Consider the following 46,214-nt stretch of genomic DNA (forward strand, 5'->3'; position numbering starts at 1 on the left):
AGCGAGGCGCGGATATCCTCGGTCGGATAGACGGTGCCGATGCCGATCTGCGCGGTGTCGCCGGCGGCATAGACCTGGCGCAAGTCGGCGGTGGTGACCGGCCATACCGGCGTGCCCGGTATTGGATAGCGGGTGACGCCGCGCCGGAAGCGATGCAGCGCGCCGGTCGCCTGGTCCTGGTCGCCCTCGCCCAGGAAATCGATATCGGCGACGATCGCGCCGTCCGCCATGTCCAGCCGCAGCGCGCGGATATTGGCGATCAGCCAGGTGGCGCCGATCCGCATCCGCACCAGGCTGCCGACCTGTCCGGCGGCGGCGAGCGTGGGGTCGGCATCCTCCCCCAGGCGATCGATGGCGACCGGATCGATCGTCACCCGGCTGGACGCGCCGTCGATCGCGACCACCCGGCCGATCGCGGCCTCCGGGTCGGACGGCGCGATGCGGGCGAAGGCATCGCTGCCGGGCATCAGGGTCATGGACGGCCTTTCGCAGAGCGCATGGAATTTGCGTTCCGCTTCAATGCCCTGCCGGAGGTAAAGGAAGCGTGTGCGCACGGCCCCCGCCGGCGCTTTCCTTCGTCCTTGCGCGCGCATCGAAACAATCCAAGGCCTTGCGCGCGGCGCTTAATCGCCGCCGCTACAGGCGTCGCGCGACCCAGCCGGCCAGATAGCCCAGCCCGACCGACAGCATCACCGCGACCAGGCCATAGACCAGCTCGTGCCGGTCGGCGGCGCGGGCGACGAATCGCTCGAACCCGGATTTGCGGATGTCGATATCGCGCACCGCCGCCGCCAGCACCCGGCCGTCGCGGATCAGGAAGGTCTCGGCGGTGAAACGCCCGACCGGCACACGCGCCGGGATGGTGACGCGCGCGCGGTAGAGCACGCCGTCGGTGATCTCCACCGCGCGCGGCGCCTCGACATAGAGGCCGGCGCGCTGCTTCAGCTCGACCAGCCCGCGTCCGAACCGCGCCTGTACATCGGGCGGCGCGGTCGAGGTGGGGGAGAGTTGCAGGCTGTCCAGCCCCAGTTCGTAGATGGCGCGGGTGCGATCGTCGACCAGAGATCGGATCGGCCGCGACGAGGCGACACTGTAGAAGGACGGCGCGGAGCGATAGCGCGCGCTCTGCGCATTGACCCAGATGCCGGCGACCTTCTCCTTCTCGCGCAGCAGGATCGACTGGGTCGGGCCCTTGACCACCACCACGATGTCCGCCGGCCGCTCACCCGCCGGCACGCGGCCGCCGGGATAGAGGATCGCGCCGAACAGCAACAGGTCCGCGCCGGTGAAGGAATAGGCGATGTCGACCTGCCGCTGCGACACGTCGGGCACCAGCACCGGCTTGGCCTGGCCCATCAGCAGCGGCGCGGCGAGCAGCAGCGCCAGGCCCGGCCAGCCCCGCGTCACGACACCGAAACCGTGAAGATCTCCTCCGGCCGCCAGACCAGCCCCAGGAGGATACGCACCCCGACCAGCAGCACGATCACCGCCAGCGCCAGCCTCAGATATTCGGGCTTCACCCGCGTCGCGAACCGCGCGCCGACCTGCGCGCCCGTCACCGATCCGATCAGCAACAGCCCGGCAAGCACGATATCCACCGCCTTGGTCGTCGTCGCATGGACCATCGTCGCCATGGCGGTGACGAACAGCGTCTGGAACAGGCTGGTCCCCACCACCACGCTGGTCGCCATGCCGAGCAGATAGATCATCGCCGGCACCAGGATGAAACCGCCGCCGACGCCCAGCAGGATGGTCAGGATGCCGGTGACGAAGCCGAGCATCAGCGGCGCGAGCGGCGAGATATACAGGCCCGACGCATAGAAGCGCGTGCGCAGCGGCAGCGCCGCGACCAGCGGATGGTGGCGGCGCTTGCGCGGGCGGGGCGGCTGGCCGCGCCGGGCGAGCAGGATGGTGGTCGTCGCCTCGCGCGCCATGGTGCCGCCGATCCAGCTCAGCATCACCACATAGACGACCGCGATCACCGTATCGATCTGGCCCAGCGCCTGGAGCTGGCGGAAGATCCACGCCCCCGCGAAGGTGCCGGTGATGCCACCCGCGACCAGCACGCCGCCCATCTTGAAGTCGACGCCCTTGCGCCGCAGGTGGGCGAAGACGCCCGATACGCTCGCCCCCGTCACCTGGCTGGCGGAGGAGGCGGCGGCCACGGTCGGCGGGATGCCGTAGACGATCAGCAGCGGCGTGGTCAGGAACCCGCCGCCGACCCCGAACATGCCCGACAACAGGCCGACGCCGCCGCCCAGCAGCACGATCACCAGCGCGTTGACCGACAGATTGGCGATGGGCAAATACAGGTCCACCCGGTGCTGGTAGCGCGGGTCGTCGCTCAGCCCAACCCCCGCCGTCCCCTGCGCCGCCGGTTTTTCGGGCGATCAGAAGTCGGTGCCGAGCGACAATGCCGGCCCCGAACCGGGCGCCGCATTCCCCACCACCCGTTGCCGCCAGTCGAGCGTGAACCGCAGCCGTCGCTCGCCCGCCGGCACGATCAGCGCGAGGCTGGGGCCGAGGTCCAGCCGCCCCGCGCCGCGCTGCACGCCGCCCCACAGGCCGAGGCCGAGGTCGAACCCGGTGGCGCCGCGCTCCATCACCGGCCGGCTCAGTCGCACCGCGCCATCGGCGAAGCCCTCCGCCGACATGCCATGGCGGGCGATCATCCCCGCCTGGCCATAGCCCTCGATCCGCCAGTCGCCGAGGATGCGGGTCGGATCGAGCCCGCCGACCAGCGTCACGCTCGTGCCGCCACGACCGCCATCCACCGCGATCCGCTTCTCCGCCAGCAGATGCACCGGCGCGGGCGTCGGCTGCCAGTCGAGGCCGGCCGCGACCTCGGCTCCGCGCCTATGTAACGGGGCCATGGCGCGGATCGACAGTGCGACGTGCCGGTCCCGGTCCAAAGCATAGCCGATCCGCCCGCCGACCTGTGCGCCGCCAAGCTGGGCGGCATTCGCGAGCGGCGCACCGCCGCGCAGGATCAGCCAGCCGCTTCCCGTCCAGCGCGAGGCCGCCAATGCATGCCGCAGCGGCCGTTCGGGCAGCAACAGGGGCCTTGGCGGGTCGACGGCCGGCGGTTCGGGCGTCGGACTATCAGGGGCCTGCGCCACCATCGGCGCTGTGGGTATGTCTTGGGGAAAAGCTGTGGATAACTTTTGCACACAGCTCTTGGTGGACGTGGAAGGATGGGCTGTGGATAATGGGGGTTCCGGCGCGATCGCCAGCGCCGCTACGGGCGGGACGATCGCCTCCACCACCTTCGCGACAGAGTCGATCTCGGGCCAGAGCAGTAACACCCGGCCGCCGATCCACAGGCCGAGCGTGGTGGCCAGGAAGCGGAACGGCCGGCCGCCCGTCACCGCTCGGCCACCGCTGGAAAGTCATGCCGGGTCTTGCCCCAGGCGGGGGCTGCGCCGCGCAACATCCCGACATAGCGCACGGCCCCTGCCCGGCCGGCGAGCAACGCGATGTAATTGCCCAGGATCAGGCGCGGGGCGGACAGCAGCGCCTGTCGCCAGCCATAGCCCCGCCCGGTCGTCCACGCCCGCATCACCAGCCGCCAGCCCAGCAGCATCCCGTTCACCGCCAGCACGGCCATCAGCCCGTCGGGAAGGACCGGTGCCGCGAGCCCGATCAGATGATCCAGCGACCAGCGCACGCCCCAGCCGAGCAGCGCGACATAGCTGGCGAGCAGGATGAGCAAGGCGAGCGGCCCGCGACGGTCGCGCATCCGCATCCAGTTCTCGCCGATCGCGCGGGCCCGCCCCCAGCCGGTCCGATCCCAACCGGCGAAGGCGATACCGGCCAGCCAGCGCGACTTCTGCCGGACCGAATCGGCGACGCGATGCGGGAAATAGGCGCGCACCGCGATCAGCCGACCGCTGGCATCGCGCCGACGCACGAAACATCCGCGCCCGCCCAGTTCGGCGATGCGCAGGCCCAGTTCGTAATCCTCGACCAGGCTGACCGGATCGAACGGATCACCGCCGCGCGCCGCAGCGATCCGGGCCAGCATCGCCGGGTCGATCGCGCATCCCGTACCTGCCAGCGGCATCGCCGCCCCCAGAAAGGTGCGCACCGGCATCACCCGGCGATGCGCATCCGCGAACTCGTCGGCATAGGTTCCGGAGACCAGCGCCCCCATCACCCCCGCATCGCGCCGGATCAGCGGCACGACCGGCAGTTGCACCACGGCCCAATGCTCGATCAGCGCGTCGAACAGCCGCAACTCATCGGCATGGACGACATCCTCGGCATCGTGCAGCACCACGGCCCGGGTCGACGTCCCGGTTTCGCGATCGTCGGCGAGCAAGCGGTGCCACAGGATGTTGAGGCAATCGGCCTTGGTGGTCGGGCCATCCCGCGAATGGATCGCCAGCCGCACCCGATCGTCCCGCGCCATCACCCCGCGCACCGCCGCGATCGTCGCCGGGTCGTTGGGATAGGCCCCGACATAGAGGCGATAATCGGGATGGTCATAATGGTGCAGCGCGGTCGTCAGCATCGCGCCGATCACCTCGCTTTCCTCCCAGGCGGGTACGAACACCGCCATCCGGCCGCAGGCGTGTCGCTCGCTCGTGATCGGGGACGGCGACGGCGACGGCGATGCGCACCACCGCCAGAGCGCGATCAGGTCGACCAGCAGTTCGTCCACGCCGCCCATGGCCAGGCCGACTGCGGCGAACAGCGTCAGTTCCTGCAGCACGCGGTCAAGCGCGCCGATCGCATCCATCATGCCGCCCTCCGCCGACCAGCCTGTCCCCAAGGCCTTCCGGTCCGCGATGGATCATTACTTGTCCGAAACGGAGTCTGGCGAGAACCAAAGCGGTGGTGGCGCGTTCAAGTCCGGATCCCTCCCCCTTTTCGGGATCGGTGCCGGTCCAAGCACGGCACGGCCGCGTCGTCGCGTAGCTGACGGCGCGGCCAATCCTTTCTCACGAACAGTTTAGCGAGCAGGTTTGATGGCCCCGCGTCACTGGACCTCAGCCCTTCGCTCCGGAGCATATCCATACCGGCCCTCAAGTCGCGACCGGAATCCGTCCCCCGGTGATACAGAAACGGCGTTCGGGCAATACATCCATTACGGAGGGTTTATCCCTGACACGCCCTCGCCCCGCCGCGCAGGAGGGATGCCGCAGACGCGTGAGAGCATATCGAAGCCGGGATCGGGCTCAATGTGCGGCCATCGATCGGCCGCGTCGCCGGCACGCCGGATTGTGGCTGGTCATGAAAATGGGAACAGCGCGGCCTGGATAGGGCGGGATCGACCGGGATGGAAGGTGCTGGAAACGGACAAAAAGTCTGGCTGTCCTGGTTCGAACGATCGGTGGGCTGGCAGCCGACCCTGCTGCCTCAATCATCCTCGCCCTAGAAGAGCGCCGCCGAGAGCTTGACGCCTATCACCGTGACGAAGCAGCATACCAGCAATCTATATATTGCGCAGATTCAACGCGAACCGCAAATGACATAGACCATCGGACAACATCTGTGAGTCCACGAGATAACCCTGCAGCGTGATCAGTCGTTATATGAACGACAGCTACCTCTTTGAATCAACAAATGATAAAGTAATACCGTATTGGCATTCGAAAATCTATTAACCGACAATTCCACTCTGTCAGGTTGAAATAAGCCATGCATGACGTAAAATAAGAGCATCAACAGACACTATTATACATATAAAATCTAAATGATAATAAATTTTTGTCGAATAAGCTAAGCGCACAGCTGCATGATAGGGGAAGGATGATTTAACGTAATCGGAGGATCAGCAATGTTGTATGCATTGTTTTTGTCTCAAGCCGTACAATCACCTAATTTTCCAAACAATAAATCTCTTATAGAACGCACACAATCAGCTATGGCTTCAGAACAACTGCCAAAATCTCAAATTTCACAGGCTATTAATCAAACAACTATTTTAACCAATTATTCGGTAGAAAATCGTCAGTCTATCTTTGATAAATATAGTAAAATCAGCAAAACAGCGGCAGAGGCTGGATTCCGCAGCTATGTATCTCCCAATACGCTTTTCCTAGAAGGCTGCAGTCAAGCGGCAACTCATCCTCGCGGCGTTCCGCGCGAACGCGATGGAAAACTGAATGGCTATTCGGTACTGTATATATGTGGAGATTATACGCTTCAAATGATGGCTTCGGACTACTCGTTCCCCACGAAACCCTCTTCAAGGATGGAATTGCCCTTTTCCAGTTTCCCGATACGGGGCGGAAGCATGTCCATTCGATATTCTAAGTCCGAGGCAGGCAGGCTGAGGGTGGACACCAGTAGCATCGGGGGAAATCTATCGGTCAATATGCTGATCCAGTCCGATCATGACTTCGATATCAACCGTGCAAAATCCATCGCCATCTCTGCCACGGAGGCATTTTATGCAAATCCTCCGATTATCGATAATGAATGATTTTACTGTTTGAAATAATTTCAAACTGAGTTGGATTGATCCTGACACCCTGAATGTAGCGGTCATTTATCGGCAAATTTCGCCGTCTCGCCGCGTATGTGTCGGCTATCCATAGATTGGATCGTGGCATAGGGGATGGTGGGACGATGGTCCGGCGTCGCGATCCTGCTTCGGGTGCCAGGTAGCGATTTGACGAGTGACGTTGGAGGCAACGTCGACGATACATACCCCATATCCGCTGCGCTGCTCACGATCGGGCACCGCTCGCCGACTCGACAAGGCGCGCTTGGTGGGGTCATTGGTCCAGGCCTTGGCGAACAGCCTGTTGACCTCGATCGGAGCGACTTGCACCGGCGCGTTGCGGCTGGACGTCTGCCCCGCATCGAATTGATTCTGTATGTTCCGCGTTCCAAGCTCGGTCATGTCCGGCGTTGCCCCGAACGCGACCGGATCGGCGACCGCTTCACGGCGGCGCATTTGGAGGATCAGGTGCGAGGCGAAGGTGGCCAGGCGATCGAAGGCAGGACTGGCCGCCCGAATATCGCCGAGAACCACGACGAAGCGCGGCATGCGGCACTATCGCGAAACCGGACCGAAGAGACACGGCGTTGCGGGAATAGCAGCGCGCATCGAAGCACCCCGGTCACGGTGCCCCTGTCGACAGGATTGATCCGCCTCCGGCTGCCGCGCCGGATCAGCCGGAAGGCCCCGCGCAAACGCCGACCGGGTGCCCGCATGTCGGTGCGGCCGGTGGCTTCCCATCCGACCGCTCCCGACGGTGCGGCAGGGATCAGCCCTGCCGCGGGAAATCGACGATCTTAGGCGTCGCCGGCCTCGTCCGACCGGCTGCTCTTGCGGCCCAGGCCGATGGTCTTGGCCATGGCGCTGCGGCTCTCGCTATAGGCGGGCGCGACCATCGGATAATCGGCGCGCAGGCCGTAGCGCTGGCGATAGTCGTCCGGGGTCAGGCCATGGGTCGCCAGATGGCGGCGCAGCGTCTTGTACGGCTTGCCGTCGATCATCGAGATGATGTGCTCGCGCGAGGCCAGCGACTTGCGGGCGCTCACCGCCGGCACATGCTCCTGGCTGCCCGATTCCGCGACCGGCTCGGCCGGGGTCGCCAGCTTCGACACCGCCTCGTGCATCGATTGCAGGAAGGCGGGGACGTCGTCCGGCGTGGTGCGGGTGTTGGGATTGCCCAGCCAGGCGATGGTCAGCTCGGTGGCGAGCTCGACGGCGTTCAGTTCATCACTCATGCATCATACTCATGTTGTCGTCGCGAAAGTCGTCGGCGCGATCAAAGCCTGATATTGCGCTTCTTCATTTCGGCCAAGGCCAATTGGCCAAGCACCGAATCCGGCTTGGACCGAAAGATATCGGCAAAATCAAGCAAATCTTCATCGGCCAGCGCGATTATCGAAGTCTCGATCGCCGTGAGTTGCGCCGCCGCGCGCTCACGGCTGATGTTCAGCCGCTTCATTCGTGTCTTCAACATGACGCCACCCTAACATGCATGGGCGGTGCGGCAAGGGTGGAAGCCGATTCGGAGGCCGCCGCGATCGATTTCGACGGCCCCCTGTTGAGGCCGATCCTGAACCATCGATACATTCGATCCTATGAGAGGGCCACGCCGCGCGCCGGGTGCGTCCCGGCGCCAGAGACGACGCGCGGCGACGGAGGCAAGCGGCCGATCGGAACGGGATGGCCGCTCGGTACAGGCCATCCCGTTCCTCACCCTATCGCTCGTGGAAGGAGCGGGTCGTCGCCTCGGTCAGCGGTTCGAGCAGGTAATCGAGCGCGGTGCGGGGCCGCAGCGTCACCGTGACCTGTACCGGCACGCCCGGCCGTACCCCGGTATCGCCGCCCCGGACCTGGCGCAGCAAGGCGAGCTGGCTGTCCGGCACGACGATCTCGGCGGTGAAGTAGCTGGCGCCGCTGGCTTCGTCGCGCAGGCTGTCGGCGGAGACGGTGCGGATCCGGCCCGTCAGGATCGGCAGGTCGCGCTGGTGGATCGACAGGAACTTCACCTCCGCCGCCAGGCCGGCGCGGACGCCGTCGATGTCGTCGGGCGCGAAATGCGCGGTGACGATCAGCGGCACATGGTCGGGCACGATCTCCAGGATCGGCTGGCCCGGCGTCACTACTGCGCCCGACGAGAAGAGGTGCAGATTGACCACCCGGCCGCTGACCGGCGCGCGGACGAGCGTACGTTCCACCTGGTCGCGCGCCGCCGCCAGTCGCGGCAGCGCGTCGTTCAGCTTGAACTGGGTGTCGCGCAATTGCTGCGCCGCATCGTCGATCGACCGGCGCGCGGTCTCGGCCACCTGCTGCTCGGTGCCGGCGATCTGCTCGCGCAGCGAGGCGGTGCGGGCGGCATAATCGGCATTGCTGCCGTCCAGCTCGGCGATCGAGCGTTCCAGCGCACGGACGCTGTTGCGCGAGACCACGCCCTGTTCGGCGAGCCGCCGCGTGCTGTCGAGCTGCGCGCGCAGCGAGGCGCGCTGGACCGAGGTCGCATCGACCTGCGCCGCATAGCCGCGCGCCTGCTGGGCGACCTGATCCTCCTGCTTGCGCAGCACGCTGCGCGTCGCGCCGAGCAGCGCCTGACGCGCCCGCGCCTGGGCCAGTTGCAGCCGCTCGGCGCGCTCGACCAGCGGACGATCGGCGGGCGCGACGTTGGAGAACTCGGCGGGCCAGCGAATCGGCCGCCCCTCCAGCTCCGCCTCCAGGCGCGCACGCTGTGCCTGCAGGTCGATCACCGTCGCCGCCAGCGCCCGCTCGGTTGCCACCGCCTCGGCGGCGGAGAGGCGGAGCAGCACCTGCCCGGCCTTCACTGGCTGTCCGTCATGGACCAGCACCGCCTCGACATTGCCGCCGGCGCGGTTCTGGACCAGCTGGCGGTTGCCGGCGACCGTCACCTGCCCCTGCCCGAAGGCGGCGGCGTCGAGCCGGGTCAGCGCGGCCCAGCCGCCCAAGACCACGAAGAACAGGAAGGCGGTGATGCCGCCGAGCAGCAGCGCCCGGCGCGGCGAATCGTCCAGGGCGGGGCCCGCCGGCTGTGGCGTCATCTGGGGCGCGGAGAGCGTCGCGGCGGTCATGCCCGCGCCTCCCGGGATGCGGCGGCCGGCGACAGGCTGGACACGATCCCGCCGGGCACCCCGCCCCCGCCCGCATTCGCCGCCGGCGGCCGGGCATTCACCGCCTCGATCGCGCCGTCGCGCAGCAGCAGCATCCGGTCGGCGACCTGGAGTAGGCTGTTGCGATGGGTGGAGACGATGATCGTCGTCCCCTGCGCACGCAGCGCCGCCAGGGTCTTCATCAGCATCGCCTCGCCATTCACATCCAGATGGGCATTGGGTTCGTCGAGCAGCAGCAGCGACGGTCGGCCGAACAGCGCCCGCGCCAGCGACACGAGCTGCCGCTGCCCGGCGGACAGGCCGCCCGCCTCGCGGATCGCCAGCATCGTGTCATAGCCTTGCGGGAAATGCTGGATCACCTCATGCGCGCCGGCGCGTTGCGCGGCGTCGACCACCATCGCGTCCAGCTCCGGCCCGGCGCCAAGATGCACGGCGGCGAAGCGCGAGATGTTGGTCTTGACGGTCGCCGGGAAGAGCGACGGGCTCTGCGGCATATAGCCGACCGCGCGGCCCAGCGCCTCGCGGTCCCAGTCGGTCAGGCTGGCGCCGTCGATCCGCACCTCGCCCGTGTCGGGGGCGAGCGCGCCCGCCATGACGCGCAGCAGCGTCGACTTGCCGGCCCCGCTCGGGCCGACCAGCGCGACGATCTCGCCCGGCGTGGCGGTGAAATCAATGTCGCGCAGCAGCATCCGGTCGCTGCCCGGCGCCTGGACGCTGACGCCGCTCAGGCTCAGATGCCCCTTGGGCGTCGGCAGCGCGGTGCGCGGCGCGGTATCGTCGGGCCGCCGCAGGAAGTCGGACAGGCCGGCATAGGCGCTGCGCGCCGCCAGCACATTCTTCCACGATCCCAGGATCTGCTCGACCGGGGCCAGCGCCCGCCCGACCAGCAGGGAGGCGGCGAAGATCGACCCCATGGAGATGCTCTGCCGCACCGCCAGCCACGCGCCCAGGCCCAGCGCCAGCGACTGGAAGAGCTGGCGCAGGAACTTGGTCACCGCCAGATAGCCGCCCGAGGTCGCGGCGAGCTGCGCCTGCCGCCCGACCAGGTCGGCGCGGTCGCGCAACTGCACCTGCACCACCGCCTGGCGCATCCCCAGCGCGCGGGCGACCTCGGCGGTCTGGATCGCATAATCCTGGATGCGGGTCTGGATGCCGGCGCGCATCTGCGCCTCGGCCGCGCCGCGCTTGGTCGCATGCTCGCTGGCCAGCGCGATCGCGGCGAGCAGCAGCGAGGCGAACAGCGCGAACGCCCCCAGCGCCGGATGCAGCAGGAAGCAGACGATGATGTAGACGGGGGCCCAGGGCGCGTCGAACAGCGCCAGGATCGCCGGGCCGGTCATCACGCTGCGCAGCGTGTCGAGATTGCGGATCGCGGCGGACCGCTCGCCCGCACTGGCGGTGGTCGCGCCCAGGATGCGGTGCAGGATCGGTTCGGCCGCGCGCTTCTCCAGCCGGATGCTGGCGCGCAGCAGCAGGCGCATACGCGCCAGGTCGAGCAGCGACAGCACGATCAGCGACACGGCGAGGATCGCGATCAATGCGTACAGCGTCGTCGTTCCCCGCGTCGGCACCACCCGGTCATAGACCTGGAGCATGAAGATCGTCGGGGCGAGATAGAGCAGGTTGAGCAGACCGCTGAAGACCGCGGCATAGACCAGATGCCGGCGCGCGGCGCCGAGCGCGGAGTCGACCGGATGGTTGCGGTCGAAGGGATGATTCATGGTGCGTGTCTGATCCCAAAACAGGCCGCGGAAGGAGATCGGGGGCGACGCGCGCCGCCCCCGATCGAAGTCCGCCGATCAGGCGTAGCGGACGCTGACCCGCGTCCGGCGGCTGCGCAGCGCGCCGCCGACCAGCGCCATGCCCAGGATCGCCAGCGCCCAGGTGGACGGCTCCGGCACCGCCGAGATGGTCAGCGTATAGGCACCCGCGCCGATGCCGCTGGCCATGGTGAAGCTGCCGATCTTCCAGGTCGGCTTCCAGTCCGCCCCGTTATAAATCCCGGTATAGAGCTGCGCACCCGCCAGGCTCGCCAGAAGCGCGGGCGAGTCGTTGTCGAAGATGCTCAGGCCGCCGCCATTGCCCGCCGAGAAGAATTCCAGATAGGCGCGGCCCGCGGTCGAACCGGGGAAGGTCCCGGCGACATCGGCGATGCTGAGACCCTGGTCGGACGCGGCCACCAGTTCCGGGGCGTCCGACAGGATCCAGCTGGCGGTGTAATCACCGGTCAGGGCGAATTTGTAATCGGCCGCCGAGGCGGCGGCGGGGCAAGCGACCGAAGCGAGCGCGGCGACTGCGGCGAGCGTCAGGTTGTACTTCATGGCTTTCTCCTCCTTTTTTTTGAACCCAATTTCAGCGATCAGACCGGCCATCGGCCGGAAAGGGCAGGCCCCGGGCCAGCGCGCCGCCATCGGTGGACGCGGCGGGCGATGCGGGGGCGAAACGGACGTCCGGCCCGACGGCGGGCACGGGTGCGGGGCGCGAATGGCCGCTCGACACTTGAAGCTGGTCGAAGGCGCGGACGATCGGCACGAACGGCCCGACCTGCGCGGCCTTTTGCCGGCGCAGATTGTCGGTCGCGTCATAGCGCGGCGCGCCGGGGGTCAGCGCGGCCGCATCGAGCCGGCCGAGCTGCGCCAGCAGCAGCGCCTGGCCGGTGTAGAGGCCGTAGCGCGCATTGGCGAGCAGCACCTGCGCGTTGAGCAGCCGCTGTTCGGAATCGATCAGCTCGAAATTGGACCGGAACCCTTCGGCAAAGCCGCGCCGCACGCCGTCGAGCGCAAGGCGGGCGGCGGCCACCGCCGCCTCGCCGCTGGCGATCTGGCGTTGCGCGGTGACGGTCTGGTTCCAGGCGTTGAGCAGCCCGGCGGCGACCGAGCGGCGCGTGTCCTCGACCTGGAATTCGGCGGATTGCTGGCTGGCGATCGCGGCGCGGACGCGCGATCCGATCATGCCCTGGCCCAGGATCGGCATGGTCACCGTGATCCCGCCCGAGAAGGTGCGGCCCAGGTCGCGGGTCTGGAAGCCCAGCGGATTGACATAGCCATAGCTGCCCTGCGCGCTGATCGTCGGATTGCGCTCGGCGCGTTCGGCGGCGATGCGGTGGCGGCTGGCCTGCTCGGCCAGCACCGCCTGCCACAGCAGCGGGCTGTCCTGCGTCGCGGCATGATAGGCGGAGTCGATCGATGCAGGCAGGCCCGGCAATGGCGGCGGCGCGACCAGCGTGCCGGGATTGCGCCCGACCAGGGCCGCGAAGCGCGACCGGCTCTGCTCCAGGCTGGCCTGGGTCTGGGCCAGGGCGGCGCGAATGATCAGCAGCTGCGCCTCCGCCTGGGCGATGTCGGTCCTGGTCAGGTCGCCTTCCGCCTCGCGCGCCCGCGCCTGGGCGACCTGCCGCTCATAGGATGCGACGGAGCGCGCCTGGATATCGGCGAGCTCGCCGTCGCGCAGCACCGCCATATAGGCGTCGACCACCTGGTAGAAGATCTCGTTCTCGGCCTGGCGCAGCCGTTCGCGGCCGGCGAGCACATCGGCCTCGGCGGCGGAGAGTTGCGCGGCGGTGCGGCCGCCACTGCTCAGCAACTGGCCCACCGACAGCGACGTGCCCATCGATCGCTGCTGGAACTGCGCGAAACCCGGGATCGATCGCGCTGCGCTGCAGCCGGTCGTTATAACCGATCGTCGCGGTGACGCCGACACTCAGCCGATAGGGCGCCCCGGCCTGGATCACGCTTTCGTCCAGGGCCCGCAGCTGGGCGCGCTGCGCCTGGAGCTGCGGGCTGTTCCGATAGGCATCGACGATCGCATCGACCAATGTCTCGGCGCGGACCGGGGTGGTCGCGCAGAGCAGGATCGAAGCAACGCCAAGGACTCGGAGCAAGTATACACCTCCACGAAAGCGGATAAGCAAGACGACCGAAGCAGAAGCTCGTCGTCAACCTCATTGATCTGGAGCAAGGTTATGGCGCTGCACCGCAGCGATCAACGAAAATTATCCTGGATTATGACTTTTACATTACCAAAATGGCACAGTTGTCATGATCTAGGATTGGAGGCCCGGGATCACGCGAACAGCTGCACGCCCCCGCTCATCGATCCGGCCATGGCGTCGTACAGGTAGAAGCCGGCCTCCACGTCGTTCGCCGGTGTATGCGTCCCCTGCGCATCGAAGCTGGCGGCCCCGCCGGTCGCGGCGACGAGCTGGTCGAGCAGGCCGGCGGCCACCACGCCCGGCTGACCGGCCGCCTCCTGCACCACCCGACCGGCATCGGCGGCGGCGGCGGCGACATAGGCATAATAGAAATAGCCGTCCTGCCGCCCCAGCGCCTGGAGCTTCGCGCCCGAGGCACCCGCCAGCAGCACGGTGTTGCCGTTGGCGGTGCCGTCGAGCAGCAAGGTGGCATTCGCCCCCACCGTCAGCGTGCCGTCCGCCCCCTCGCCCTTCAAGGCCCGGGCGGTCGCGATGATGTCGCCCCGGCTCCAGTCGAGGATCGTGTCATGGCCGCTGCGCGCATCGAACACGAACCGGTCGCGGCCGGTGCCGCCGAACAGCAGGTCGTCACCCATGCCCCCGTTCAGCACATCGTCGCCGCGCATCCCGTAGAGCCTGTTGCCCGCGCGGTTGCCGATCAGCACGTCGTTGCCGTCGCCGGTCACGGCATTCTCGATCAGCGTGGCGCGATCGATGGTGAAGGCCTTGTCTCCGCCGAAGCTGGTCGCCTGGCCGCCGACCAGCGACACCACCACGTCCTTCGACACCGCCGCCGCATTGATCCAGTCGGTGCCGCCATTGGTGTCGCTCAGCACCCGTCGGCTCTGCTCGCCGTCGATCGCCGCCATGGTGAAGAACTCGTTAGTGTAGCTGTACACATCGTCGTTCGTCGGCGTCGATCCGTACAGGTCCATCGTCAGGCTGTGCACCGTCAGCTCGGCGGTCACGACCCCCGGCCGGCCGTCGCGATCGATCGCCGCGGCATAGGTGGCGAATTCGAGCGTCCACGTCCCCTTGCTGAGCACGCCCTGGAAGTTGGCGAGGCCGAAGGTGAATTCCTGCGCGCCATCGACCCCTATCCAGTTGCCCGGTGCGGAGGTGAACATCGTCGTCCCGTCGGGTGCGACCAGCCCCAGTTGCGTGATCCCCATGGCCGAGGTGTAGACCGTCGGTGCACGGCCATGATCGAGATCTGCGACGATCATCTTGCAGGTGAAGCGCAGCGTCAGGTCGACATTCTCGACCTTCACCGCGTCGCCGACCTCGAAGGAGAAGCGGACCGGCTCCCTGGCGAAGCCGCGCTGGGCGACATGCTCGGTCGCCAGCGCGGTGGGATCGCCCGTCACGGTCCTTTCGACCTGGGTGGAGATCGCGGCATGGACCTCGTTGGCGGAGGTCTTGGCCGGGCCGAACAGCGACCAGACCTCGGCCATCCGCACGGCCGCATAGGCGTCGACCGCGCCATATCCGTAATCGTTGCTGTAATGCAGGCCGCCGCCATTCACATGGGCTGCCTGCCCGCCGATCGCGAACTGGCGCTCGTTCATCAGCACCGTGCGCTCGGCCCCCGAGATGAAGCCCGTATAAGCCACCGGCCCGGTTCCAAAGGCGATCGACATCTTGGCCGACTGCGCCAGGATGGTGCGCACGTCGCGCCAGCCCAGCCCCGCATTGGCATCGAGCATCAGCGTGGCGACGCCCGACACCATCGGCCCGGCGGCGGAGGTGCCGCCAAACCAGTTGGTATAGTCCGACTTGGCGGCATTGGGATTGGCGTCGTACAGACTGTCCCACCAGTTGATCCCGTCGTCGCCGGCCCCCAGGATGTCCGTCGTCACGATCCCGGTGCCCCCCATCGAGCCGCGATCGCTGGACGGTGCGGAAACGAGCAGGTTGGGACCGCAATTGCTGTAGCTGGCCGCGACGCCATCGACCTGGCGATAGGCGCCGACCATGATCGTGTGCCGGGTGGTGTCCTCGCCGCTGTTCTGGTTATCGGCCGCGCTGTTGCCCGCCGACTTGACGGTGATCGTGCCGAGTCCCCCCCGGCCCAGTTCGGCCATCGCGGCGAAGCCCTTCGCGTAGCGCGCGGCGGCACTGCCCTCGAAGGACCGGGAGTTGGCGGTGGCGATCGAGACGTCGCCGCCGCCCCAGCTGTTGTTGACGACGTCATATTGATAGGCCGCCGCCGTCAGCGCCTTCCAGAAATCGACGCCATCGACATAGGCGGGCGACCAGCCGGAATAGATCGATCCGATGGCCGTCAGCCTGGCATCATAGGCGATGCCGACGCCGCCCCGGCCATTCTTCGCCGCGGCGATGATCCCGGCACAGGCCGTGCCGTGATAGGGGCCGCTCCAACTGCCATCGACGATCGTGCCGTTGACGTTGAGATTGTTCGAGGAGTCGTAGTTCGGCGCCAGATCCCAATGCCAGCTCTGCGCGCCGTCGTCGAACAGGCCGACCTTCACGCCCTTGCCGGTGAAGTCCTGCCACACCTTGGCGAGATCGCCGAGATAGCCCAGATGCCATTGCGGCCCATATTCGGCATCGACGGCGCCGGGATCATAGATGGGCATCGCCAGCGTCACCGCCTGCCCGGTCCGCATGTCGTAGGACAGGTTCCTGGGGGCCTGGAAACTGGGCAACGGCGACGTCTGGACGGTCATGTCACGGTCTTTCGATTGGCGATCATGGAAAAGGGGCGGCCCGTACCCCCGGTACGGACCGCCCGCTGGCTCAGGCGAAGAGCTGGACGCCGCCGTTCATCGACCCGGCCATCGCGTCGTAGAGGAAGAAGCCGGTATCGGTCGGATGCGCCGTCAGCACCGCGTCATGGGCGCCGAAGGTCGCGGCACCGTCGTCCATCGTGCCGCTGGCGGAGGCGGCGATGTGGTCGACCATGCTGGCGGCGGCGGCGGCGGGGCTGCTGGCGAATTCCTGCACGACCTTGCCCGCGGTCGCGGCCGCATCGGCGACATAGGCGTACCAGTAATAGCCGTCCTTGTGGCCCATCGCCTGGAGCTTCGCGCCGGATTTGTCGGACAGCAGCACGGTGTTGCCGTTGGCGGTGCTGTCGAGCAGCAGGGTCGCGTTCGCGCCCACGGTCAGCATGCCGTCCGACCCGACGCCCTTCAGCGCCTTGACCGTCTGGATGATGTCGCTCTTGGCCCAGTCGACGATCGTGTCATGGCCGCTGCGCGCATCGAACACGAAGCGGTTGCTGCCCGTGCCGCCCGACAGGATGTCGTTGCCCATGCCGCCGTTCAGCACGTCGTTGCCACGCATGCCGACCAGGATGTTGTCGCCGCGATTGCCGATCAATATGTCGTTGCCGTCGCCGGTCACGACATTCTCGATCACGCTGGTGCGATCGATGGTGAAGGCCGCCTTGCCGCCGAACGTCGTGGTCTGGCCACCGACCAGCGACACCACCACATCCTTCGACACCGCCGCCGCGTTGATCCAGTCGGTGCCGCCATTGGTGTCGACCAGCGTCCGGCGCGCGCCCTCACCGTCGATCGCCGCCATTTTGAAAAATTCGTTGGTGTAGGTGTAGACGTCGTCATTCGATGGCGCCGACCCGTACATGTCCATCTTCAGGCTGTGGATCGTCAGCGAATTGAGAACCTTGAACCCGTACACGTTCTCATTGAAAGCGGAGAACTCCAGCGTCCACGTGCCCTTGCTTTCGACGCCGTGGTAATTCGCGAAGCCGAACTGGAAATGATTTTCGGCGTTACTCAGCAGATACCCGACTTCCCCCAGCGACGTGAACGATGTCGTACCATCGGGCGCGATCAACTTGATCTGCACGCCGCTCAGATCGACCTTGTAATCGACCCCGTCCCAGTTCGTGACATTGGTGAAGGCAACCGACAAATCGACATGTTCCAGGTCGATGGCGTCCGTTACGTTGAATTGGAAGCTGACGGGCTTGTTGATGAAGTCGTGCTGCTTGTCGTACCAGTCGATCTCGACCGGCGCATTCGTGCCGGTCGTCGTCAGGCCGACTTCGGCGGAGACGGCCGCATGCACTTCGTTGCCGGAAACCTTGGCCGGACCGAAGAGCGACCAGACTTCGGCCATCCGTACCGCGCTATAGGCATCGACCGCGCCATAGCCGTAATCGCCGCTGTAATGCATCGCGCCGCCGTTCCAGTTGGCGGCATGACCGGCGAGTTCGAACTGACGCTCGTTCATCGACGTTGTTTGCGATTGACCCTTGTTGGCGAGCGTTATGAACACCGGTCCGGTATCATAGGCGATCGGCATCTTGGCCGAGGCGGCCAGGATGTTGCGTACGTCGCGCCAGCCCAGCCCTGCATTGGCGTCCAGCATCAACGACACGACGCCGGCCACGATCGGCGTCGCGCCCGAGGTGCCACCGAAGCTGTCGGTATAGTCGGCGGCCATGCTGGGATTGCCGCTGAAGTTGTAACCCCGCCAGCCCAGCAGATCGCTCGTGAAGAGACCGGTGCCGCCATAGACCGAATAGTCGTTCGAAGGCGCGGACACCAACAGATAGGGACCATTGTTGCTGTACGACGAAGCGACGCCGTCCACCTGTCGGTACGCGCCGACGGTCACGACATGGCGGTCGCCATTGACGGAATCCGCGATCCCGTTGCGGCCATCATTGCCGGCCGCCTTGACGAACACCGTGCCGAGACCGTGCCGACCGGTGTCGGCGATATGCTCGACCGCCTTCGCCATGGCCCAGAAATAGCTGCCCTCCACGTCGCGCGACGTGCCGGTGCCGGCGGTCACCGTGCCGAAGCCCCAGCTGTTGCTGATGACGTCGAACTGGCCACCCTTCTGGATCGCCCAGGGAATGTTGAAGGCCGGCGACTTGTCGTCGAAAATGTTCACGCCGGTCAGCTTGACGTCATAGGCGACGCCGACGCCGCCGCGACCATTATGCGCCGCCCCGATCAGGCCGGCGCACGCCGTGCCATGCGCGCCATCGGCCCGATCGTCGGAGACAAACACCGGCTCCCCGCTGATGCGCTTACCATTGTCGTCGATCAGTTCCTTCGACGCATCGTAATTGGGCGCCAGATCCCAATGCTCGCTCTGGACACCGGTGTCGTAGACGGCAACGCTGACACCCCGGCCGGTATAGTCCTGCCAGATGCTGGCCAGGTCGCCCAGATAGCGATGATGCCATTGCGAACCGGCTTCTGCGCTCGAAAAACCCGGTGAATAGAGGTTCATGTTCAGCGCGACGGATTTGCCCGTCTTGCCGTCATAGGTCACACCAATTGGGGGATCGATATCTGCGGAGGATGTCGTCTGCGTCGTCATCAATGCACTTCCCTTTATGGATCTTCTTGGTTTCGACGTTCAACCGGTCCAGCGCACAGTTTTTGCGCGCACCCGTCCGATCGGAGCGACGAAATCGCTCCGTTCAACCAAATTCTATTGTGCTTGGGATGGATCGGTTTCCGATACATCCAGTATTCCACTTTCCACCCTGGCGATAAACCGGGCGTCAACATGCACCATCCCCTGCCCCCAGGTGATGGTATCAGGCGCTTGTCTTATGCCTGCCACCCCTCGGCATGAAGGATGCCCCTAAATTTCCCGTTTTGCTTTCTGACCGAAATAAGTCAGCTTCCTTAATGCATGTCAAGCATCCGGGCCGCCGCGATCCGGCCGGCGAAAAACACCGATCATGCCGGCGTCAGTCGATGGAAATTCAGTAGAAACAACGACATCTTGTCGTCACCCTTTTTGGCGGGTGACGGCATTGGGACATTCATCTGATATTGCTCAGAATCAGCAACTTAGCATTCCGTATCTTTTGATACGAAAATATATCGTGGTAAATAAATATACTATCTGGCTGAAACCATGCGCATATTTTCACCACATCGCAGAGGCGAGTAAGACAATTAATATGACAAAAATATTTTGCCGTTCATCTTCCTGATTTTGCCTCAAATTGGGACATGGCATCCGGTAGCGCTACATTGCCGTGCGGACAGACAGGTCGCGATGTCATGCCATGGCTGGTCGCCAGTGTCGGATTGGGCCAAGGCAGGCGGAGCTTAGTCAAGGAGCGATCATGGATCTGGGAATTGCCGGCCGCACCGCCATCGTCTGCGCCTCCAGCCACGGCCTGGGCCGTGCCTGCGCGACGGCGCTCGCCCGGGCGGGCTGCACGCTGGTGGTGAATGGCCGCGATGCCGATGACGGCGCGGCGACCGCCGCCGCGATCCGCGCCGACACCGGCGCGACGGTCACCTTCGTGCCCGGTGACCTGGGCGATGCCGATGTCCGCGCCGCGCTGGTCGAGGCGGCGGGCGGAACGGTCGACATCCTGGTCAACAACAATGGCGGGCCGCCCGCGCGCGACTTCCGCCAGCTCGACGGCGCGGCGATCCATGCCGGGGTGGAGGCCAATATGGTCGTGCCGATCGACATGGTCCGCCGCACCGTCGACGGGATGGCCGCGCGCGGCTGGGGACGTATCCTCTGCATCACCTCCGCCTCGGTGAAGCAGCCGCTCGCCGGGCTCGACCTCTCGAGCGGCGCGCGGATCGGGCTGACCGGCTTCCTGGCGGGCGTGGCGCGGCAGGTGGCGGGATCGGGCGTGACGATGAACTTCCTGCTGCCCGGCGCCTTCGCGACGCGGCGGATCGACACGCTCAACCGTGCCGCCGCCGATGCCGCCGGCATCTCGCCCGAGGAGGCGCTGGAGCGCCGCCGCCGCGCCATCCCGGCCGGGCGGCTGGGGGAGCCGGACGAGTTCGGCGCGACCTGCGCGTTCCTCTGCTCGGATCAGGCGGGCTATATCACCGGACAGTCGATCCTGATCGATGGTGGCGCCTATCCGGGCGTGCTGTAGGGGCCGGCCCCGCTTCCCCGAACCCAAGGACCACGGCCATGATCCTGCGCAGCGACGAATATGAGGATATCCCCACCGGCGACGGCGGGGTGATGCGGACGCATCTGTTCCGCCCTGCCCTGCCCGGTCGGTTTCCGGGGCTGGTCCTGTTCTCCGAAATCTACCAGGTGACCGCCCCGATCCGACGGCTGGCCGCCTATATCGCCGGCCATGGCTTCGTCGTCGCGGTGCCCGAGGTCTATCATGAATATGAAGCGCCGGGCACTGTGCTCGCCTATGACCAGCCGGGCACGGATCGCGGCAATGCGCTGAAGATCACCAAGCCCGTCGCCGGGTTCGACGCGGACGCGACGCTGGTGCTCGACCTGCTGGCCCGGCATCCGGCCTGCACCGGGCGGCTGGGCAGCGTCGGCGTTTGCCTGGGCGGGCATCTGGCGCTGCGGGCCGCCTTCGACCCCCGCGTCGGGGCGGCGGCGCTCTTCTATCCCACCGATGTGCATTCCGGCACGCTCGGCGCGGGCAAGCAGGACGACAGCCTGGCCCGGCTAGGCGATCTGAGCGGTGAGACGCTGTTCGTCTGGGGGCGACAGGACCCGCATGTGCCCTTCCCCGGCCGCGAGGCGATTCGCGCGCGGCTGGAGGCGGTCGAGGCCCGCTATGAATGGCATGAGGTGAACGCCGCCCACGCCTTCCTGCGCGACGAAGGGCCACGTTACGACCCGGCGCTGTTCGCGCAGGCGACCGGCTGGATGTTCGCCCTGTTCGCGCGCACCCTCGCGCAGCGCTGACTGGGGATCAGGGGATCGGGCGGGTCCCCGCCTTGTCCGCCTTCTTCATCGTCACGGCCATCACCACCGGGGTCAGCACCGTCGCGGCGGCCAGACATCCGATCAGGATCTCGACATAGATCATGGGCAATCCTCTCCCCCGAACCATTGGTTCTGTTGGAATGGGGATGCTGCGCGCAAATTGTCCGACTGGCAAGCGGAGTCTGACGAAATCTTGACGAAGATGGATGACGCCCCCTCATCTTCGCTGGCGCAATAGAGAGCCGATGAGGGGGGAGCCGTCTTCCGATCCAATTCTTGCCGCAGTTGCGAAGATTTCAGCGCGGAACGGTCAATCGCGCGGGGCCAGCACGGCGGAGGCGAAGCCGCCGTCCAGATAGAGCATGGCCGGGGCATCGGCGCGCGATCGCATCGCCCCGACTCGGCCGATCAGGATGCTGTGCGTGCCATAATCATGCAGGTCGTCGAGTTCGCATTCGAACGCGGCGACCGCGTCGTTGAGCAGCGGCTGCCCGCCCGGCCCGTCCGTCCACGCGCCGGGCAGGAAGCGGTCCGCGCCGTCCAGCCCCCGCCGGGCCGAGAAGATCGCGACGGTCTCCGCATGATCTGCGGCGAGCAGGTTGATGCTGAACGCCCGCGCATCGGCGACGATCGGATGCGCGCTGGAGCGGCGATTGATGCAGGCGAGCAGCATCGGCGGATCGGCGCAGAGCGAGTTCCAGGCGGTCGCGACCAGCCCGGTCCGCCGCGTGCCCAAAGCGGTCGCGACGATCGCCACGGCCCCCGGCACCAACCGCATCTGCTGCAGGAACTGCGCCCGCACCGCATCCTCGGCGGCAGGGTCGGCAATCGGGCTCTGGGCCAAGGGATACTCCGGAAACGGGGGCGGGCGATCGATCACGACCCTTACCAGCTTGGGTGACGCTTGGAAGAGCGGTGCGTCCGCCCGCCGCCGACATCCTGCGATCTGTTGCCCTCCGGTCCGATCATCACGACAGGATATGAAGGTCCGGCACCCCCCGCCAGGTGGCCCCGTGTCGATGAGCATGACCATGACATCGTGCCGCGGCTATTGTGCAGCGCAGCATAAACCCCATATCCTTTGATTGGGCGGGCCGATGCGATGCACCCTGGCTGGCCGGTCGAGGAGACTGTCATGCGCAACCTATCCGATACGCTTTCGCGCCTGGCGCAACAATCCGGCATGACCATGCCCGGCGACACCGGCAGCGACCACCTGACCGACATGACGGATTTCGGCAGCAATCCGGGCGCGTTGCGGGCGCGCTGCCATGTGCCGGCCGATTTGCCGCCGGGCGCTCCCCTGGTCGTGTGCCTGCATGGCTGCACCCAGTCGGCCAGCGTCTATGACCGGGGCACGGGCTGGTCGACGCTGGCGGACGCGGCCGGGTTCGCCCTGCTGTTCCCCGAGCAGCGGCGCGAGAACAATGCCAATCTCTGCTTCAACTGGTTCGTGCCGTCCGACATCGCCCGGCATGGCGGCGAGGCGGAATCGATCGCGCAGATGATCCAGGCGATGATCCTGCGGCACGGGCTGGACCCGACCCGCGTCCATGTCACCGGCCTGTCCGCCGGCGGGGCGATGACCGCCACGATGCTCGCCGCCTGGCCGGACCTGTTCGCGGCCGGCGCGATCTTCGCCGGCCTGCCCCATGCCACCGCCGCCACCGTGCCGCAGGCGCTGGACCGGATGCGCGGCCATGGCCTACCCGGCGACGCCGCGGCCGGGGCCGCGGTGCGCGCGGCCGCCCCCCGCCCGGTGCGGCGGCCACGCGTGGCGATCTGGCACGGCACGAGCGATTCGACCGTGGTGCTCGCCAATCGCGACGCGCTGACCCGGCAATGGCTGGCCGCCTATGACCTGCCGCCCGCCCCCGCCACGGTGGAGGCCGATCGCAACTGGTCGCACCGGACCTGGACCGGGCCGGATGGCGCACCACTGGTCGAGGAATGGACGATCACCGGCCTGGGCCATGGCGTGCCGATCGACCCGCATGGACCGGACGGACTGGGCGCGGCCGGCCCGCACATGATCGATGTCGGTGTCGCGAGCACGGCGCGGCTGGCGCGGGACTGGGGATTGATCCCCGCCGCCAGCGCGCAGGTGGAGCGGGCCGCCCCCCGGCCCAGCGCACGGGATGTCGATCCGGTGCCGGTCGCGAGCGGTGTCCAGGCGACGATCGAACAGGCGCTGCGGGCGGCGGGGCTGATGCGATAGCGTCTGCCCCCCTCCGCGCAGATAGCTTCCGCGCTCATGGCGGAGCGATCCGGGTCGTCGCATCCGCCGCAACGGGACCAGCCGTTTCATAGCATGACGACCTGCCGGAACTCGGCACGCGCCATCCGGCGCGCTGTCGAAATGCGTATATCGATATGCTGATCCGGCTGGGCCGGCGTCCCCGTCATGCGGGGCGATGGTGCGGTCAAGAAGACTCGAACTTCCACGGCCTTTCGGCCACAACGACCTCAACGTTGCGCGTCTACCAATTCCGCCATGACCGCACATGTCAGAACACCGGGCAACCCGGCATTCGGTAGGCGGGTGCCTTTAGCAAGGCATCCGCACCCCCGCAACTCCCCCCGATGCGTTTTTCTTGGGGCCTAGCTGCCGTCGCCGACGAAGCTCAGGTCGAGCTGGCGCGAATTGGCCGGCACGTCGAGCTTGGCGGAGTTGAAATCCAGGCTGGCGCCCGGGGCCAGCATCCGCCGCTGCGGCGTGATCGTCCAGCTATAGACGGTGCGCCCCTTGGTGCCGGGCGCGTCCTTCAGCTCGACCAGGATGTCGGGCACGCGCTGTTCGCCGCCGGTCGGGTTGATGACCTGCCCGCTGACCGCGAACAGTTCGGAGCCGTTCTCCAGCTCGCGCCGCTCGACCGGCCCGCGCACGAAGCGCAGCGGCGTCTGGTCCGTCCCGAAGGCGAGGCCGATGCGGCTGGCGAGGCCCGGTGCGCCCGACCACAGGATCGCCCCCGCGCCGATGAGCATCAACAGGCCGGCCAGCACCGCCAGGATCGTCCAGCGGCGCGCCGGGTTGCGGCGCGGGCGGCGGGCCTGCGGGCGCTGGACATGCGCGTCATAGCCGCCGGGCGGCGGCACGATCGGCGGCGGCGGCGCGAAGGGACGCGCCGGGGCCGGCGCGGTCCAGGTCTCGCTGCCCGGTGCGATCGCCGGCGTGGGCGCATAGCCCTGCGGCTCCGATTCGCCCGCCCCCGGTGCCGTGGCCGCGACCAGGTCGGGCACCAGCGGCGATGGCGGCGCATCGGGCGGCGGCAGTTCCTGGAACCAGCTGTGCCGGCAATTGGCGCAGCGGACGGTCCGCCCCTCCGCCCCGATCGCACTGTCGGGCACCAGGTAACGGGTGCGGCATTCGGGACATTCGAGGATCATTATGGATGCACGCTTCGCCGATGGGCCACCCCCCGTGGCACGATCCGGCCGATGTGCCATGCCCGTGCCGCGCGTGGCAAGCGTTCAAGCAGCGCAGCCACCGGCTTGAAGCCTCGCCACGGGCATGTAATGGCCCTTTCCACCCATGGCGACGATCGTGCAGTTCGAAAATGTCGGCTTGCGCTACGGCTCGGGCGCGGAAACGCTGAGCGACGTCAGCTTCTCGCTGCAGTCCGGCGCATTCTATTTCCTGACCGGGGCCAGCGGCGCGGGCAAGACCTCGCTGCTGCGACTCATGTATCTGGCGCAGCGGCCCAGCCGGGGGATCATCCGCTTGTTCGGCGAGGATGCGGTGGTGCTGCCGCGCGACCGGCTGCCGGGCTTCCGCCGCCGCATCGGCGTGGTGTTCCAGGATTTCCGGCTGGTCCCGCATCTCTCCGCCTGGGACAATATCGCGCTGCCGCTGCACGTCGCCGGGATGCCGGTGCCCGAGATCAACGAGGCGGTGCGCGAGATGCTCGCCTGGGTCGGTCTCGCCGACCGGGCGGAGGCGCGGCCGGCGACGCTGTCGGGCGGCGAGCAACAGCGCGTCGCCATCGCGCGCGCGGTGATCGCCCGGCCCGAACTGCTCGTCGCCGACGAGCCGACCGGTAATGTCGATCCCGAAATGGCCGACCGGCTGATCCATCTGTTCGGCTCGCTCGGCAAGCTGGGCACCACGGTCGTCGTCGCCACCCACGACCTGCACCTGCTCACCCGCCTGCCCCAGGCGCAGATGATGCGGCTGGATCGCGGCCGGCTGCACGACCCGACCGGGGTGCTGCGCTTCCCGACGGCGGCGGCATGAGCGAGAATCGGACCGCGCGGGTGCTGGACGAGGCGCGCGGCCTGCGCGCCATGGTCTGGGTGATGGCGATCATGCTGTTCCTGACCGTGCTGGCCGCGGCCCTGGGTCTCGGCACCGCCAGCGCCGGGCGGCTGCTCGACCGGCAATTGGCCGGGCGGCTGACCGTGCAGTTGGTCGGCGGCGATGCGCGGGCCAGCGATGCCGCCGCCACCATGGTGCTGGCGCGATTGTGGCGGATGCCGGAGGTGACGCGCGCCGTGCCGGTGCCCCGTGCCGATCTGGTCCAGCTGCTCCGCCCCTGGCTGGGCGAGGCGGCGGACGATGGCGAATTGCCGGTGCCGGCGATGATCGATGTCGACCTGCGCGACTCGACCGACGCCAGCGTGGCGCGCGTCGCCGACCGGGTTCGCGCCGCCAGCCCGCTGGCGCGCGTCGACCGGCACCAGAGCTGGATGTCGCCGGTCAGCGGGCTGATGCGGACGCTGACCTGGCTGGCGGCGGCGCTGGTCGCGCTGCTCGCGCTCGCCACCGCGATCGTCGTGGTGCTGACCGCGCGCGCCGGGCTGGAGGCGCATCGCGCGACGATCGAGGTGATGCACATGCTCGGTTCCACCGATATCCAGGTCGCCCGGCTGTTCCAGCGGCGGATCGTGCGCGACGCGGCGCTGGGCGGACTGGCCGGCACCGCCGCCGCCATGGGCATGGCCGCGCTGGTCGGCGGGCAATTGTCGCGGCTTGGGTCCGAACTGCTCGGCGGCATCCTGCTGGCGCCGCTCGACTGGGCGCTGCTCGCCGCTTTACCCTTCCTGTTCATGGGGGTGGCGACGCTGGCGGCGCGTTGGACCGTCACCCGGGCGTTGCGGCGGACGCTGTGATCGCGCGGCTGTTCGCCTTCGCCACGATCGGCTGGTGCCTGGGTTTCGCGGCGTTCATGCTGCTCCTCCCCAAGCCGCTGGAGGGCAACACCACCGACGCCATCGTCGTGCCGACCGGCGGCGCGGGGCGGATCGATCGCGGGCTCGATCTGATGCGCCGGCACGAAGCGCGGCGGATGCTGATCACCGGCGTCGCCCCCGGCGTCCGCGCCGTCGACCTGGCGCGCACCTATCCGGGATCGGCGGCGCTGTTCGCCTGTTGCGTCGATCTGGGCGCGGAGGCGGTCGACACCCGCTCCAATGCCGAGGAAACGTCCGGCTGGGTGCGGCGGCATGGCTATCGCAGCATCCGGCTGGTCACCTCCGACTGGCATCTGCCGCGCGCCAAGATGGAGCTGGCCGCGGCGCTCGGCCGCAATGTCGTGGTGCTGGGCGACGGGGTGCCGGGAACGCCGCGCCTCGCCACGCTGGTCAACGAATATAACAAATTGCTCCTGCGCCGCATCGCCTTATGGATCGGCCTGTGATCCTGTTGCGCAATCTCCTCTTCACCCTGTTCTTCGGCATCGGCTCGTTCGTGATCGTCGGGCTGGCGCCGGTGTCGGCGCTGTTCGGGCAGCGCGCGATGATCCGCCACGCCACCGCCTGGACGCGGTTCCACCATCACATGGTCCGCTGGATACTCGGCATCCGCGTGGCCGTGGAGGGCGTGCGGCCGACCAGCCCCGTGCTCTACGCCGCCAAGCACCAGGCGATGTGGGAGACGCTGGAGTTGCAGATGCGGCTGGACGGCGCGGCGATGGTGCTGAAACGCGAGCTGGCGAACATCCCGGTCTGGGGCTGGGCCGCGCTGCGCTATGGCGCGATCCCCGTGGACCGCGAGGCCTCGGCCGGGGCGCTGCGCCAGATGATCAAGGCTGCGCGCCACGCCAAGGCGGACGGTCGGTCGGTGCTGATCTTCCCGGAGGGCACCCGCGTCGCGCCGGGCGAGACGCCGCCGCTGAAACCCGGTTTCGCCGGCCTCTACGGCGCGCTCGACCTGCCCTGCGTGCCGATCGCCACCGACAGTGGACTATGCTGGCCGCGCAAGGGGCTGAAGCGGCCGGGCGTCATCACGCTCCGCTATGGCGAGGCGGTCCCCGCCGGCCTGCCCCGGCGCGAGGCGGAGGCGCTGATCCATCGCGGGATCAACGCGCTGGAACGCCTCGACTGACCCCGGCTCAGCCCTTGGGCTGGGTGGGCGGCAATTCGGAGGGGGCGATGACGGTGGCGATGCCGTCGGCCTTGATCGCGACCAGCCAGCGCGTTTGCTTGTCGCAGGTCACCGCCCAGGTCGGGGCACTGTCGATGGTGCCGACTTCCTGCGCCGCGGTCACGTCCTGGCAGTCGCGGCCGTCATCGCGGATCGCGCGCAGGAAGACGCCCTGCTGCTGGCGTTTCGGCAGGGCGCGGACCTTGGCGACATAGTCGTCCTCGGGCGCGGCGATGGTGTTCGTCGCCACGGGGGCATTCTGCTGCGGTGATCCGCAGGCGCTCAGCATCAGCAGGGCGGCGGCGGGCACGAGCGAACGGATCATCGGGTCCTCCTGTTATCATAAGTCAACGCGATCATAGGCCATGGGGTTGCCGCGCGGCAGCCATGAAATCGCTAGGCGGCGGCCAAGCCCCTGCCTAGTCTCGCCGGATCATCAGGAGGGACATGGCAATGTGGCGAATCGAAGCGGCGGCGATGATGGCGATCGGCTCGCTGTCCGGCCTCGGGGCCCCGGCCCTGGCGCAGGTCCAGCCGCCCCCCGCCGAGATCGGATCGCGCTACATCCCCGCGCCCTGGTGGATGCGCGAGCCGGTGATCGCCTCGCTGGGGGCGGTGCGGGTCGACCTGCCCGCCAACCGGGCGCGCTTCACGGCCCGGTTCAGCGCGGTCGAGCGCGATTCGGCCAGTGCCGCCGCCGCCGCGATGCGCAAGGTCGCCAGCCTCGACGCGGCGCTGCGAGCCGCCGGCGCGGACCGGGTGCGGTTGACCACCACGGTCGACACCCGGCCGCTCTACGACCAGTATCGCGACAAGGCGGGCAATATGGTCGATAACGAACGCGCCGACCGGATCGACCGTTATGAGGTGACGGCCGCCATCGAGATCGAGGTGCGCGATATCGCCGTGCTCGAACCCACCTATAACAGCGTGCTGGCGGCGCAGCCGACCTCGGTCGGCACGGTGTTCTTCACGCTGGAGCCGGACAACAAGACCCGCTCGGCGCTGGCGAACGAAGCGATCCGCGATGCCACCCGCCGCGCCCGCACGGCGGCCGAGGCCAGCGGCACGCGACTGGGCCAGGTGAAGATCATCGATCCCACCGCGCGCGTCTGCCGCACCGACGTGCTCGCCGGCTGGCCGAGCTATGGCGATGCGACGCGGCCGACCATGGTCGAGGCGCAGGAGCTGCGGGACGGCGCGCCGCCGCCGCCGCCGCCACCTGCACCACCCCCGCCGCCGGCCCCCGGTGCCGGGCAGGTGTCAACCCGGGTGACGTTGCAACCGCCGGTCCGGTCGCTGCAGGACGAGGCCTGCGTGGTGTTCGCGCTGGCAGGCTCGTGACGCCGAAAACTAGCACGATTGCCGTTTTTCGAAAAAGTTCCGCCTCAAAACGGTTTTTTTCGTGCGCGCCGTTGTCGGCAACCGGTGCCATTGATACAGTTAAAGGGGGACTAATCTAAGTAACAGGGTGGCAATGACTGAACTCAGCTTTTCGGGGACCGGTTATCGCCGATTCGACCATCAACAATGCGATGATGTCGGCAACCGCTATGCAGCAGCCTATCAGTCCGCCGCGCCCTATCCGCACATCGTGATCGACGATTTTCTCGACAAGGATATGCTCCGCAATGTCGCGGACCATTATCCCGCCACCAACGGCCGCACCTATTTCGACCGGAGCCAGGAGCGGTTCAAGTTCCAGTTCGGTCCCGATGCAATCAGCCATCCCGACACGCTGAACCTACTTGCCGAACTCAACAGCCTGGCCTTCATCTCCTTCCTGGAGAAGATGACCGGCATTACCGGGCTTATTCCCGATCCTCATTTTTCCGGGGGGGGCCTGCACCTTACCCGGTCCGGCGGGCATCTGGGCGTCCATGCCGATTTCAACATCCATCGCGAGCTGAAGCTGGAACGTCGCCTCAACCTGCTGGTCTATTTGAATGACGACTGGGGCCCCGAGTTCGGCGGCGAGTTGGAGCTATGGGACACGAAGATGACCAAATGTGAGGTCAGCGTGGCCCCGGTGCTGGGCCGGGCCGTGGTCTTCAGCACGACGCTGGACAGCTATCATGGCCAGCCCAATCCCCTGGCCTGTCCGCCCGATCGGGATCGCCGCTCGATCGCCACCTATTACTATACGGCCTTCACCGAGGGACTGGACGCAGTGCCGCAGCGCACCACCAATTTCCGCAGCCGTCCCGGTACGACGGACAAGAAGGACCGTCAGGTGGCGCTGAACCATCTCATTAACGACTGGGTGCCCTTGCGACTCCAGCGCTATGCCCGGAAGCTGAACCGCTTCCAGTAACCGGCACCATAATACAGCGGAAAGGGCCAGCCCGCGTCGGACGCCGGCTGGCCCCTTGTCGCTTACAGCTTCTCGGTCAGCTCCGGCACGACCTTGAACAGGTCGCCGACCAGGCCCAGGTCCGCGACCTGGAAGATCGGCGCATCGTCATCCTTGTTGATCGCGATGATCGTCTTGGAATCCTTCATGCCCGCCAGATGCTGGATTGCGCCCGAGATGCCGACCGCGACATAGACTTCGGGGGCGACGATCTTGCCGGTCTGGCCGACCTGATAGTCGTTGGGCGCATAGCCCGCATCGACCGCCGCGCGGCTGGCGCCGACGCCGGCGCCCAGCTTGTCCGCCAGCGGATCGATCAGCGCGTGGAACTGCTCTTCCGAACCCAGCGCGCGGCCGCCCGAGACGATGATCTTGGCGCTGGTCAGTTCCGGCCGGGCATTGGCCGCGATCTCAGACCCCACATAGCTGGACAGGCCCTGCTCGCCCTTGGAGGCGACCGGCTCGACCACGCCCGAACCACCCTCGGCCGCCGCCTTGTCGAAGGCGGTGCCGCGGATCGTCAGCACCTTCTTCGCATCCGCCGACTGGACGGTGGCGATCGCGTTGCCGGCATAGATCGGCCGCGTGAACGTGTCCGGCCCCTCGACCGACAACACTTCCGACACCTGCATCACGTCGAGCAGCGCGGCGACGCGCGGCGCGATGTTCTTGCCGGTGGTGGTCGCGGCAGCGATGAAGGCGTCGTGATGGCCCATCAGGTCCACCACCAGCGGCGCGACATTCTCCGCCAGCGCATGGGCATAGGCGGCGTCATCGGCGACATGGACCTTGCCGACGCCGGCGATCTTCGCCGCCGCCTGCGCGACGCCGTCGACGCCCTGCCCGGCGACCAGCAGATGCACCTCGCCCAGCTTCGACGCGGCGGTCACCGCGGCGAGCGTGGCATCCTTGACGGCCGAACCGTCATGCTCGACCCAGACCAGCGTCTTCACTTCGCCACTCCCATCGCCTTGAGCTTCATCACCAGTTCGTCGACATCGGCGACCTTCACGCCGGCCGAGCGCTTGTTCGGCTCGGCGACCTTCAGCGTCGTGATGCGCGGGGTCACGTCGACGCCGTAATCGGCCGCCGTCTTCTGCGCCAAGGGCTTGGACTTGGCCTTCATGATGTTGGGCAGCGAGGCGTAGCGCGGCTCGTTGAGGCGAAGGTCGGTGGTGACGATCGCCGGCAGCTTGAGCGCATCCGTCTCCAGCCCGCCATCGACCTCGCGCGTGACGGTCGCGGTATCGCCCGCGATCTCGATCTTGGAGGCGAAGGTGCCCTGCGCCCAGCCGAGCAGGCCGGCCAGCATCTGGCCGGTCTGGTTGTTGTCGTCGTCGATCGCCTGCTTGCCCAGGATGACGAGCTGCGGCTGCTCCTCCTCGACGATCTTCGCCAGGATCTTGGCGACGCCCAGCGGCTCGACGCGCGTCTCGGCGGTGACCAGGATGCCGCGATCGGCGCCCATCGCCAGCGCGGTGCGGATCGTCTCCTGCGCCTTGGGCTCGCCGATCGACACGACCACGATCTCGGTCACGCCGGCGCGATCCTTCAGGCGGATCGCCTCTTCCACGGCGATCTCGTCGAACGGGTTCATGCTCATCTTGACGTTGGCGAGATCGACGCCCGTGCCGTCCGCCTTCACGCGCGGCTTCACATTATAGTCAAGCACCCGCTTGACCGGCACCAAGACCTTCATCGAGCTTCCCTCTCACTAATTTTACAGGGCGACATTGCCCATGATGTGGCGGTTTCGCGTGGTTTTCGCAAGTCCGGTATGGCGAAGCGCCGTTGCCGTAGCGGCAAATGCCTCCATCCTCGCTCCCTCAACGAAAAAGGGCCCGGACGTTTCCGCCCGGGCCCCTTTCCGCATGGCCGAAGCCCGCCGAATCAGGCGACCTTCTTCACCTCGGCCACGATCTTCTGGGCGGCGTCGCCCAGGTCGTTGGCGGGGACGATCGCCAGGCCCGAATTGGCCAGGATGTCCTTGCCGGCCTGCACGTTGGTGCCCTCCAAACGGACGACCAGCGGCACCGAGAGGTTCACTTCCTTGGCGGCCGCAACGATGCCCTCGGCAATGATGTCGCAGCGCATGATGCCGCCGAAGATGTTGACCAGGATGCCCTTCACCGCCGGATCGCTCAGGATGATCTTGAACGCGGCGGTGACCTTCTCCTTGTTCGCGCCGCCACCGACGTCGAGGAAGTTGGCGGGGAACATGCCGTTCAGCTTGATGATGTCCATCGTCGCCATGGCCAGGCCGGCACCGTTGACCATGCAGCCGATGTCGCCGTCGAGCTTGATGTAGGCCAGGTCGTACTTCGACGCCTCCAGCTCCATCGCGTCCTCTTCGGTGGTGTCGCGCAGTTCCATCAGGTCCTTGTGACGGAACATGGCATTGCCGTCGAAGCCGACCTTGGCGTCGAGCACCATCAGCTTGCCGTCCTCGGTGACGGCGAGCGGGTTGATCTCGATCTGCTCGGCATCGGTGCCGAGGAACGCGGCATAGAGCTTCGACGCGACATTGGCGGCCTGCTTGGCGAGGTCGCCGGTCAGTTCCAGCGCGGCGGCGACGGCGCGGCCGTGATGCGGCATGAAGCCAGTCGCGGTGTCGATATCGATCGAGTGGATCTTCTCGGGCGTGTCATGCGCCACGGTCTCGATGTCCATGCCACCTTCGGTCGATGCAACCATGGAGACACGGCCGGTCGCGCGGTTGACGAGCAGCGCCAGGTAGAATTCCTTGGCGATGTCGACGCCATCGGTGACGTACAGGCGGTTGACCTGCTTGCCGGCGTCGCCGGTCTGGATCGTCACCAGCGTGTTGCCGAGCATCTCGGTGGCGTGGGCGCGCACCTCCTCGGCCGTCTTGGCCAGGCGGACGCCGCCCTTCGCCTCGGGAGCCAGTTCCTTGAACTTGCCCTTGCCGCGGCCGCCCGCATGGATCTGCGCCTTGACGACATAGAGCGGCCCGGGGAGCTTGCCCGCCGCCTCGACCGCTTCGTCGACGCTGAGCGCGGCGTAACCCGCGGGGACGGGAACGCCGAACTTCGCCAGCAATTCCTTCGCCTGATATTCGTGAATGTTCATGGGCCGCCTCGCCTTATGCTATGCTACGGGTAGGACAGGCGGCCCTTCGCACATGCGGGCGGGCAAATCTACCCCGTCCGCACATCGTCGCCCAAGTCTTGTTGCAAACGCATCGCAATATATATGGAATTCGCATGAGCTGGCCGATCGGCATCGCCCTCTTCCTCCTGACCGTGATCGGCATGGAGGGTTTCGCCTATGCGATGCATCGCTGGGTGATGCATGGACCCGGCTGGTTCCTGCACGCCAGCCATCACCGCGCCCGCGCCGGGCATTGGGAATGGAACGACCTCTATGCCGTGATCTTCGCGGTGCCGTCGTTCGTGATGATCTTCGGCGCGATGCAGCTGGGCTGGTGGCCGGGGCTGGTCTGGATGGGGGCGGGCGTCGCCGCCTATGGCGCGATCTATTTCGGCTTCCACGACGTGATCGTGCACCAGCGCATTCCGACCCGCTATCTGCCCAGGTCCCGCTATATGAAGCGGATCGTCCAGGCGCATCGCCTGCACCATGTGGTCGAGACGCGGGAGGGCAATGTCAGCTTCGGCTTCCTCGTCGCGCCCGATCCGGCGGGACTGAAGGCGGAGCTGAAGCGCCGTCAGCGGGCCGGCGTGCGGGGGCCACGGAGGGACGCCGGGGGTTCGCATGACGACGCCAAGACGCGGAGCACCGAAGCGTAATCCACGCCCGACCTGTTCCCCGGCGAAGGCCGGGGCCCAGTTGGGAAGGCATGTGCGATGAAGTGATGCGCTTCGTTAAGCCTCGCTTTCCACCTGCCCCCCGCCTCCGCGCGGGGGGCAAGCAGAGCCTTCTTCGCGCGAACCTCTCAGTCGAACAGGCTCGACACGCTGGTCTCATCGGCGATGCGCTTGATCGCCTCGCCTAGCAACGGCGCGATCGGCAGGTGGCGGATCTTGTCGGTGGAGCTGATCGACTCGTGATTGCCGATCGAGTCGGTGATCACCAGCTCGCGCAGGGCCGAGCCCGCGACTCGCGCCACCGCACCGCCCGACAGCACGCCATGCGTGACATAGGCGACGACATCCTCCGCCCCCGCCGCGCGCAGGGCGGCCGCCGCGTTGCACAGCGTGCCCGCCGAATCGACGATATCGTCGATCAGCACGCAGAACCGGCCCTCGACATCGCCGATGATGTTCATGACCTCGGACTCGCCGGCGCGCTCGCGCCGCTTGTCGACGATGGCGAGCGGGGCATTGTCGAGCCGCTTGGCGAGCTGGCGCGCGCGGACCACGCCGCCCACGTCGGGCGAGACGACCATCAGATTCTTGCCCTCGAACCGCGCCAGGATATCCGCCGACATGACCGGCGCGGCATAGAGATTGTCGGTCGGGATATCGAAGAAGCCCTGGATCTGCCCGGCATGGAGATCGACGGAAAGGACGCGGTCCGCGCCCGCAACGGTGATCAGGTTGGCGACCAGCTTGGCCGAGATCGGCGTACGCGGCCCCGGCTTCCGGTCCTGTCGCGCATAGCCCATATAGGGGATCACCGCCGTGATGCGCCGCGCCGACGCACGCTTCAGCGCGTCGATGATGATCAGCAGCTCCATCAGATTGTCGTTGGCGGGGAAGCCGGTCGACTGGATGACGAACACATCCTCGCCGCGCACATTCTCTTGGATCTCGACGAAGATCTCCTCGTCGGCGAAGCGGCGGACCAGCGCGTCGGTCAGCGGCAGTTCGAGATAGTCGCCGATCGCACGCGCGAGCGGCAGGTTGGAATTACCGGTAATCAGTTTCATGGTGATGACTCCCCGCGCCTTAGGGCGTGCCCTTAAGCGGCATGGGCGGGTAGCGGAAGGGGCATCGGCACCCTAGAGGGACGGGTACGATGACCACGACCCGCTTCGCCCCCTCGCCCACCGGCCGGCTCCATGTCGGTAACATCCGCACCGCGCTGCATAATTGGCTGTGGGCGCGGAAGACGGGCGGGCGGTTCCTGCTGCGCATCGACGATACCGATTCCGAACGGTCGGAGGAGCGGTTCGTCGAGGCGATTCGCGCCGATCTCGCCTGGCTGGGGCTGGAGCCCGATGCGGAGGTCCGCCAGTCGGAGCGATTCGCGCTCTACCAGGCACGGTTCGACGATCTGGTCGCGGCCGGCCGCCTCTATCCGGCCTATGAGAGCGCCCAGGAACTCGACCTGAAGCGCAAGGTGCTGCTCGGTCGCGGGCTGCCGCCGGTCTATGACCGCGCCGCGCTGCGCCTGACCGATGCCCAGCGCGCCGCGCTGGAGGCGGAGGGCGTGCGCCCGCACTGGCGGTTCCGCCTCGACCATGACGCCCCTCTGGCCTGGGACGATCTGGTGCGCGGGGCGCAGAGCTTCGATCCGGCGACGATGAGCGACCCGGTGGTGCGTCGGGCCGATGGTTCCTGGCTCTACATGCTCCCGTCCGCGATCGACGATATCGACATGGGCATCAGCCATGTCGTGCGCGGCGAGGACCATGTCTCCAACACCGCGCTGCAATTGCAGATGTTCCAGGCGATGGGCGCGACCCCGCCCCGTTTCGCCCATGCCGCGCTTCTGACCGGTGCCGAGGGTAAATTGTCCAAGCGCCTGGGTTCTCTCGGCGTCGATCACTTCCGGGATATCGGCATCGAGCCGCAGGCGGTGCGCGCGCTTCTCGCCCGGATCGGCACCAGCGATCCGGTCGAGCCGATCGCCGACATGGCGCCGCTGCTGGACGGATTCGACTTCGCACGGTTCGGCCGTGCCCCGGCGCGGTTCGACGAGGCGGAGCTGGCGCAGGTCAGCGCACGGATCATCCACCAGCTGCCGTTCGACGCGGTGGTGGATCGCCTCCCCGCCGGCATGGACGACGCCGCCTGGGACGCGGTCCGCCCCAATTTGGAGCGGGTCGCGGATGCCGCCGACTGGTGGCAGGTGATCGAGGGGCCGATCGCCCCCGCAGCGCTGACGGACGAGGCCGATTACCTCGCCCAGGCGGCCTTGGCGGCCGAAGCGCTCGACTGGTCCGCCGACCCCTGGCACGGCCTGACGAACGCGCTCAAGGCATCGACCGGCCGCAAGGGCAAGGCGCTGTTTTTGCCGCTCCGCCGCGCGCTGACCGGCCGTGACCATGGCCCCGACATGGCGGCGCTGCTGCCGCTGATCGGCCGGGCGCGCACGATCGCCCGGCTGCGCTCGGCCGGGTGACCCATGTCGCTCTTGGAGCGACATGGGTGGGCCCTTCACCCGCTGGCTACGGCTGGGGTGATCTGGAAACGGCGCAGCCGCCTTTGGGGGCAGCGCAGAACCCGATCAATTGGGCGACATCACGCTCGTTATCTCGGTTTAGGCATCCGCTCAAACTGACGACGCGCCTCGCGTCTACCCCGACACATGACGGTTTGCCGACCGGCCGGGACGCACGCCAAGCAGACGGCATTCCGTGCGCATCCTGAAGGGCGCGGATGGCGACAAGCGTCATCTTCAGCTAGCTCTCTCTTCTTCGGCCAGAAGGCGTTTTCGATAAGGTGCCTGCCACGATATCGCTCCTCGTCGTTGCGGATTGCGCGTTTTCGGTTGCGTCGTCCCGGCATGACGGGAACGGCTCCAGCGTCCCGGAGCGAGCGGCGCAGTTGGTCGGCGTCATGGCCCCTCAAGGCGGTGACTGGGTTCAGACCCCCATCACCGCCGCGACAAAGCATTCGCAAGTTCGCCGACCATTGTTCTTCCATTACGCATTTGATGAAACGGCACGGGTACGGGGGTGGCACTTTGAATAACGACCACCATGTCCTGTTTCGGAAGAACGTAAATCTGCTGCCCGTAGATACCGAGTGCCGCGAAGGCACCGTCGTCGCCGATCTGGTGGCTGCCGGTTCCACGAGGCATCGTCCACCATTGATAGCCGTACCCCATCCCGTCAAAGTCCTTGATGGCGCCGGGACGGATGAAGTCCGGACCCGCCGGATCGGTCGCGTCGTGGAACCAGGTGGGCGGCACGACATGCTGGCTGCCGATCCGCCCGCCGTGAAGCGCCAGCAGCCCGAACCGGGCCATGTCGCGCAAGGTAGCGCTGAGACCGCCCTGCGCGACCTCATAGCCGTCACGGTCCAGACGCCAATAGGCATCGTCTTCCATGCCCATCGGAACCCAGATCTTTTCGGATAGATATGCGCTCAGCGAACGCCCCGTGGCCTTGGATATGATTCGGCCAAGCACATAGGTGTTGGCGCCGCTGTAGCTGAAATGGGTCCCCGGCGCTGCCGCACGGGGCAATCCGGCCAAGTACTGCAGCGGAGCGGGCTTGTCGGGATCGGTATAGGCCAGCCCCAGTCCCTGAGGCTCGTTCGTTTCATAGGCATCGTGCAGATCGATCCCCGAACTCATCCTCAGGGTCTGGCGAATCGTCACTCCGTCCCACGCCGGGCCGGCGAGTTCGGGCAGATAGCGGGTCACCGGGTCGTCGAGACTGCGGATCGCACCGTCGCGCAGGGCAGCACCCAGCAACGTCGAGGTGATCGACTTCGACACCGAGAACATGACCCAGCGCGATCCCGGCATATTGCCCATGCGGTAGCGTTCCGCGACGATCCGTCCATGGACCAGCACTATCATTGCCGCGGCCTGATTGGCTTCCATGAAGCCATCGATATCAAGCCGTTTCCCGTCGATCAGCGCCTTGGTATCGAGCGGCGGCCCATCGGGCAGCGGGCTTGACGATCCACCATGGCGAACCGCTCGCACCGGGTAGGGCGTAAGTTCGTCCATGTTGCGAAACACGAAGGGCCGTTGGGCAAGTGGCAGCGTGTGATAAGCGTGGACCGACCCCAAGCGGTAACTGCCCACCGGCGCCTCGTCGGCGGCCGCCGTCGCCGTCCCGACAAGGGAAGTCAGGGCCGCGAACACGGCTGCACCCCGGATGGTCTTCATGGTCCGTCCTCGCTTTGGTTGGGGATCAGAAACTGTAGCTACCGGTCAGGCCGAAGGTCCTCGGCCGCAAGGTAAGCTCGCGGACCATTACCGCGTTTCTATTGACGTGCGTTCGACGCACGACATCCGTCGAATTGAGCAGATTGTTGACGAACAAGGACAGGTCGATTCCGCCGAAGCGGCTACCAAGTCGCATGTTCACATAATTGCTCTGATCGGCCCGGTACAATGCCGCATCGTAGCTTACCGCCGGCGACCGAGGCAGGAACTGGTAGCTGCTGGCATAATTATAGTCGATGCGAGCATAGAAGTCCTTCGACGCCAGAGCGAATTTGTAATTAGCGCCAAGCGTCACGGTCCATGGCGGGGTAGGGAGACGGTCGCCCCTGCTGACGATGGTCGATCGCGCCCCGGTAGCGGCGTTCGTCACGCCGCCCAGCACCGTCTCGCGATTGGTGGCGTGGGTGTAGGCCGCACTTGCCGAAAGGCTGAGGCCCTCAAGGGGCGAGAACTCCAACTGGAGATCGCCTCCCTTACTGACGGCCGATCCGAGGTTCGAGGTGAAAGAGAAGCCACAAGCGAGCGAAACCCGCTGCTGGATATTCGACCAGTCGATGTAGAAAGCGCTGCCCGAAATGCGCAGGCGGTTGCCAAACACCTTCTGCTTGACGCCGGCTTCATAGCTCCAGACGCTATCCGACCTGTAGGATGTGGGGGCCGCCTGGAAGCCGATCGCGGCCAACTCGGTCGCGCAGACGGCGGTGGAGATATTAGGATTGGCTCCGCCGGTACGGAAGCCCTTGGCAGCGGTGGCATAGATGAGACTCGCCAGGCTCACCATGGGAGAACGGCTATAACGAGAGCTTCAACGGGTCGCTTCGCGACGAGCTGCTCAATGGCGAGATCTTCTACAGCCTCGCGGAGGCCAGGGTGCTGATCGAGGCGTGGCGCAGTCACTACAACACCGTCCGGCCACACAGCAGCCTGGGCTACCGTCCACCGGCCCCGGAAGCGGTGACACCGCCATTGCCGGCCTCCGGTTCCGCTTCGCTCCACCTACGCCCGGCAATGGCGGCGGAGACAACAATGCACTAACTAACAACCCGGACCACCCGGTGGGGGCTGCTCATTTCCCGAGCCGGCACGATCGCGCTCGCTGCTTCCATGGCACTCGCGGCGTCACCGGTATCCGCGCAAACGGCGCCGGCACCGGATGCCACCGCTTCCGGAACCACCGAGACGGATCCATCCCCGTCAGGCGAAATCATCGTCACGGCGTCGAAGCGATATGAAAGCCTCCAGTCGGTGCCGATCTCGGTCTCTGCCATCGGCGGCGACACCCTGGCGAAATCGCACACGACGCGGATAGATGACCTCACCAGCAAGGTCGCCAATCTTCAGATGACCGGCATCGTCGGCGACAATACGCCGATCTTCAGCCTGCGCGGCGTCTCGATGTCGGATTACAGCCTCAACCAGTCCAGCCCGGTCGCGACCTATTATGACGAGGTCTACAAGGGTAATTTCGCATTCCTCGGTGTCGCGATGTACGATCTGGAGCGGATCGAGGTGCTGCGCGGGCCACAGAGTACGCTGTACGGCAAGAACACCACCGGCGGCGCGGTCAACATCATCAGCCACAGTGCGACGCTGGGGGAGAATAGCGGCTACCTCAACCTCGGCTATGGCAACTACAACCGCGTGGACGCGAACGGCGCGATCAACCTCGCTCCGGGCGACGACGCCGCCCTGCGGGTCGCCGGCATCTACTCCCGTGCCGATGGCTGGTTCAGGAATGTGCTCCCCGGTTTTCCCGACCTCAACTCGACGCGAGAGTTCGCCTTTCGCGGCACCTTGCGATGGGACCCGAGCGACAGGCTGAATCTGGTGCTCCGCGGTTCGGTCAGCCAGCAGACCCCGCAGAATTACGGCATCTACGCCCAGAACGCGGACCAGTCGCGCATCGGCGGGCTCGGCCGATATCAGATCGCCTCCGACGTCGCGGTCCGTCGCATCGCGCGCACGCAAGCGGTGTCGCTAACCGCCAATTACGAACTGACCGATACGCTGGCGTTGACCAGCATCACCTCTTACGATCACGGCACCCTCTTCTTCACCGAGGATACCGACGGCCAGGCGAGCAAGACGCTCGAAATCCCTTATGGGGATCGTGCCAACCAGTTCGCGCAGGATCTGCGGCTGACCAGCAGCAACGCAGGCCCCTTCGATTTCATTCTCGGGCTTTATTACAACCGCGAGAAGGTGTTCAACAGCACGTCCTTCAACATATTCAACGATGTCGATCTGACCGGCGACGGCAGGGTCAACTCGGCCGATTGCGCGGCCGGAGTCGCCGCGGCCAATTTCGTCGCCTGCCAGGTGCGAAATCGTTTCGACCAGTTGAAGAAGAGCTTTGCGGCCTATACGGACCTCAAATTCAGAGTCACCGACGCCGTGACGTTGCGCGGCGGGCTTCGCTATACGCATGATACCGGCCGGCAGACCGGCTTCCGCTCCGATGCCTATGGCGTCGACGACGTTCTGGTGGCAAACCTGATCCCGCTCACCTCGGCCGCGTTTGCCACCGACAATCTCTCCGGCAAGATCGGCCTCGACTACAAGCTGGCCGATGGCAATCTCCTCTATGCCAGCGTCAATCGCGGCTATCGCGCGCCGAGTTTTAATGCGCAGGCCTTTTTCCAGCCGAACGAAGTGTCGGTGGCCAAGGACGAACGGATCACCGCCTACGAAGTCGGTGCCAAGACACGCCTGTTCGGCCGCCGCGCCACGCTCAATCTCGCGGCCTTCTACTACGACTATCGCAACCAGCAATTCATCAACGTCGATCCGGCGACCGCCGCGCAGAGGCTGCTCAACATTCCAAGGTCGCGCATCTTCGGCGGTGAAGCCGAATTCAATGCGCGCATCATCGATGGTTTCCAGCTCCGCGCTGGCCTTGGCCTGCTTTCGACCAAGATCATCGACGGCAGCGTCAGCGGCAGGAACGTCAACGGCAACACGCTTGCGAACGCGCCGTCCCTCACCTTCAATGTCGGGCCGGACATCACGCTGGCGCGTGGCGATTTCGGGACGATCAGCGTTCACCCCTCGGTTTCGTATCAGTCGAGCCAGTTCTTCGAGGTCATCAATCAGCCGATCCTGAGGCAGAAAGGCTATGCGCTACTCGATGCCCATCTCGATTACGAAAACGCCAGCGGAAAATTCTCCGCGTCGGTATGGACGAAGAATGCGGCGCAGCAATTCTACTTCACGTCGCGCGTCGACCTGCTGGCGGGCTTCGGATTCATCTACAATCACATCGGCAATCCGCGCACCTATGGTGTGACGCTGGGCTATAAATTTTAACTAGAACATAATTTTCTGTTGGAGAGGATGGAGATGGTCATGGTGGATTGCCAAATGCTGATCGGCGGCAAATTGGTCGATGCGGCGAAGCGTCTGGACGTCGTCAACCCCGCGACGGGCCAGCCGTTCGCCACCGTGCCGCACGCCAGCGTCGCCGACGCCGATGCCGCGATCGCCGCAGCCCGCGCTGCGCAGCCGGCCTGGGCAGCGCGTCCGCTGGCGGAGCGCCGTGCCGCGCTCGTCGCGCTCGCCGATGCGATCGCGTCGCATGGTGACGAACTGAGCCGGCTGCTGACGATGGAACAGGGCAAGCCGCTGGCCGAGGCGAAGGGTGAGGTCGCGTGGACCGAGGGCTATCTGCGTCATTACGCGACGCTGGAACTGCCCGATCGGATCATCCAGGACGATGCGAGCGGCTATATCGCCGTCCGGCACCAGCCGCTCGGGGTCGTCGTCGGGATCATCGCCTGGAACTTCCCGTTGCTGGTGGCGTGCTGGAAGATCGGCCCCGCCGTGCTGGCCGGAAACGCCATCGTCCTCAAGCCGGCACCGACCACACCCGTGACGGCGCTCCGGCTGGGCGAGATCGCGAAGGACATCTTCCCGGCCGGTATCGTCAACACCATCACCGACGACAATGATCTGGGACCACATCTGACCGCCCACCCCGATGTCGCCAAGGTCGGTTTCACCGGCTCGACCGCCACCGGCAAGCGGATCGCGGCCAGCAGCGCTGAGACGCTCAAGCGCCTCACGCTGGAACTCGGCGGCAACGACGCGGCGATCGTGCTGGCGGACGTCGATGTCCGCGAGACGGCGCGTGGCATCTTCGACAGCGCCTTCCTCAACTGCGGCCAGGTCTGCCTCGCGGTGAAGCGGGCCTATGTCCATGCCGACATCTATGATGCGATGTGCGCCGAACTGGTGCGGCTTGCCCAAGAGGCGGTGGTGGGCGACGGACTGGAACAGGGGGCGACCATCGGCCCGATCCAGAACCGGGCACAGTTCGAGAAAGTGAAGGGTTTCCTCGACGCGGCCCGTGGCGAAGGCACGATCGTCGCCGGCGGCAAGGCCATGGAACGCGCCGGCTATTTCATCGAGCCGACGATCGTCCGCGACGTGACCGATGGCGCCAGGATCGTCGATGAGGAGCAGTTCGGTCCGATCCTGCCCGTGATCCGCTTCGACGATGTCGACGACGTGATCGCGCGCGTCAATGCCTCCGACTACGGCCTCGGCGGATCGGTGTGGAGCGGCGACGTCGATCGCGCGACGGCCATCGCCGGCCGGATCGCCGCGGGGCAGGTATGGGTGAACCAACATATCGCGATCGGCCCGCACATCCCGATGGCGGGCTTCAAGCAGTCGGGTCTCGGTGCCGAGCAATCGGTCGAGGGGCTGGCGGAGTATACGCAACTCCAGGTCGTGAACGTCAAGCGATGAGCGGCCTGTCGATCGCGTGCGGTCCGACCGACACGCCGCTGCTGGAGATCACGATCGGCGACGCGCTGCGCGACGCGGCGGACCGCTGGGGTGACCGGCTGGCGCTGGTTTCGCGCCATCAGGCGATCCGCTGGACATGGGCCACGTTCGACGCCGAGGTCGATCGTATCGCGTCCGGCTTGCTCGCGAGGGACGTCAAAGCGGGCGACCGGGTCGGGATCTGGGCACCCAATTGCGCCGAATGGGCCGTCATCCAGTTCGCCACGGCCCGGATCGGCGCGATCCTGGTGAACATCAACCCGACATATCGGATCAGCGAAGTCGAATATGCGCTGAACAAGGTCGGCTGCTCGGTGCTGGTCACTGCAACGCGGTTCAAGAGCAGCGACTATCTTGCGATGCTACGGGAACTGGGGCCGACCAAGTTGCCGGATCTGCGGCTGATCGTCACGCTTGGCGAAGAGCCACATGACGGCTTGATGCCGTGGGCCGATCTTGGCGCCACGACAAATCGAGAGGCCCTCGCGGCGGCGGCGGGGCTCGATGCCGACGATGCGATCAACATCCAGTTCACCAGCGGTACGACCGGCCTGCCCAAGGGCGCGACACTCACGCACCGCAACATCCTCAACAACGGCTATTTCACCGCCCGCACGCTGCGCCTGACGCCGGATGACCGGATCGCGGTGCCAGTGCCACTCTATCACTGCTTCGGGATGGTGCTCGCCAATCTCGCGGCGGTCACGAGCGGCGCGGCCCTGATCTATCCCGGGGAAAGCTTCGATCCCGGTGAGGTGCTGAAGGCTGTAGCGGCAGAGCGCTGCACCACGCTATACGGCGTGCCGACGATGTTCATCAACATCCTCAACCACCCCGATCGCGCAACCACCGATACCACGTCGTTACGCACCGGCATCCTCGCCGGCGCCCCCTGTCCGCTCCCCACCATGCGGGAAGTGATGGAGCGCCTCAACATGCGCGAGGTCACGATCGGCTACGGAATGACCGAGACCAGCCCGCTCACCACCCAGACCGCCACCGACGACCCGATCGAGGAGCGCGTGGGGTCGGTCGGTCGCGTGCATCCCCATGCGCAGGCCAAGATCGTCGGTCCCGACGGTGCAAGTCTCCCTTACGGACAACAAGGCGAATATTGCTCGCGCGGCTATGAGGTGATGCGTGGCTATTGGAACGATCCGGAACGGACCGCCGAGGCGATCGATGCCGACGGCTGGATGCACTCAGGCGACCTGGCGACGATGGATGCGCGCGGCTATGTCCGCATCACCGGCGGCATCAAGGACATGATTATCCGCGGCGGGGAGAACATCTATCCCCGCGAGATCGAGGAGTTCCTGCTCGGGCATGTCGCGATCGCCGATGCGCAGGTGTTCGGCGTAACCGATGCAATCTATGGCGAGGCTGTCTGCGCCTGGATCATCCCCCGCCCCGGCGTTCCACTCACACCGAAGGACGTGGTCGCATATTGCACGGAGCAGATCGCCCACTACAAAACACCGCGCCACATCCGAATCGTCGACGCTTTCACGATGACGGTGACCGGCAAGGCCCAGAAGTTCGCGATGCGCCGTATCATGGAAGTGGAACTTCAGACGACAGCCGACGTCGCGTCTGCCGCTCCAGCGCCATCCGTATAGCAAGGCCCCGGCTGGGGTTGGGCCACAAACGACAAGGCCGCCCCGAGGGGCGGCATGTTGTGGCGAGTGATATGGTTGCGGGGACAGGATTTGAACCTGTGACCTTCAGGTTATGAGCCTGACGAGCTACCGGGCTGCTCCACCCCGCGGTGGCTGGCGTGTGGACCAGCGTGCCTCTCTTTTGGGAGAGGTGTTTTGTGAATGGGTTCTTGATGTGCACGGTATCTCTCGCGCCACGGGCTACAATGCCTGGCGACGACCTACTCTTCCACTGCTTAGGCAGTAGTACCATTGGCGCAGAATGGTTTCACGGCCGAGTTCGGGATGGGATCGGGTGGGACACAAACGCTATGGTCACCAGGCAATGAAGCCTGTGGCGCGGGAGGGGTGCTTGGGGGTTAAAATCGATGCGTGCACTTTGGTGTTTCTGGCTGTGATGCAATCCCACGCCCGTATCAGCAGCGCTGATATTGGGGGTGTGAGCTCATCAAGCGCGAATAGAGCGATTAGTATCGGTTAGCTTCACGCGTTACCGCGCTTCCACATCCGATCTATCAAGGTCGTGGTCTTCGACCGCTCTGAGAAATCTTATCTCGAGGGAGGCTTCCCGCTTAGATGCTTTCAGCGGTTATCCCGTCCGTACATAGCTACCCTGCTGCGCCGTTGGCACGACGACAGGTACACCAGAGGTACGTTCAACCCGGTCCTCTCGTACTAGGGTCAACTCCTCTCAAATTTCGACGCCCACGGCAGATAGGGACCAAACTGTCTCGCGACGTTCTGAACCCAGCTCACGTACCACTTTAATTGGCGAACAGCCAAACCCTTGGGACCTGCTCCAGCCCCAGGATGTGATGAGCCGACATCGAGGTGCCAAACAACCCCGTCGATATGAGCTCTTGGGGGTTATCAGCCTGTTATCCCCGGCGTACCTTTTATCCGTTGAGCGATGGCCCTTCCACGAGGGACCACCGGATCACTATGACCGACTTTCGTCTCTGCTCGACTTGTCAGTCTCGCAGTCAGGCGGGCTTATGCCATTGCACTCTAACAGCCGGTTTCCAACCGGCCTGAGCCCACCATTGCGCGCCTCCGTTACTCTTTAGGAGGCGACCGCCCCAGTCAAACTACCCGCCACAGAGGGTCCCTGATCCCGCTTCAGGGATCGAGGTTAGACATCAGAAAACAACAGGGTGGTATTTCACCTATGGCTCCACACCGGCTGGCGCCAATGCTTCAAAGCCTCCCACCTATGCTACACAGTTCCTTCCTAATGCCACTCTGAAGCTGCAGTAAAGGTGCACGGGGTCTTTCCGTCTAACCGCGGGTACTCCGCATCTTCACGGAGAATTCAATTTCGCTGAGCATGTCCTGGAGACAGTGGGGAAGTCGTTACGCCATTCGTGCAGGTCGGAACTTACCCGACAAGGAATTTCGCTACCTTAGGACCGTTATAGTTACGGCCGCCGTTTACCTGGGCTTCATTTCAGAGCTTGCACTCCTCCACTTAACCTTCAGGCACCGGGCAGGCGTCAGGCCCTATACGTCGTCTTGAAGCCGACTTAGCAGAGCCCTGTGTTTTTGCTAAACAGTCGCTACCCCCTGGCCTGTGCCCCCCATGAGAGCTTGCGCTTACATGGGGCCTCCTTCTTCCGAAGGTACGGAGGCAATTTGCCGAGTTCCTTCAGGACACTTCTCTCAAGCGCCTTGGTATACTCTACCTGACCACCTGTGTCGGTTTCGGGTACGGTCTATACGGTGGGGCTATTTCCCGGGACAGTTTCGAAGCCCAGCCAATCCGTTAAGGCTGAACAACACACA

General features: G+C 66.1%; 38 protein-coding genes, 2 tRNA genes, 2 rRNA genes and 1 pseudogene (2 of these 43 cut by a window edge). 16 read left to right on the top strand and 27 right to left on the bottom strand.

Features of this window, described 5'->3' with window-relative positions:
• The 5 genes from QE452_RS14960 to QE452_RS14980 all read right to left on the bottom strand — a co-directional run.
• Window positions 1–467: the 5' portion of an ATP-binding protein gene (locus tag QE452_RS14960; protein ID WP_405052806.1), read on the bottom strand. 1,171 nt of this gene lie to the left of the window's left edge; the window shows 467 of its 1,638 coding nt (coding positions 1–467); it begins with the start codon at window positions 465–467; its stop codon lies beyond the left edge, outside the window.
• A gap of 169 nt (window positions 468–636) precedes the next feature.
• Window positions 637–1,356, bottom strand: a complete 720-nt coding sequence (locus QE452_RS14965; protein ID WP_309659688.1) for a TIGR02186 family protein — start codon at window positions 1,354–1,356, stop codon at window positions 637–639.
• 47 nt (window positions 1,357–1,403) lie between these two features.
• Window positions 1,404–2,318: a sulfite exporter TauE/SafE family protein gene (locus QE452_RS14970; protein ID WP_309659463.1), complete on the bottom strand. Its 915-nt coding sequence runs from the start codon at window positions 2,316–2,318 to the stop codon at window positions 1,404–1,406.
• A 72-nt stretch (window positions 2,319–2,390) separates the two neighbouring features.
• The gene (locus tag QE452_RS14975; protein WP_309659462.1) at window positions 2,391–3,056 is read right to left on the bottom strand and encodes a hypothetical protein; all 666 of its coding nucleotides are present in this window, start codon (window positions 3,054–3,056) and stop codon (window positions 2,391–2,393) included.
• Window positions 3,057–3,364: 308 nt separating this feature from the next.
• Window positions 3,365–4,744 carry a glycosyl transferase family protein gene (locus QE452_RS14980; protein ID WP_309659461.1) on the bottom strand — a complete coding sequence of 460 codons (1,380 nt, stop codon included), beginning with the start codon at window positions 4,742–4,744 and terminating at the stop codon, window positions 3,365–3,367.
• 1,038 nt (window positions 4,745–5,782) lie between these two features.
• On the opposite strand from QE452_RS14980, the gene QE452_RS14985 reads away from it, so the two are divergent.
• Window positions 5,783–6,430 (top strand): hypothetical protein, encoded by a 648-nt coding sequence (locus QE452_RS14985; protein WP_309659460.1) that lies wholly within the window; start codon window positions 5,783–5,785, stop codon window positions 6,428–6,430.
• A 105-nt stretch (window positions 6,431–6,535) separates the two neighbouring features.
• On the opposite strand, the gene QE452_RS14990 is transcribed toward QE452_RS14985, so the two are convergent.
• The 9 genes from QE452_RS14990 to QE452_RS15030 all read right to left on the bottom strand — a co-directional run bounded on the left by QE452_RS14990 (window position 6,536) and on the right by QE452_RS15030 (window position 18,865).
• Window positions 6,536–7,000 carry a hypothetical protein gene (locus QE452_RS14990; RefSeq protein WP_309659459.1) on the bottom strand — a complete coding sequence of 155 codons (465 nt, stop codon included), beginning with the start codon at window positions 6,998–7,000 and terminating at the stop codon, window positions 6,536–6,538.
• 248 nt (window positions 7,001–7,248) lie between these two features.
• The gene (locus QE452_RS14995) at window positions 7,249–7,686 is read right to left on the bottom strand and encodes a MucR family transcriptional regulator (protein WP_309659458.1); all 438 of its coding nucleotides are present in this window, start codon (window positions 7,684–7,686) and stop codon (window positions 7,249–7,251) included.
• Between the two features lie 41 nt (window positions 7,687–7,727).
• Window positions 7,728–7,910: a hypothetical protein gene (locus QE452_RS15000; protein WP_125996011.1), complete on the bottom strand. Its 183-nt coding sequence runs from the start codon at window positions 7,908–7,910 to the stop codon at window positions 7,728–7,730.
• Between the two features lie 256 nt (window positions 7,911–8,166).
• Window positions 8,167–9,528, bottom strand: coding sequence for an HlyD family type I secretion periplasmic adaptor subunit (locus QE452_RS15005; protein WP_309659457.1), 1,362 nt, complete (start codon window positions 9,526–9,528; stop codon window positions 8,167–8,169).
• Window positions 9,525–11,288 carry a type I secretion system permease/ATPase gene (locus QE452_RS15010; RefSeq protein ID WP_309659456.1) on the bottom strand — a complete coding sequence of 588 codons (1,764 nt, stop codon included), beginning with the start codon at window positions 11,286–11,288 and terminating at the stop codon, window positions 9,525–9,527. Before QE452_RS15010 ends, QE452_RS15005 begins: the two co-directional genes overlap by 4 nt.
• Before the next feature lie 78 nt (window positions 11,289–11,366).
• Window positions 11,367–11,888, bottom strand: coding sequence for a PEPxxWA-CTERM sorting domain-containing protein (locus tag QE452_RS15015; RefSeq protein WP_309659455.1), 522 nt, complete (start codon window positions 11,886–11,888; stop codon window positions 11,367–11,369).
• 31 nt (window positions 11,889–11,919) lie between these two features.
• Window positions 11,920–13,176, bottom strand: a complete 1,257-nt coding sequence (locus QE452_RS15020; RefSeq protein WP_309730332.1) for a TolC family protein — start codon at window positions 13,174–13,176, stop codon at window positions 11,920–11,922.
• Window positions 13,177–13,629: 453 nt separating this feature from the next.
• Entirely contained in the window at window positions 13,630–16,227 is a 2,598-nt protein-coding gene (locus QE452_RS15025) for a S8 family serine peptidase (RefSeq protein WP_309659453.1), read from the bottom strand.
• 70 nt (window positions 16,228–16,297) lie between these two features.
• The gene (locus QE452_RS15030; protein ID WP_309659452.1) at window positions 16,298–18,865 is read right to left on the bottom strand and encodes a S8 family serine peptidase; all 2,568 of its coding nucleotides are present in this window, start codon (window positions 18,863–18,865) and stop codon (window positions 16,298–16,300) included.
• 763 nt (window positions 18,866–19,628) lie between these two features.
• Here QE452_RS15030 and QE452_RS15035 point away from each other — a divergent pair.
• Both QE452_RS15035 and QE452_RS15040 read left to right on the top strand, forming a co-directional pair.
• Window positions 19,629–20,411, top strand: a complete 783-nt coding sequence (locus tag QE452_RS15035; RefSeq protein WP_309659451.1) for an SDR family oxidoreductase — start codon at window positions 19,629–19,631, stop codon at window positions 20,409–20,411.
• 38 nt (window positions 20,412–20,449) lie between these two features.
• Window positions 20,450–21,199 (top strand): dienelactone hydrolase family protein, encoded by a 750-nt coding sequence (locus tag QE452_RS15040; protein ID WP_309659450.1) that lies wholly within the window; start codon window positions 20,450–20,452, stop codon window positions 21,197–21,199.
• A 331-nt stretch (window positions 21,200–21,530) separates the two neighbouring features.
• On the opposite strand, the gene QE452_RS15045 is transcribed toward QE452_RS15040, so the two are convergent.
• On the bottom strand, window positions 21,531–22,064 hold the full coding sequence (locus QE452_RS15045; RefSeq protein ID WP_309659449.1) for a flavin reductase family protein: 534 nt from the start codon (window positions 22,062–22,064) through the stop codon (window positions 21,531–21,533).
• Between the two features lie 291 nt (window positions 22,065–22,355).
• Here QE452_RS15045 and QE452_RS15050 point away from each other — a divergent pair, with 291 nt between their 5' ends.
• On the top strand, window positions 22,356–23,438 hold the full coding sequence (locus QE452_RS15050; protein ID WP_309659448.1) for a PHB depolymerase family esterase: 1,083 nt from the start codon (window positions 22,356–22,358) through the stop codon (window positions 23,436–23,438).
• 197 nt (window positions 23,439–23,635) lie between these two features.
• Here the strand turns inward: QE452_RS15050 and QE452_RS15055 are convergent.
• Window positions 23,636–23,722: transfer RNA gene (locus QE452_RS15055), tRNA-Leu, on the bottom strand.
• 99 nt (window positions 23,723–23,821) lie between these two features.
• On the bottom strand, window positions 23,822–24,607 hold the full coding sequence (locus tag QE452_RS15060; protein ID WP_309659447.1) for a zinc-ribbon domain-containing protein: 786 nt from the start codon (window positions 24,605–24,607) through the stop codon (window positions 23,822–23,824).
• A gap of 145 nt (window positions 24,608–24,752) precedes the next feature.
• Here QE452_RS15060 and ftsE point away from each other — a divergent pair, with 145 nt between their 5' ends.
• From ftsE to QE452_RS15080, 4 genes are read left to right on the top strand one after another with little or no spacing between them, the layout of a single operon-like run.
• Window positions 24,753–25,454: a cell division ATP-binding protein FtsE gene (gene ftsE, locus QE452_RS15065; RefSeq protein WP_309659446.1), complete on the top strand. Its 702-nt coding sequence runs from the start codon at window positions 24,753–24,755 to the stop codon at window positions 25,452–25,454.
• Window positions 25,451–26,329, top strand: coding sequence for an FtsX-like permease family protein (locus tag QE452_RS15070; RefSeq protein WP_309659445.1), 879 nt, complete (start codon window positions 25,451–25,453; stop codon window positions 26,327–26,329). The genes ftsE and QE452_RS15070 overlap by 4 nt, the downstream gene beginning before the upstream one ends.
• On the top strand, window positions 26,326–26,856 hold the full coding sequence (locus tag QE452_RS15075) for a YdcF family protein (protein WP_309659444.1): 531 nt from the start codon (window positions 26,326–26,328) through the stop codon (window positions 26,854–26,856). Before QE452_RS15070 ends, QE452_RS15075 begins: the two co-directional genes overlap by 4 nt.
• Window positions 26,853–27,542, top strand: a complete 690-nt coding sequence (locus QE452_RS15080; RefSeq protein WP_309659443.1) for a lysophospholipid acyltransferase family protein — start codon at window positions 26,853–26,855, stop codon at window positions 27,540–27,542. Before QE452_RS15075 ends, QE452_RS15080 begins: the two co-directional genes overlap by 4 nt.
• A gap of 7 nt (window positions 27,543–27,549) precedes the next feature.
• On the opposite strand, the gene QE452_RS15085 is transcribed toward QE452_RS15080, so the two are convergent.
• Window positions 27,550–27,906, bottom strand: coding sequence for a hypothetical protein (locus tag QE452_RS15085; protein ID WP_309659442.1), 357 nt, complete (start codon window positions 27,904–27,906; stop codon window positions 27,550–27,552).
• Between the two features lie 128 nt (window positions 27,907–28,034).
• On the opposite strand from QE452_RS15085, the gene QE452_RS15090 reads away from it, so the two are divergent.
• Both QE452_RS15090 and QE452_RS15095 read left to right on the top strand, forming a co-directional pair.
• Window positions 28,035–28,925: an SIMPL domain-containing protein gene (locus tag QE452_RS15090; RefSeq protein WP_309730335.1), complete on the top strand. Its 891-nt coding sequence runs from the start codon at window positions 28,035–28,037 to the stop codon at window positions 28,923–28,925.
• A gap of 133 nt (window positions 28,926–29,058) precedes the next feature.
• Window positions 29,059–29,895 (top strand): 2OG-Fe(II) oxygenase, encoded by an 837-nt coding sequence (locus QE452_RS15095; RefSeq protein WP_309659440.1) that lies wholly within the window; start codon window positions 29,059–29,061, stop codon window positions 29,893–29,895.
• Window positions 29,896–29,957: 62 nt separating this feature from the next.
• Here the strand turns inward: QE452_RS15095 and QE452_RS15100 are convergent, their stop codons facing one another.
• The 3 genes from QE452_RS15100 to sucC all read right to left on the bottom strand — a co-directional run bounded on the left by QE452_RS15100 (window position 29,958) and on the right by sucC (window position 33,024).
• Complete coding sequence (locus QE452_RS15100; RefSeq protein ID WP_309659439.1) at window positions 29,958–30,887, bottom strand: FAD-binding protein; 930 nt, start codon at window positions 30,885–30,887, stop codon at window positions 29,958–29,960.
• A complete protein-coding gene (locus tag QE452_RS15105; RefSeq protein WP_125996725.1) occupies window positions 30,884–31,633 on the bottom strand; it encodes an electron transfer flavoprotein subunit beta/FixA family protein in 750 nt (249 codons plus the stop codon). The genes QE452_RS15100 and QE452_RS15105 overlap by 4 nt, the downstream gene beginning before the upstream one ends.
• Window positions 31,634–31,824: 191 nt before the next feature.
• Window positions 31,825–33,024, bottom strand: a complete 1,200-nt coding sequence (gene sucC, locus QE452_RS15110; protein WP_125996724.1) for an ADP-forming succinate--CoA ligase subunit beta — start codon at window positions 33,022–33,024, stop codon at window positions 31,825–31,827.
• Between the two features lie 134 nt (window positions 33,025–33,158).
• On the opposite strand from sucC, the gene QE452_RS15115 reads away from it, so the two are divergent.
• The gene (locus QE452_RS15115) at window positions 33,159–33,704 is read left to right on the top strand and encodes a sterol desaturase family protein (protein WP_309659438.1); all 546 of its coding nucleotides are present in this window, start codon (window positions 33,159–33,161) and stop codon (window positions 33,702–33,704) included.
• Window positions 33,705–33,850: 146 nt separating this feature from the next.
• Here QE452_RS15115 and QE452_RS15120 read toward each other — a convergent pair whose 3' ends face one another.
• Entirely contained in the window at window positions 33,851–34,786 is a 936-nt protein-coding gene (locus QE452_RS15120) for a ribose-phosphate pyrophosphokinase (RefSeq protein WP_309659437.1), read from the bottom strand.
• An 89-nt stretch (window positions 34,787–34,875) separates the two neighbouring features.
• Here QE452_RS15120 and gltX point away from each other — a divergent pair, with 89 nt between their 5' ends.
• Window positions 34,876–36,204: a glutamate--tRNA ligase gene (gene gltX, locus QE452_RS15125; RefSeq protein ID WP_309659436.1), complete on the top strand. Its 1,329-nt coding sequence runs from the start codon at window positions 34,876–34,878 to the stop codon at window positions 36,202–36,204.
• Between the two features lie 474 nt (window positions 36,205–36,678).
• Here the strand turns inward: gltX and QE452_RS15130 are convergent, their stop codons facing one another.
• Entirely contained in the window at window positions 36,679–37,926 is a 1,248-nt protein-coding gene (locus QE452_RS15130) for a serine hydrolase domain-containing protein (RefSeq protein WP_309659435.1), read from the bottom strand.
• Between the two features lie 25 nt (window positions 37,927–37,951).
• Window positions 37,952–38,767: a TonB-dependent receptor gene (locus tag QE452_RS15135; RefSeq protein ID WP_309659434.1), complete on the bottom strand. Its 816-nt coding sequence runs from the start codon at window positions 38,765–38,767 to the stop codon at window positions 37,952–37,954.
• Between QE452_RS15135 and QE452_RS15140 the strand changes: the two are divergent.
• The 4 genes and pseudogenes from QE452_RS15140 to QE452_RS15155 form a co-directional block, all read left to right on the top strand.
• Window positions 38,752–39,021: pseudogene (locus tag QE452_RS15140) on the top strand (transposase); the annotation flags it as partial. The gene QE452_RS15135 and the pseudogene QE452_RS15140 sit on opposite strands and share 16 nt — an antisense overlap.
• Window positions 39,022–39,090: 69 nt before the next feature.
• Window positions 39,091–41,292: a TonB-dependent receptor gene (locus tag QE452_RS15145; protein ID WP_309659433.1), complete on the top strand. Its 2,202-nt coding sequence runs from the start codon at window positions 39,091–39,093 to the stop codon at window positions 41,290–41,292.
• 39 nt (window positions 41,293–41,331) lie between these two features.
• Entirely contained in the window at window positions 41,332–42,735 is a 1,404-nt protein-coding gene (locus QE452_RS15150; protein ID WP_309659432.1) for an aldehyde dehydrogenase family protein, read from the top strand.
• Window positions 42,732–44,393, top strand: a complete 1,662-nt coding sequence (locus QE452_RS15155) for an AMP-binding protein (protein WP_309659431.1) — start codon at window positions 42,732–42,734, stop codon at window positions 44,391–44,393. Before QE452_RS15150 ends, QE452_RS15155 begins: the two co-directional genes overlap by 4 nt.
• 72 nt (window positions 44,394–44,465) lie before the next feature.
• Here QE452_RS15155 and QE452_RS15160 read toward each other — a convergent pair.
• From QE452_RS15160 to QE452_RS15170, 3 genes are all read right to left on the bottom strand, one after another.
• Window positions 44,466–44,542: transfer RNA gene (locus tag QE452_RS15160), tRNA-Met, on the bottom strand.
• Between the two features lie 98 nt (window positions 44,543–44,640).
• A 5S ribosomal RNA gene (rrf, locus tag QE452_RS15165) occupies window positions 44,641–44,755 on the bottom strand.
• A 124-nt stretch (window positions 44,756–44,879) separates the two neighbouring features.
• Window positions 44,880–46,214, bottom strand: a 23S ribosomal RNA gene (locus tag QE452_RS15170) (it continues 1,486 nt past the right edge of the window).

It is taken from the genome of Sphingomonas sp. SORGH_AS_0438, assembly GCF_031453475.1.
Lineage (GTDB): Bacteria > Pseudomonadota > Alphaproteobacteria > Sphingomonadales > Sphingomonadaceae > Sphingomonas.

Bases quoted from the DNA above. Each gene is read 5' to 3' on its own strand.
- QE452_RS14965 (WP_309659688.1), bottom strand. From the start codon at position 1,356: ATGGGCCAGGCCAAGCCGGTGCTGGTGCCCGACGTGTCGCAGCGGCAG.
- QE452_RS14980 (WP_309659461.1), bottom strand. From the start codon at position 4,744: ATGATGGATGCGATCGGCGCGCTTGACCGCGTGCTGCAGGAACTGACG.
- QE452_RS14985 (WP_309659460.1), top strand. From the start codon at position 5,783: ATGTTGTATGCATTGTTTTTGTCTCAAGCCGTACAATCACCTAATTTT.
- QE452_RS14990 (WP_309659459.1), bottom strand. From the start codon at position 7,000: ATGCCGCGCTTCGTCGTGGTTCTCGGCGATATTCGGGCGGCCAGTCCT.
- QE452_RS14995 (WP_309659458.1), bottom strand. From the start codon at position 7,686: ATGAGTGATGAACTGAACGCCGTCGAGCTCGCCACCGAGCTGACCATC.
- QE452_RS15000 (WP_125996011.1), bottom strand. From the start codon at position 7,910: ATGAAGCGGCTGAACATCAGCCGTGAGCGCGCGGCGGCGCAACTCACG.
- QE452_RS15005 (WP_309659457.1), bottom strand. From the start codon at position 9,528: ATGACCGCCGCGACGCTCTCCGCGCCCCAGATGACGCCACAGCCGGCG.
- QE452_RS15010 (WP_309659456.1), bottom strand. From the start codon at position 11,288: ATGAATCATCCCTTCGACCGCAACCATCCGGTCGACTCCGCGCTCGGC.
- QE452_RS15015 (WP_309659455.1), bottom strand. From the start codon at position 11,888: ATGAAGTACAACCTGACGCTCGCCGCAGTCGCCGCGCTCGCTTCGGTC.
- QE452_RS15020 (WP_309730332.1), bottom strand. From the start codon at position 13,176: ATGGGCACGTCGCTGTCGGTGGGCCAGTTGCTGAGCAGTGGCGGCCGC.
- QE452_RS15025 (WP_309659453.1), bottom strand. From the start codon at position 16,227: ATGACCGTCCAGACGTCGCCGTTGCCCAGTTTCCAGGCCCCCAGGAAC.
- QE452_RS15030 (WP_309659452.1), bottom strand. From the start codon at position 18,865: ATGACGACGCAGACGACATCCTCCGCAGATATCGATCCCCCAATTGGT.
- QE452_RS15035 (WP_309659451.1), top strand. From the start codon at position 19,629: ATGGATCTGGGAATTGCCGGCCGCACCGCCATCGTCTGCGCCTCCAGC.
- QE452_RS15040 (WP_309659450.1), top strand. From the start codon at position 20,450: ATGATCCTGCGCAGCGACGAATATGAGGATATCCCCACCGGCGACGGC.
- QE452_RS15050 (WP_309659448.1), top strand. From the start codon at position 22,356: ATGCGCAACCTATCCGATACGCTTTCGCGCCTGGCGCAACAATCCGGC.
- QE452_RS15060 (WP_309659447.1), bottom strand. From the start codon at position 24,607: ATGATCCTCGAATGTCCCGAATGCCGCACCCGTTACCTGGTGCCCGAC.
- ftsE (WP_309659446.1), top strand. From the start codon at position 24,753: ATGGCGACGATCGTGCAGTTCGAAAATGTCGGCTTGCGCTACGGCTCG.
- QE452_RS15070 (WP_309659445.1), top strand. From the start codon at position 25,451: ATGAGCGAGAATCGGACCGCGCGGGTGCTGGACGAGGCGCGCGGCCTG.
- QE452_RS15085 (WP_309659442.1), bottom strand. From the start codon at position 27,906: ATGATCCGTTCGCTCGTGCCCGCCGCCGCCCTGCTGATGCTGAGCGCC.
- QE452_RS15090 (WP_309730335.1), top strand. From the start codon at position 28,035: ATGTGGCGAATCGAAGCGGCGGCGATGATGGCGATCGGCTCGCTGTCC.
- QE452_RS15095 (WP_309659440.1), top strand. From the start codon at position 29,059: ATGACTGAACTCAGCTTTTCGGGGACCGGTTATCGCCGATTCGACCAT.
- QE452_RS15105 (WP_125996725.1), bottom strand. From the start codon at position 31,633: ATGAAGGTCTTGGTGCCGGTCAAGCGGGTGCTTGACTATAATGTGAAG.
- sucC (WP_125996724.1), bottom strand. From the start codon at position 33,024: ATGAACATTCACGAATATCAGGCGAAGGAATTGCTGGCGAAGTTCGGC.
- QE452_RS15115 (WP_309659438.1), top strand. From the start codon at position 33,159: ATGAGCTGGCCGATCGGCATCGCCCTCTTCCTCCTGACCGTGATCGGC.
- QE452_RS15120 (WP_309659437.1), bottom strand. From the start codon at position 34,786: ATGAAACTGATTACCGGTAATTCCAACCTGCCGCTCGCGCGTGCGATC.
- gltX (WP_309659436.1), top strand. From the start codon at position 34,876: ATGACCACGACCCGCTTCGCCCCCTCGCCCACCGGCCGGCTCCATGTC.
- QE452_RS15130 (WP_309659435.1), bottom strand. From the start codon at position 37,926: ATGAAGACCATCCGGGGTGCAGCCGTGTTCGCGGCCCTGACTTCCCTT.
- QE452_RS15135 (WP_309659434.1), bottom strand. From the start codon at position 38,767: ATGGTGAGCCTGGCGAGTCTCATCTATGCCACCGCTGCCAAGGGCTTC.
- QE452_RS15145 (WP_309659433.1), top strand. From the start codon at position 39,091: ATGGCACTCGCGGCGTCACCGGTATCCGCGCAAACGGCGCCGGCACCG.
- QE452_RS15150 (WP_309659432.1), top strand. From the start codon at position 41,332: ATGGTGGATTGCCAAATGCTGATCGGCGGCAAATTGGTCGATGCGGCG.
- QE452_RS15155 (WP_309659431.1), top strand. From the start codon at position 42,732: ATGAGCGGCCTGTCGATCGCGTGCGGTCCGACCGACACGCCGCTGCTG.